This window comes from Collinsella sp. HCP28S3_B9, from assembly GCF_052066095.1.
Taxonomy (GTDB): domain Bacteria; phylum Actinomycetota; class Coriobacteriia; order Coriobacteriales; family Coriobacteriaceae; genus Collinsella.
On sequence record NZ_JBQHST010000018.1, the window covers coordinates 1 to 43671 of the forward strand.

Sequence of the window (43671 nt, forward strand, 5' to 3'; positions counted from 1 at the left end):
GGGGCGGGCATGGCGGGCGGCGCGGGCGGCGCGGGCGGCGACGCCGCGGCGGTGCCCCCGGTCAGCAGGTCGACCAAGGCTTCCGTCGCGCCCTCCCCCGCCGCGCTCACCGTGGGCTCGGTCGTGCTCGACCCCGACCGCCGCGAAGTCACGGTCGGCGGCTCGCCCATCGCGCTCACGGCCCGCGAGTTCGACGTTCTCGCCCTGCTTATGGCACATGCCGAAACCGTGCTCACACGCGAGCGCATCGCGCACGAGGCGCTGGGCTACGAATACGTGGGCGACACCAACAACGTCGACGTGCACATCGCGCACCTGCGTGCCAAGATCGAGGACGCCGGCGGCGCCCGCATCATCCAGACCGTGCGCGGGGTGGGCTATGTCTGCCGTGCGTAACGCCGAGGCCAAGCGTGTCACCTCCATCGCCCGCGCCATCAACTGGAGCTATATATGGCGCCGCCTGATGAGCTATGTCTGGCTCGATCTGCTGCTCATGGTGATTGCGGCGGCGATCCTCGTCTATGGATACAACCAGACGCTACCCGAAGGCGCGTTTACCGCAGGATGGATCCCCAGCGCCGCCGTTCACGGCATGTCGCTGAAGCCCGCGCGCGACTGGGACCTGACAACGCTCACCTATACCGTCGAACTTGCGCGTACCACCAAGACCTTCCCCCTCGCGCAGGACCTCGTCGCGCTATGGCCTCTCTACTTTGTCGTTATGGGTTGGCAGGTCATCAGCGTGCTCAACATGCTCGGCGGCGCGAGGCACGTGCGTCGCACCATGGCACCGCTCAACGACTTGGCCCTGCGCGTGGACGAACTCGGCCGCACGCAACTCTCCGGCGGCAAGATGGAAACACTGGAGCAGGCCATCGAGCGCGCGAGTGTCGACTCGCCAAGCGTCACCACCGGCGACGCCGACCTGGCAAGCATCGAGGTCGCGCTCAACCGGCTACTGCGCCAGATGCAAGAGGCCAAGCTGCAGCAGATGCGCTTTGTCAACGATGCAAGCCACGAGCTGCGCACGCCCATCGCGGTGATTCAGGGCTACGTAAACATGCTCGACCGCTGGGGCAAAGACGACCCGGACGTGCTGGCGGAATCCATCGCGTCCCTCAAGGCCGAAAGCGAGCATATGCAGGAGCTCGTGGAGCAGCTGCTGTTTTTGGCACGCGGCGATGCCGGGCGCACGGTCCTGCGGCGTGCGCATACCAACCTGGCCGCACTGGCCGGCGAGGTGTGCGAGGAATCGCAGATGATCGACGCCGCGCACACGTATCGGCTGGCTTTTGACGCTGCATTTGCCAGCGATCCGCGCTGCGACGCACCTGTCGACGTGGCGCTTGTGAAGCAGGCTCTGCGCGTGATCGTGCAGAACGCCGCCAAGTATTCGAACGCGGGAACGACCGTCACGTTTGCCATAACTCCCGATACGGGCACGGGCGCGATCGACATAAGTGTTGAGGACGAGGGTATCGGTATGAACCAGGAGTCCGCAGCTCACGCGTTTGAACGGTTCTACCGCGCCGACAACGCACGCGATGCCGGCGCGCAGGGCTCGGGCCTGGGGCTTGCCATTGCTAAGTGGATTGTCGATAGCCATGGCGGCGCCATTGGCGTGACCTCGGTCGAGGGCGTCGGTAGCCGCTTTACGATTCGCCTGCCACGGTAGGAAGCCCCCTCGTGAATCGAGGTCTAATACTTTTCCAGAGAAGTGAACGAGCGTATTTCGACCCCTGAAGCATCCACATTTTTCGACGGGATAATCGCAGGATTCCAGCATCAAAACCGCAGGAAACGGTACCCTCAAAGTGTCGATGCTTCGGGGGTCCAATTCTGCTCGTTCACTTCTCGGGAAAAGTATTAGACCCCGATTTCATGTCCCCTCAAAAGGTCGCCCCCTCGGCAAAAAAGGGATAGGGCCATGCGGCCCTATCCCTTTTTTCGTTATAGCAGCTTGTGCGCTACTCGCGACACAGGTGCACGGCGAAGCCGGCGAACTCGCGCTTAAAGTACACAAGCTTGGTGCCGCCGTCGGGCAGCAGCACGCGCGACCCCTCGTTGACCTCGAGCCCGTGCTCGGCAAACCACTTCTCGGCAGCATCGATGTCGTTGACGGCAAAGCCTATGTGGCCCTTGGCGCCACGACCGTTCTGCTTCATGATCTCGACCAGCGAGTCGTTAAAGTACGAAATCGGGGTCTCGCTGACGGGCAGGCCCATCATCGTCGAGAACAGCTCCGCGATCTCCAGGGCGTCTGCCGGGTCGGTGGCGTTAATGCCCACATGGGCAACGCGCATGCCAAAGAGCTCGACCGGGTTGGCGTTCTGCTCGTTCATACAGGCAGCGCCTACTGAGCCATGACGTCGAGAACGGCCTTCTCGGCAGCGACGCGGTTCATGCCGGTCATAAAGGGCACGCCGCTCACGTACGGGCAGGTGAGGCCCTCGGGGGCAACGGTGGTGGCGATCAGCAGGTCGGCGCCCTCGTCGCAAGCGTCCTTGGCCTCGGAAATGGCGCACTGCACGATCTCATACTTGCCGGCGTAACCGTTGGCGTCGAGCATGGTGGCGACCTTCTGGGCAACGAGCGTGGAAGTAGCAGCGCCAGCACCGCAAGCCAAAACGATCTTCTTCATAGGTAATGTCTCCCTTCATGGTTTACTTTAGGTAAGTGTACCGCAGCGAGCGATGGCGCTCGGCCTCGATGCACTTTTGTGCCAGTTTGCTTGCACGCTGCGTATAATACATCTAGTACGTTTTGTCATACCGCTTGTTTTACGAGCGACCGAGGAGCTCAATATGCCCGATTCCCGCACACTCTGGACCGTCGTCGTTGTCATCTGTATCGCCGTGTCGCTGCTCTTTAGCATCAAAAAACGCACCACGTTTAAACGCCTGCAGCGGCTCATGGCCGCCAAACAGTGGGACGAGTTCGATCGTTTGCTCGACGGCAAACTCACCAGCATGCTGTACCCGCGCTACAACCGCGACTACCTGCGCCTGAACTCCTATCTGCTGCGCGAGGACCACGAGCGCGCCGACGAGATGTTTGACCTGCTGCTGGGGCTCAACCTGCCCAAGATGCAGCGCGTCGATCTGGTGATCAAGGCCTTTAACTACTACGTTGGCCAGGAGGACCGCAAAAAGTCCAAGGAGCTGCTGCACGAGATCAAGGGCTTTGAGGGTGGCCAAGCCGAGGCAGTCGCGCACGAATGCCAGCTGATGTACGACACGATGATCCTCAAGCGCCACAACGATATTCCCGAGCTGGAGCGCATGCTCGAGGATGTCGGCAACGACCCGGTCAAGCGCTGCCGACTGGAGTACCTGCTGGCCCTGCAGTACCAAAACAAGGGCGACGAGGCAAAGTTCCAAGAGTTCCTCGAGAAGTCGGGCCAACACTCGATGGCCGTCAACGCGTAACGGACGGCTTGTGCTAGACTTCTAGTCTTACGGGGGCGTGGCGGAATTGGCATACGCAGGAGACTTAAAATCTCTCGCCGCAAGGATTGTGGGTTCGAGTCCCACCGCCCCTACCACGTATTGTTTACGAGCCCGTGTCCCTTTGGAATGCGGGCTCGCTTCTTTTGGACACCGTCAAGCCTCTAAGAAGTTGCGGTGGAATAGTTCCTGTTTTGGCAGTTTATCAGCCCATTTAGGAACTATTTCACCGCAACTTATGAGGGGATGGTTAAAGGACGCTGAGGCTGGGGGTCCAGGCGATGGTGGGGGTCGCGCCGTCGAGAACCTCGTTGATGGTGGCGGCCATTCCGGCGAGCAGGCTGTTCTCGCTTACAGTGAGCGCGTCGTAGCCGCCGGCTCGCATGAGCTCGCGAATCACCACAGCACCAGCCAGGATCACGCCCGCACGCTTGGGTTGCACGCCTGGCAACGCGGCGATGCCCGCGACATCCAGCGAGGACATGCGCTCGATAGCGGCCGAAACCTGGTCCAACGAAAGCTCGCGCAGGTGCACAAAACTCGAATCATACGGCTCCAGCTCGTGAACGAGCGCAACGAGCGTGGTGACGGTGCCACCCACCGCGACCAGGCGCTCGGCTCGCTCAAAGTCGACAGGCAAGCTCTTAAAGTAGCCTGCAAACTGCTCGTTTGCCCACGCGCCAGCGGCGGCAAGCTCGCTGCCCGTTGGCGGCAGCGCCGAGAAAAACCGCTCCGTCACGCGGCGACAGCCGATGTCCAGCGAGCGCGTTCCCTCCAGCGCAAAGACCCCACGCTCCGGCGCATAGACGCCCGTCGCGAGCTCCGTGGATCCGCCACCCGAATCGGCAACAATGATGCGCTCGCCGGCAAAGTCGTGCGCCACGCCAAAAAACGTCAGGCGCGCCTCGACCTCGCCCGGAATCACCTGCGGCTCGAGCCCCAGCTCGCGCAGGCCGTCCAGCAGCAGCGCGGCATTGGACGCATCGCGCGCGGCGCTCGTGCACGTGGTGCAGATGCACGCGGCCCCAAAGGCACGGGCCTCGTCCACAAACATTCGGCACGCAGCGAGCACGCGCCCAACGGCCGCCTCGCAAAAGCGCCCCGTTGCGTCCACGCCCTCGCCCAAGTCGGTAATCTCGGTATGCTTGGACGATTCCACGATCGCCCCGTCCTCGACCTGGGCCAGCACCAGTCGCGACGACACCGTTCCCAGGTCAATCGCCGCCACCTTATATCGTTTGCAATTCGTCATTGCGGCCCCCCTCCGGGCGCTACTCGCCATTGGACACGACTGTCTGGCCCTCGACGCCGTTAAAACCAAACAGCATGTCGAGCGTCTGGATGTACCACGGCGCGTCCTTGCCGACCTCTTCGATTTCCTTGGCAACTTCGCTGGCCTTCTTGGCGTTCGACGACTTCTGGCTCGACGAGGCATCGGAATCGTCGTCCAGGCCCTGCACTTCAATCCTCTTCTCGCCGGGCATCACCAGACCCAGGTCCTCGGTCGCCGCGTCCTTAATGCCCTCCTCCGAGAGCAGTTTGTCGACGCTTTTTTGCAGGTCGTCATTATATTGCTCGCGAATCTCGACCTGCTTGGCCAAGATGTCGCTCGAGCGTTTTGCCACATACAGGTCGCGCACCGGGAAGTACAGGCTCACGAGCGCCAGGGCGACGACAATGCCAACAAACAGCCCTCGCTGGGGACCGTGGGTAAAATCATAGATTGCCTTGACCACCGCGTTATCGTTGGCGTAGTGCATAAAGTCCGAGCCCGAAAGACGGCTTGAGGGACGGCGCGGCTTGTCGGACGCCTGGGTCGAAGGGCGCGACGCATGCTTGGAACGCGATGGGCGCACCGGACTGTCCGAGGAACTATTTGGCTGAGCATTGGGATGCGAAGTCGCCGGCGAGCTATACCTGGAGCGATCAGCGCCAGCATAACCAGACCCGCCAAGCTGCACCGAATGCGCACGGCGAGGTGACGGTTCGCGCGAACCGGCGGAATAGTGCCTGTTGTCGTAAATCTGATCCATGTGCGCCTTGTGCGGTTGAGGTTTGTTTGCGCTAAGTCCTTTAGTTATAGCACGCGGGCGGACCAGCCGGACGAGCCGTAGGACAAATCCATTACTCGAGCGCGCGTGGTCGCCAACGGGCAAGTCGACGGGACGCCGCCCTTACGCCCCGCCGACCAACACCGTGTCCTACTCCTCTGCCTTTGCGGCATCCCACAGGTCGTTGAGCCCGTGGGTCGAAAGCTCGGCAAGATCAACATGGGCATCGGCCGCCATCTGCTCCATTGCGGCCCAACGGCGGCGGAACTTGGCCGTGCTGGCACGAAGGGCGCTCTCGGCGTCGATGCCCTCCTTGCGCGCAACGTTGACCAGGGCAAAGAGCAGGTCGCCAAACTCCATCTCGCGCTCGGGCGAGCCGGGTTCCTCGGCCTCAAACTCGGCACGTTCCTCGGTGACCTCGTCCCACACGTCCTGGACCGTATCCCACTCAAAGCCCACGGCAGCCGCCTTGCGCGACACCTTCTGAGCCTGCATCAGCGCCGGCAGATGCGTGGGCACGCCGTCGAGCAGGCCCTCGGGCGCAGCATCGCCCGCCGCCACGGCCTGGTCCTTGGCGGCCTTCTCGGCAAGTTTGACCTCGTCCCAAATCTTGAGCACCTCATCGGAGTTGTCGGCATCCACATCGCCAAACACGTGCGGATGGCGGCGAATGAGCTTGGCGTCGATATCGCGCGCCACGTCGGCCAGCGTAAACTCGCCGGCGTCCGCCGCGATCTGCGCATGCAGCACGACTTGCATGAGTACATCGCCCAGCTCCTCGCGAAGATGGGCCGCGTCATCCGCCTCAATGCAGTCGAGCGCCTCGTAGGCCTCCTCGATCATGTTCTTGCCAATGCTCTGGTGCGTCTGCTCGCGGTCCCACGGGCAGCCGTCGGGCTGGCGCAGGCGCCAGATAGTCTGTACCAGATGTTGTAACTCGGCCGATGCATCGACCAGCGTGGACAGGTCGCGCGAACCTTCGGCATTTTGCTGAGCCATGTGCTCGGCCATGGTTAGTCCTCCTCCATGATCACATGGCGGAACGCGCCGCCCTCGTAGATACCATAGCTGTGCGTGCCGTCCTTGGGGATGCTCGCGCTGCCGGGATTGAAGAGCCACAGACCCGGGTGTGCGGTGCTTTCCTCGTTGACCTTGACGTGCGTGTGACCGTAGACGAGCGCGGAGCCCTCGGGCAGCACGGGCACGTGATCGACGCTGTTGTGCATGCCGGCGCCAAAGACGTGGCCGTGCGTCAGGAACAGCTCGCGGCCGACCTCGTCGAACAGTGTGGCGTAGTCGGCCATGACGGGAAAGTCGAGAACCATCTGGTCAACCTCGGCGTCGCAGTTGCCGCGCACCGCGATAATGCGGTCGGCCAGGGCGTTGAGCAGCGGGATCACGCGCTTGGGAGCGTAGTCGCGCGGCAGGTCGTTGCGCGGACCGTGATAAAGCAGGTCGCCCAGCAGGACGATGCGGTCGGGCTGCTCGGCTTCGATGGCGGCGCAGAGACGCTCGGTCCAATATGCCGAGCCGTGGATGTCAGAAGCGATGAGGTATTTCATGGAGGTCCTTTCGGGGTGGGGTTGACGTGGCCGAGCGCGGAATGTCGCCACCAGCCGCGTTATTCAAATCGCAGTGCCGCGCTCTGGGCCGCCTGCATCACGCGTTGGAGCGGCACATTGTGCTCACGGGCAAGGCGGGCGCAGTCTTCGTACTCGGGCGCCGCGCGCTCACTGCCGTCGGGCAAGGTGGCCACCTTGACGGACACCTCGCCCCACGGCGTCGTTACGCGCTCAAAGTAGCGCGGCAGGCAAACGCGCTCCATAACCTGGCGGCGGATGCCATTGGTCGTGGTTTCCAAAAAGATGATCGTCTGCAGGCGCTCGATATCCTCGTGGGTGCAGATTACCTGCAACTGCCAGCCAGGGCGGCCTTTCTTGCAATAGAGGGGCAGCCAGTGCACCTCGCGCGCGCCGGCCTCGCGCAGGCGGTCGGCGGCGTAGGCGAGCACCTCGGGCGACGCGTCGTCGATGTCGCACTCCAGCTTGACGATGGTTTCGGGCGCATCGGTCTCGCGGGACAGCGGAGATGTAGTTCCACGTTGCATACGGTCCGGCTCCTTTCCGCACGGGCTCGTTTTATTCACCCAAACGCTAGCACATCGCGAGCGGCGCAAGTGTGGCGGCGCGCGATGAGCGCGATTTTCCTTGTCTGCAAGAACCGACACTCCACCGCCTCGGCCAAACATGTACATCAGCCTCCAAACATGTCATTTTTTGTCGGTTTTGGAGGCTGATGTACATGATTCGAAGCAAGGCCGATGTCGCGAGCTCGCCCTTATGCGCCGCCCGTCCTTTCCAGTCGATTTCGACCCCCGGCGCGTACATCGCACTGGGGGCCGCGCCGTTACAATGGAGCAGATTCGCTTGACGTAAAGGAGCCGCCATGCCTGCTTGCCCGCTAGTCGATTGCCATACTCACACCTCGTTTTCGGACGGACACGCCTCGTTTGAAGACAACGTCCGCGCCGCTGCTGCGGCCGGTTGCCGCACCATGGTCTCGGCCGATCACCTCACCCTGCCTGCCAGCATGGATGCCACCTGCGAGGTGCAGGTTGTCGAGGGCGACCTGCCGGCGCATCGTCTGGCTTTTGAGGATGCCCGCAAGCTTGCCGCGCAGATTGCGCCGGAGCTCGAGCTTGTCTATGGCTTTGAGTGCGATTGGTACGAAGGCTGCGAGCCTTTGGTTGAGCGCTGGTCCCGGGGCGCCGTCGTACGCCTGGGCAGCGTGCATTGGATTGGTAACCCGGGCAATATCATGGCAGGCGCTGCGGGCACGACGGGGACAGAGGGCATCGCACGCCCCGATACGCCCGACTCACGCTGCGGCTGGATCGACGACGACACCAACCTGCACGTTTGGGAAAACCTGGGCGTGCGCGGCGTGTGGGAGCGCTATGTCGATGACTGGTGCCGCGCCTGCGAAAGCTCGCTCAACTTTGATGTGATGGCTCACCCCGACCTGGTCATGCGCTTTTCGAAGGAAGGCTTTGCGCCCGATTTTGACCCCGCACCGTTTTGGCGGCAGATGGCCGAGTGTGCGCACGATACGAGCCGCCGCGTTGAGGTCTCGACCGCCGCACCGCGCAAGGGGCTCGACGACTACTATCCCGCGACTGGCCTTTTGCGCTGCTTTGCCCATGCTGAGGCGCCCATTACCTTTGGCTCGGATGCGCACCGCGCCTGTGATATTTGCTGGAATATCCGCGAGGCCCAAGCCCATGCCTACGACTGCGGCTACCGAACCTTCGACATCCCCCACCCCACCGGCGAATGGGAGTCCACACCCCTCGCCTAGCCATCCCTTCATAAGTTGCGGTGAAATAGCTCCTATTTATAGCCCTAAGACCGTCAAACAAGAACTATTCCACCGCAACTTCTATGGTCATCGGGGACGTTCTTTAACGACTAGTGGCGGCGGGCGTTGAGTTCGCCGGCCAGCTCGTCGAGGGTAATGCCGTAGCGCTCAAGCGTCACGAGCAGGTGGTAGACCAGGTCGCCAGCCTCGTAGCGAATGTGATCATGGTCGTTATCCTTGCAGGCCATGATCACCTCGCTCGCCTCCTCGGCAAGCTTCTTGAGCAGCTCATCCTCCACATCGGTCAGCAGTCGAGCGGTATAGCTTTCCTGCGGCGACGCATCGCGACGACCGTGAATCACCTCGGCCAGCCCCGTTAGCGTCTCGCCGATATTTCCATCCTGAACATTTGCGGTACGCACACCCATGGTTCAATCCTTTCTGGTCGGCCAAGCGCCTGGTCGAGCGCCCGCCCTACGCGAGTTTCTTAAAGAAGCAGGTACGGTTGCCGGTATGGCAGGCCGGACCCGGCGAGTCAACCTTGACCAGCAGCGTGTCGCTATCGCAGTCGGCCCAGAGTTCGCGAACCTCCTGCATGTTGCCGCTCGTCGCGCCCTTGTTCCAGAGCTCCTGGCGACTGCGGCTCCAAAACCACGTGGTGCCGGTCTTGAGCGTCAGCCCCACCGACTCCTCGTTCATCCAGGCAACCATGAGCACCTCGCCGGTGTCATACTGCTGAACCACACAAGGAATCAGCCCGCGGGCGTCGTACGCAAGCTTTGAAGGATCGGTTATCTCTTCCATTTCTCTCCCCAAACTCAAACTTCGCAGGTCGGCGAGGGTTGTCCAGGTGCCCGAGATTCCGAGCGACAAGCCCGACGACGCGTACTTAAGTACGCGAGGAGGGTTGGAGCCGGAAGGTCGGGTGCCTGGGCAAGCCGCAGCGCTAGAAGTCCAACCTGACAGGGATGCCTTGAGAGGCCATATACTCCTTCACCTGGCGAATGCTGAAGATTCCAAAGTGAAAGACGCTCGCCGCCAGCACGGCGTCGGCCTCGCCCTCGATCACGCCCTCGGCAAAATGCTCGAGCGTGCCCACGCCGCCGCTCGCGATGACGGGGATTGGCACCGCGCGGGCCACGGCGCGGGTGAGCGCCAAATCAAAACCGGCCTTGGTGCCGTCGCGGTCCATGCTGGTGAGCAAGATCTCGCCGGCGCCGCGACGAGCCGCCTCCTCGGCCCACGCCACCGCGTCGATGCCCGTGGCGTTGCGACCTCCTGCGGTAAAGACCTCCCACTTGTCGGCACCGGATGCGCCGGGCAAGCCGACGCGCTTGGCATCGATCGCCACGACCACGGCCTGGCTGCCAAACGCCGCGGCAGCCTGGCTAATCAGCGACGGATCGCGCACGGCCGCCGAGTTGAGCGACACCTTGTCGGCACCGGCGGCAACCATGGTGCGCATGCCCGCCAGGTCGCGAAAGCCGCCGCCCACGGTATAGGGAATGGCGAGCTCCTCGGCCGCATGTGCCGCCATCTCGATGGTCGTCGCGCGGTTGTCGCTCGTCGCGGTAATGTCCAGGAAGACGACCTCGTCCGCACCCTCGCGGTCGTAGGCGCGGGCCAGTTCTACCGGATCGCCCGCATCGCGCAAGCTCACAAAGTTAACTCCCTTGACCACGCGGCCGTCCTTGACGTCCAGACAGGGAATTACGCGCTTGGTAAGCATGGGCTATTCCTCCCCTCGGGCGGCGGCCAGCGCCTGGGCCAGCGTAAAGTTGCCCTCGTAGAGCGCACGGCCGGTAATAGCGCCTTCAATCGCGCCCTCACCCACCGCGGCCAGTGCGTGGATGTCGTCGAGCGTCGAGATGCCGCCCGAAGCCACGACGGGAAAGCCCGCGACCTCGGCCACATGGCGATACGCCGCCACATCGATACCCGTCTGCATGCCATCGCGCGCGATGTCGGTATACACCAGATGCTTAAAGCCCAGCTCGGAAAGCTGCACCACGGTATCGTCGAGCGCCACACCTGCGCTGTCGCGCCAGCCGTTCACCTTGACCTGACCGTCGCGCGCGGCGATGTCTGCCACCAGCAACTCGCCAAAGCCTTGGGCTGCCACTTCGGCAAAACCCGGCTCGGTCACCAGCACGGTGCCCAGCGCGATACGGCATGCGCCGTAGCCTGCCAACTCGTCGATGCGCGCAAGCGAGCGGACGCCGCCGCCCACGTCCACGGACAGACCGTCGACGCCGCAGATGGCCTTAATCGCCGCCGAGTTGGCAGCGCGTGCGCCCTCGTCCTCGCCAAAGGCAGCGGACAGGTCGACGACGTGCACCCAGCTCGCGCCCTGTTCGGCAAACGTGCGGGCAACGGCCACGGGATCGTCGGAATATACCTTGCAGCGGCTGCGGTCACCGCGCTCCAGGCGCACGACCTTGCCGCCGATCAGATCGATTGCGGGAAACAGGATCATCGGCCAACCTCCTCGACGATGCTGACGAAGTTCTTAAGGATGCGCTGACCCAGCGCGGAGGATTTCTCGGGATGGAACTGGCAGCCCCACACGTCGCCATGGCGCACGATGCACGGGAAGCTCCGCGTATAGTGTGTGCGCGCCAGCACATCGGCGGCATCGGCGTCGTCAGCCACCGCGTAGCTGTGGGTGAAGTACATGTTGGCACCCTCGGCAAAACCGGCAAGCAGCGGATCGGCCGCACCGGCGGGCGTCATGTGCACCTGGTCCCAGCCCACGTGCGGCACCTTCAGGCGGCTCGACTCCAAGCGCGTGCACGAACCGCGCATAATGCCCAGGCCATCGACCCAGGGACCGCCAGCCTGCTCGGGGGCGCTGCCGTCGGCGACCGCGCCCTCGTCCGCAGGCACGCCCTCGTTGCCGCGCTCAAAAAATAGCTGAAGGCCCAGGCAGATGCCGAGCAGCGGAGTTCCGGCGGCAACGGCGTCGAGCACCGCGTCCGCCTCGCCGCTCTGGCGCATAAAGGCGATCGCGTCATAGAACGCACCCACGCCCGGGATGACCAGGCCGTCGGCGCGGCGGATCTGCTCCGGATCGTCCGACGTGCAGGCGGCGGCACCGGCGCGCACAAGCCCGCGCACGACGCTCGACAAGTTGCCCTTGTGGTAGTCGACCACCACGATCTTCGGTTCGCCCACGCGACCCTCCTTTTTCCCATTCAAAACCTGCCAAAAAGGGACAGGTTTATTTTGGTCGGTTAAACGTTCACCCACCGTATGAGACAGCATTTCCGCAGATAAAACCTGCCAAAATAAACCTGTCCCTTTTTGGCAGGTTACAGCGAGCCCTTGGTGCTGGGGATGCCCTGCACGCGGGGATCGAGCTCGCAGGCGTGGCGCATCGTGCGGCCCACGGCCTTAAAGGCGGCCTCGATAATGTGATGCGAGTTGCCGCCTGCGAGCTCGCGCACGTGCAGCGTGAGCTTGGCATCGCGCGCAAAGGCATAGAAGAACTCGACGGCCAGCTCGGTATCGAAGCTGCCCACACGTTCGGTCGGCACGGGCAGCTCGCAGTAGGCCTGGCCTCGACCCGAAATGTCCACGGCGGCCATCACGAGCGTCTCGTCCATGGCAATCGCCGCGTCTGCAAAGCGCGTAATACCCGCCTTGTCGCCCAGCGCTTGGCAAAACGCCTCACCCAGCACAATGCCCGTGTCCTCGACGGTATGGTGCGCGTCGACCTCCACGTCGCCTACTGCATGCACCGTCAAATCAAACAGGCCATGGCGGCCAAAGGCGTTGAGCATGTGGTCGAAAAACGGTACGCCCGTCGAGATATCGCACACGCCGCATCCGTCCAGGTCGAGTTTGACAACAATGTCGGTCTCCCCCGTCTTGCGGGTCACCTCGGCATAACGGCTCATCTACATCTCCTCCTTCACCAGCGCGGCAAACGCAGCCAGCACCTCATCGTTTTCCTGCGGGGTGCCCACGGTAATGCGCAGACAGTCCGCAAGCCCCGGCACGTAGCTAAAGTCGCGCACCAAAATCGAATACTCGTCGCGCAGGCGCTCACGCACGCGCGTAGCATGCGGCGTGCGCACGAGCACAAAGTTCGCCGCACTCGGCCATGCCTCCACGGGCAGACCCCCGGCAGCCATTGCGCGCAGGGCACACAGTTCGCGCTCGCGCTCGGATGCGACCTGTGCCACCACGGGCGCATACGCATCGCGGGCGCGCACGCAGGCAAGCGCCGCCGCCTGGCTCAGCACGTTGACCGAATAGATCTGGCGAATCGCCGCGAACACGTCGATGACCTCGGGCGCCGCAATCACATAGCCCAGACGCGTGCCGGCGGCGCCAAACGCCTTGGACAGCGTATGCAGGATCACCAAGTTGGGATGCTCGGCGATAAGTCCCTGCGCTGTGGTGGCCGCGCCAAACGAAGCGTCGGCGAACTCAACGTAGGCCTCGTCGACCATCACCATGCCGGGGCACGCATCGCACAGGGCCGCGACAAAGTCGAGCGGTGCCACGTCACCCGTGGGGTTATTGGGCGAGGTCACAATGGCCAAGTTGCACTCGGGCGCCGCCGCGAGCACGGCAGCCTGGTCGAGCTCAAAGGTCGCCGGGTCGCGCCACACGTCGCGCACCTCGGTCTGGCAGAGCGACGCAAAGAACGCATACTCGCTAAAACACGGCGGGCAGTTGAGCAGGGTCCGCCCCGCGCCGCCAAACGCCAGCAGATAGTTATAGAGCAGCTCGTCGCCGCCGTTGCCCACGCAGATATTCTCGCGCGCCACACCATGCCAAGCGGCAAGCTCGTCGCGCAGGTCATTCGACATGGGGTCGGGGTAGCGGTTGAGCGGCGTGGCAGCCAGGGCGGCGTCAACCGCCTCGCGCACGCCGGCCGGCACGGGATAGGTGTTCTCGTTGGCCGAAAGGTTGATGCGCGTGGGCGTAAAGTTGGGATCGTAGGGCTCAACGCCAGCCAAGTAGGGCTGGACGAGCTCCTTCATGCGGGGCGTAAGTTCGGCCATTTTAGGCCTCCTCGCCGGTCGCGCCAGCGCCATCCGCACTTGCAGCCGCTAGGTCCACACCCTCGGTGACCGTCGCCACGGCGTCGCCCGGCCAGGCGACCTTGGTCAGGTCGGCCGCGACCAGAGACTCAGCACTCACGGCACCCTCGCCCTGCTCCAGCACGCGGCGGCGCAGCGCGGCCGAAAGCGCGTGTGCCCACAGGCCCTCAGCCTCGGCCAGGCGCTGCGTCGCGGGAGCGTCCGAGAGCAGGCCCTCGGGCGTATAGCAAATGACGCTCGAGCGCTTGACGAATTCTTCGACCGAAAGCGGGTTGGAGAACATGGCCGTGCCGCCGGTCGGCAGCGTGTGGTTGGGGCCGGCAACATAATCGCCAAGCGGCTCGGAGCTCCAAGCGCCCACAAAGATGGCGCCGGCGTTGCGAATGCCGCCGAGCAGGCCCATCGCATCCTTGCAGTGCAGCTCCAGGTGTTCGGGCGCCACGGTGTTCACCGCCTCGACGGCAGCAGCCATATCGGCGGCCACCACGATGGTGCCCTCGTTGTCGAGCGAGGCGCGCGTGATCTCGGCACGCGGGGACTGTGCCACCAAAATGTCGATACCCGCCTCGACCTCGCGCGCAAACTGCTCGTCGCAGGTCACCAGATAGCAGGCTGCTAGCGGATCGTGCTCGGCCTGGGCCATCAGGTCGGCCGCGACCACCATGGGCTTGGCCGTGGCATCTGCCAGCACGCAGACCTCGGAGGGACCGGCGACCATATCGATACCCACGTCGCCCGAGACAATCTGCTTGGCCGCGGCAACAAAGGCGTTGCCCGGACCGGTGATTTTGTCGACGCGCGGAATGGTCTCGGTACCGTATGCCAGCGCGGCTACGGCCTGAGCGCCGCCCACCATATAGATTTCGTCCACGCCGCCGAGCTTTGCCGCGGCGAGCGTGTAGGGGCTGATCAGGCCATCTTTTTGCGGCGGGGTCACCATGACCACGCGCTCGACGCCGGCGACTTTGGCGGGAATGGCATTCATGAGCACCGTGGAGGGATACTGCGCGCGACCGCCCGGCACGTAGATGCCGGCCGCCGCAAGCGGGGTCACCTTAACGCCGAGCATGGTGCCATCTGCACGCGTGGTAAACCAGCTCTGCTCGACCTCGCGCTGGTGGAACTCGCGAATCTGGCGCGCAGCCTTCTCGAGCGCCGCGACAAAGGCCGGGTCGAGGCCTTCGAGCGCGGCATCGATCTGCTCTTGCGGCAGACGAAAGTTCTGCAGCTCTACACCGTCAAAACGCTGACAGTAATCGCGCACCGCGGCATCGCCGTTGGCGCGCACGTTGGCCACAATATCGCGAGCGGCGTCGACGATGTTTTGCGGCAGCACGCCCTTACGGTTGAGCTGGTTGGTAACGAGACGCTCACCGGGAGCAAGCTTGATAGTCTTCATATCGGTATCCCCTATCGGTCGAGGTTGTGTTCGAAAAACGAGAGGCCGGGCGGCGGCGCCCATCGGCCCGCAGCCCAGACGTTGGGGCGCCCGTGCGTGCTCGCGCTATTGTGCCGAGCCCGCAACGGGCTCAAAATGCTTGTCCTTAACGGCCGCCGCCAAGCGATCTGCCAGATTGCGTACGCGCGGATCTAAGCGAGCGGCACCCGGGTTGACGAAGAAGCGCGCCGTGCAGTCCATAATGCGGCCGGTGATGACCAAATCGTTGTCGCGCAGCGTGGCACCCGTGGCGGTAATATCCACGATGCGGTCGGTCATGCCGACGATGGGGCCCAGCTCGATGTTGCCGTGCAGCGAAACGATATCGGCGTTCACGCCGCGCTCGGCATACCAGGCACTCGCGATGCGCGGGTACTTGGTTGCCACGCGAAGCGAACCGCGGCGGGCATAGTTGCGCTCGGCCTGGCCGGCGCGCCACGCGGGCTCTGCCTCGATAAAGGTGCACAAGCCGTAGCCCAAATCGACCAGCTGCAGCAGGTTGAGGTCGGCCTCGATGAGCGAATCCCAGCCGCAGATGCCGCAATCGGCGCCACCGCAGCCCACAAAGGCGGGCGCATCGCTGGGTCGCACGATAACAAACTCGATATCGCCGACCGTGCCCTCACCGGCACGCGTGTCGCGACCGCGCACAATCAGGTGACGGCCGGGGTCACGCAACTCAGAGACGTCCAGGCCCGCGGCCTCGAGCACGTCGAGCGTGTCTGCCTTAAGCGAGCCCTTGGGCACGGCAATGCGCAGCGGACCCTCGGCGCCACGGCCCGCGGCGTGATCGCCGTCGGAAGCGGTGTCCTCTGCCGAGGCACGCGCGGCCTCCAGGCGCTCGAGCGAAAAGGCGAAGCCCGCAGCCGGCACCTCGATGCCGTCGCCAAATGCACCGGTAAAGATGGAGTCGTAGCGTCCGCCCGAACCGACCGGATCGGGCAAGCCGCCGGCATAGGCCTTAAAGACCAGGCCCGTGTAGTAATCGAAAGAGTTCATAATGGAGAAATCGAACGACAGCACCTGGGCGTCCTCGGGAGCCAAACCCTCGACCAGGGCACGCAGCTCGCGTGTCGGCGGCGCGGCGATACCGGCGGCCTCCAGCAGCGCGTCCACGCGGTCGAGCACCTCGGCACCACCGTGCAGGCGCGGCAGCTCGCTAATGGCGGCCTTGACGGCATCAGACTCGGTGCTGGCAGCCACGCGGGCATCGAGGCCCACAAAGTCGTTGGCATGCACGCAGCGCAGGGCCTCGGCTGCCAGCTCGCGATCCTCGCACGCCGCGAGCAGCTCCTTAAAAGGACGCACGCTACCTGCGATAATACGAGCATCGGGAAGCGCCAGCTTACGCACGGCCTCGGCCACCAGCGAAACAATCTCTACATCGCCCGCGGTATCGCCCGCACCGATAAGCTCAAAGCCCAGCTGCGTAAACTGACGCGAGCCACCGGCATTGCGCTGGCACTCGCGAACCACCGGCGCCTCGTAGCGAAGGCGCAGGGGCAGATCGGCCGCACGCATGCGGGTCGAAACCAGGCGCACGATCGGCAGCGTGTTGTCGGGACGGACCACCAGCAGGCGGCCGTCGTCATCAAAGAGCTTAAACGGCGTGTCCGCAATGCGGCCGCCCTCCTCGAGCGAACCCTTGTCCTCGAGCAGCGGCGTCTCGACCGGAAGGTAATGATGCTCCCTGAAGCAGCCCTTCACCGTATACGCGATCTCCTCGCGTGCCTGAGCCTCCTCGGGCAATATGTCCCGGAATCCCCACGGTGTGGCCGTCATCTGGTGAGCCTCCTCATGCTGTGTTTCTTATAGAACAGAAGACCGGCATAGCTCCGCCGGTCTTCTGGGTACTTTAGCATACTAGAGTGCTTGCGGGGAGAACCGTCCCCCTCGGCTCACAGCGTATTCATTTGGAAACATAGGGGTGGATTGCCCGCGGTCCCGCTCGCCCAGCGGAAAAGTTCACGGACGAGGACGAGGGCGGGGCCGGGGTGCTTGGTTTTGGAAGTGGGCTCCGCGAACTTCTCAAAACAAAGCATGCCTCCCCGGCCCCGGCAATGTAATTTTGGCTAACCATAGTTAGATGCACGGCTTCTAAGGCAGCATAAGCAAGGTCCCCATTACATAAAAAAGAATCAGCCCCCGCATATCGAAACGGTCGAGAGGGCCGCCTCCGGGCGGGTGCCTTCCTCTGAGAAGTTCGCGAAGCCCACTTCCCGGAGCAAGGCAACCCGCCCGGAGCAGGCCCCAGCGCGAGACCGTCCCGGATGCTATTCGTTGTCGCCAGCAGTTAGCTGCGTTGCGGAGAGTACGCCGTCGGCAGCGGTTGCGGCTGCGGCGTCGGGCCAGACCCAGTCGGTAAAGGCCGGGTGATCGAAGCCCTCGTCGCACGCGAACTCAAAGGCCTCGGTGCGGAAGGCCTCCCACTCATCAATCTGCTCGGCAAACTTATCGGCGTCAACCATGCGCAGCACGTCGGCGGCCAGGGCCCAGCGGTCCATGTTGTTCAGGCGCAGCATGTCAAACGGCGTGGTCGTGGAGCCCTTCTCCTCGTAGCCGTGGACGCGGAAGGCATCGTGGCCGGGGCGGTTCCAGATCAGGCGGCGAATCGTGCCGGCATAAGCGTGGAATGCGAAGAGCACGGGCTTCTCGCCGCGGCCAAACAGCTCAGCCCAGCGCTCATCGCTGATGGCTTGGTCGTTCTCGCAGACGTTCTGGATCTTGAGCAGATCGACCACGTTGACAAACCAGACCTTGATGCCCAGCCCGCGCAGCATATCGGTTGCGGCCAGTGCCTCGAGCGTCGGCACGTCACCGCAAGTAGCGACCACGACGTCGGCCTCGGCGAGCGAGTCGGCAGTCGATGCCCACTCCCAGGTCGCTACGCCCTCGGCGAGCTCAGACTTGGCCTCGTCGACCGTCTGGAAGGTGGGGGCGGGCTGCTTGCCACAGAAGATGGCATTGACGCAGTCGGTGGACTGGTAGACGCGCTCGGCCACAGCAAGGGCCATATTGGCATCGGCCGGATAATAAGCATTCACGACATGCGTGTCGTTGGCCTTGTTGAGCAGCAGGTCGATAAAGCCGGGGTCCTGGTGCGAAAAGCCGTTGTGGTCCTGGCGCCAGACATGGCTCGACAGCAAAATGTTGAGGCCGCTGATAGGAGCGCGCCACGGAATCTCGCGCTTGGTTGCTTCGAGCCATTTGCAGTGCTGGTTGACCATGGAATCGACCACGTGGACAAAGCTCTCGTAGGAGCTCCACACACCGGAGCGGCCGGTGAGCACGTAGGCCTCGAGGAAGCCCTCGCACTGGTGCTCGGACAGCTGCTCGACAACCTTACCGGAACCGGCCAGCAGCTCGTCGTTGGCATCGTCCTCGTAGAAACCGGCATCCCACTGCTTCTTGGTCACCTTATAGGCAGCCTGCAGGCGGTTGGACGCGGTCTCGTCGGGACCGAAGATGCGAAAATCATCCATGTTCTTGGCCAGGACATCGGCAGTGTACTCACCAAAGACGCGGGCGGCCTCGGTGGAGCCCCAGCCGTGGCCCTTACTTGCGACGGGGATCTCGTGAGCGTGAATATCGGGAAGCTCGAGCTCGCGGCGTACCTTGCCGCCGTTCGCGTTGGGATTGGCGCCGATACGCAGCTCGCCGGTCGGCATAAAGGCCGTCACCTCGGGGCGCACCTGGCCTTCGGGCGTAAAGAGCTCCTCGGGCTTGTAGGAGCGCAGCCACTCGCGCAGCACGCGGAAGTGCTCGTGGGTGTCCTTGGCACTCGCGAGCGGCACCTGATGGGCGCGCCAGGAGTCCTCGGTCTTCTTGCCATCAATCTGCTTGGGGCAGGTCCAACCCTTGGGCGTACGGAACACGATCATGGGATAGGCCGGACGGACCACGGTCTCGCCCGCAGTGGCCTGAGCCATAGCGGTGGCCTTGATGTCGCAGATCTCATCGAAGACCTGCTCGAACAGGGCGGCGAAACGCGCATGAATGCTCGCATGGCTCTCGTCGTCAAAGCCGGCGACAAAGAAATGCGGCTTATAGCCCATGCCCTCAAAGAACTTGGTGAGCTCCTCGTCGGACACGCGGGCAAGAATGGTGGGGTTGGCGATCTTGTAGCCGTTGAGGTGCAGGATCGGCAGGACGATACCATCGGTTGCCGGGTTCACGAGCTTGTTAGACTGCCAAGAGGTCGCGAGCGGACCGGTCTCGGACTCGCCGTCGCCCACCACAGCCACGGCCAGCAGGCTCGGGTTATCCATGACGGCACCGTAGGCGTGGCTGAGCGTGTAGCCGAGCTCGCCGCCCTCGTGGATGGAGCCAGGCGTCTCGGGCGCAAAATGGCTCGGAATACCGCCGGGGTAGGAAAACTGGCGGAAGAACTTCTGCAGGCCGGCCTCGTCATTGGTAATGTCGGGGCGAATCTCGCGGTAGGTACCATCGAGCAACGACAGGGCGGTGCCAGCGGGGCCACCGTGACCCGGGCCCATCAAGAAGATCGCGTTCTGGTTGTGATCGGCGATGAGGCGGTTGACATGACCGAACAGGAAGTTGATGCCGGGCGTGGTGCCCCAGTGACCGACCAGGCGGTGCTTAACGTCCGGGCGACCAAAGTCACGCACCTCGCCGGTTTTCTCATCGACAAAGTCGGGGCGCATGAGCGGGTTAGAGCGAAGGTAGATCTGACCGACGGACAGATAATTCGATGCACGCCAATACAGGTCGACGCCCTCGAGCTCGGAAGCCGGCACCTCGTGGCCCAGCTTTTGCCACGGCGTCCCCAGTGTTTTAGCCATTGTTTATGTCCCTCCGCTGTGCGGTCGCCCTCCAATACGGCAACCATTCGTTGGGACTAGTATATTTGCTAAAACGTTTTATCCTGGTGAAAAAACGTTTTATCACCCTTATTAATCACATCGATCAACAAAACGCGACATCCACCTGCGGCATTGTCTGCCACAGGTGCTCCACATTCGGTCTCTGCAAATTGATAAACGTGTTTAGTTATGTTTAGTAAGCTCGAGCACGCTGCCCTTAACGATAAGCGCCGGCTCCAGGACGACCTCTTCGGCACGCCTACCGCCCCTACCGGCAAGACGCTTGGACATGCAGCCAAAAGCATGTTCAGCGAGGACACCAGGATCCTGCTCAATGGCGGTCAGCGCCGGCTCAAAGAGAACGTCGGCCGCCGAGTTGTCATAGCTCACCACCGAAATATCGCCCGGAATGCTCTTCCCCATCTCGTGCAAACGCTTGAGCAAACCGAGGGCAATGTTGTCCGAGCTTGCGAATACGGCAGTGGCGTCGGTTGCGAGCACCGCCTCCGAGGCCTCGTAGGCGCTCGGAATGTAGTACTCGCTCTCAAACTCCAAACGCGCCTCGATAGGCAGGCCAACCTCGCGCAGCGCGCGCTCATAGCCGGCAAGTCGCTTGCGACCCGTATTGGAACGACGCGCATTAACCAAGCAGGCAATGCGACGGTGGCCCTGCTCGATCAGATAGCGGGTAGCCATATAGCCACCCATCTCGTGGTCGAACATCACCTTGTCGCACTCGAGCCCCTCAATGGCGCGGTCGACCATCACGGCAGGGATGGGTAGATGGCTGACCTCTTCGCGCAGGGCACGGTCGTCCGAGAACTCGTCGCCTACCACCAGGAAGACACCATCGACGCCGCGCGTCACCAGCTGGCGCAGCAGTTCCAAGTCATCGTCGGCGCTTCCGCCCGAGCTGGTAATAAAGAGCGCATAGCCGTCCTCGCGGCAGCGCTTTTCCAAGCTTCCGGCAAGTGAGGCAAAAAATCGGCTCTCGATGTTGGGGACGATAAGACCCAGGGTGCGTGACTCGCGCATGACCAGGCTGCGCGCAATCTGGTTGGGAACATAGTGGTTGCGCGCCGCGACCTCCTTGATGAGCTTGCGGTTTTCTTCCGAGATGCGACAAGGCCGATTGTTGAGAACAAGCGAGACCGACGAGGGGGAAAGCCCCACCTCCTGGGCGATCTGCTTGAGGGTGACTTTGTTGGCCATTTCGCTCCTTCCGGGTTTACGCGCAATCTCTTGAAAGTATAGCGACTGCCCCTCTACCTCGATGATAAACACTTTACCAATCCGGTAGACGGCTGTTTTATCGCCGCCAGCGCACCAAATACGTCCAGGTGGGGTATATTGCAATCGATTGATGACAACGACCACCAAAAGGCGGATATTCGGATGCACGAGAACGACTTTTTTAACGAGGACCTGCTGTGCGCGCTCGCTGGCGTTGCCGGCGAGGACAACGTGTTGATGAGCGAGCCCATGCGCGAGCACACCACGTTTAAGATTGGCGGCCCGGCCGACGTCTTTGTCACGCCCGACACCGAGCAGGGCCTCGTCGCCACGCTCGATACCTGCTATCGCTGCGATCTGCCACTCACCGTCGTGGGCAACGGCTCCGACCTACTCGTCGGCGACAAGGGCATACGCGGCGTCGTCGTAGCGCTAGGCGAGGGCCTCTCCGACATTACCGTCGACGGCACGCACGTTACGGCAGCAGCCGGTGCGCTGCTTTCGGATGTTGCGGCCGCGGCAGCCGAGGCCGGTCTCACCGGCATGGAGCCCATCTCGGGCATCCCCGGATCGGTCGGCGGCGCCTGCTACATGAACGCCGGCGCCTACGGTGCCTGCATGGCCGATGTGCTGGAGTCTGTACGCGTCTACAAGCCCGCCCGCATGCTCGACGACGGCACCCGCGGTAGCGGCAGCATCATCGAGTTCGATGTCGACGAGCTCAATCTGGGCTATCGCAAGAGCCGCATCGCCGACGACGGCTTCATCGTGCTTTCGGCCACCTTCAATCTCGCCCCGGGCAACGCCGCGATGATCAAGGCCGACATGGACGACTACCGCCAACGCCGCGAGGACAAGCAGCCGCTCGACATGCCGAGTGCCGGCTCCACTTTCAAGCGCCCCGAGGGCCACTTTGCCGGTAAACTCATCATGGATGCCGGCCTACGCGGCCATGCCGTCGGCGGCGCCCAGGTGAGCGAAAAACACTGCGGCTTCATCGTCAACGCCGACCACGCCACCGCCGCCGACGTCGACGAACTCATCCGCCACATCCAAGCAACCGTCAAAGACCAATTCGGCGTAGACCTAGAACCCGAAGTCCACCGAGTAGGCGAATTTTTATAAAAAGAAGGCCCCAAAAGGGGCCTTCACTTTCTTTAATTCAGACAACCAGTCCGGTGTGTCGCGCCTTGAGCCCGGAAGGTCCGGGACTGTGGGCGAGGCATAAGGTTGATCGCGAGTTCCGCACGCAAAGAAGGCCACTTAATGTGGCCTTCGTCTTGCGCAGGACTGCCCGAGCAGGCAACCTTATGCCTCGCCCGCAGTCCCAGACCAAGCCGCAGCTACGACAGCGCGATACCGCCGAGCCAGCCCCAGCGCACGCCAGAGCCAGTACCGTAAAAGCTAATGAACGAGTCAAGCGACCTCGACGTGATGGCGCCTTCGTTGCTCATAACGATGCCGCCGCCAACATAGATGCCCACATGTCCGTACAGCAGACCCGGCATACCGGTACCACTGTGCGACGAGTCGGCCACGATCATGCCCACCTGCAGCGCCGAACGATCGGAGCTGTAGCACCAGGCGTTAAACATGTCGCACGCGTTGCCGCCAAAGTAGCCCACGCCGGCGTTGCGGAAGACGTTGGTGACCCAGGCGGCGCACCAGTTTAGGCCAGGCGAAGGCGTGGAGTAGCATGCGTTGACGACAGCCTGCTGCTTGCCCGAGCCGGCATTCTGTTGCGGATTTCCGGGCGCATACGATCCGCCACCCGAGTTTGAACCACCCGAGTAGGAATTGTTCTTGTTTGCGGCAGCTGCAGCAGCGGCGGCCTTCTTGGCAGCCTCCTCAGCCTGGGCGGCAGCGAGAATCTCGGAATCGCGCTGAGCCATGAGCTCCTTGACGTCGTCGGAGAGGCCGTTCAGAACCGTCTGGACCTCTTGCTGCTTGGCCTGCATGTCCTGCATCTGGGCAGTCTGCTGGTCCTTGAGCTTCTCTAAGTCGGCTTTTTGCGACTCGAGCTCGGACTTCTGCGTATCGAGCTCTTTCTGGATGGTCTGGATATCCTCGATGGCGTCGCGGTCGCTCTTGTTGATCTTCTCAACATAGTGCGCATTGGCGACGAGCTCCTCAAACGAGCCCGAGGTGAGCAGCAGCGACAGGACGTTGGTGCCGCCCGACTTATAGCTGGCGGAAACGCGATCGGAAAGATCGCCGCGCTTCTTTTTGAGCTCGGCCTTCTTTTCGTCAATCTGCGCCTGCGTGCTGTCAATCTGGCCCTGTACGCTCTCGATATCGTTGAGGGTCTGGGCGTTCTTGTTGGCCAGCGCCGCGTATTCATTTGCGATGCTGTCGAGCTGGGCCTGGACCTCGTCAAGCTGAGCCTGGGCCGCATTGAGCTTGTCGGTGGTTTCCTTGGTGGCCTCCGCAGCATGGGCGCGAGCGGGCAGACCAAAAAGAACGGCTGCAGAAGCGGCGCCGAACAAGGCCTTGAGGGCAGTGCGACGCGAAAGCTCCTGGGAAAGGATGGAATCGCTGTTTGGTGACATATCTACTCCGTTACATGTTTATTTATATGTCGCTCAACTCATACATATTAGCGTACATCCGACGCGTCCCAACGATTTCCACGAACGGCAGCAAACCCCATGGTCGGCGGCTCGTATGCAAACGTCAAAGTCAAGGTTATGCCCACGCCAAACATTTCCATGAGTACGTTAGCATGTTCGTCTGCTTTTCCTGCCCTGCACGTTTTGGGTGCCCCTGCCTGCGCTATACTCCCTCAGGAAGTGTTCCTGATTCGATAGGAGACTACATGTCCAAAGCACTCGACCCCAAAGACACCTGCGTCCTCGTAACCGGTGGCGCCGGCTTTATCGGCTCGCACACCGTCGTTCAGCTGCTCGAGGGTGGCTACCAGGTCGTCATCGTCGACGACCTCTCCAACTCCAGCGCCGTCGCCGTCGACCGTGTCAAGACCATCGTGGGCGACAAGGCCGCCAAGAACCTCACCTTCTACGAGGCCAACGTGCTCGACCGCGATGCCATGAACAAGATCTTCGATACCCATCAGATCGACCGCGTCATCCACTTCGCCGGCTTTAAGGCCGTCGGCGAATCGGTGAGCAAGCCCGTCGAGTACTACCACAACAACATCGAGAACACCCTGGTGCTCGTCGACGTTATGCGCAACCATGGCTGCAAGTCCATCATCTTCTCGAGCTCCTCGACCGTCTACGGCGATCCGGATAACCCGCCCGTCACCGAGGAAGACCCCAAGAAGCCTGCGACCAACCCCTATGGCTGGACCAAGTGGATGATTGAGCAGATCCTTATGGACGTTCACACCGCCGATCCCGAGTGGGACGTTGTGCTGCTCCGCTACTTCAACCCCATCGGCGCCCATCCGTCGGGCCTGATCGGCGAGGACCCCAAGGGCATCCCCAACAACCTGGTGCCTTATGTCGCGCAGGTTGCCGTGGGCAAGCTCGAGGCCGTTCAGGTCTTTGGCAACGACTACCCCACCCCCGACGGCACCGGTGTGCGCGACTACATCCACGTGTGTGACCTGGCATCGGGCCATGTGGCCGCTCTCAACTGGATGAACGGCAAGACCGGCGTCGAGATCTTCAACCTGGGCACCGGCACCGGCACCTCGGTGCTCGAGGTTGTCGCAGCCTTCTCCAAGGCCTGCGGCAAGGAGCTGCCCTATGTGATTCGCGAGCGCCGCGCCGGCGATATCGCCGCCAACTGGTGTGATGCCTCCAAGGCCGAGCGCATGATGGGCTGGAAGGCCCGGTACGACATCGCGGACATGTGCCGCGATAGCTGGAACTGGCAGAGCCACAACCCCAACGGCTTCGCCGACGCCGAGTAGCAAAAACCTACATACCGTTCTTGCCCCGATCTCACGATGTGAGACCGGGGCTTTTTCATGGCATGTAACCATTCGCCGAAAATCGACCAACTTATTTTTCTTGCCTATACATGTTTAAACAACATGTATACAATAGCTGTATCGAATCAGAACATCGGAGGCGGACTGCACACCCATCGGCAGGCCGACCCCACAACAAGAAGGATAGAAGACGGCCTTGCCGGTTGCGAACTCGTTGGTGGCGTCGTCGCCGGTCTTGGAGGCAAGCTGCGAAGGATCGCAGGTGGAGTCGGTGATGTACAGGTCGAAGATCTGCTTAAAGTTGTCGAGATACTCGCCCTTAATCTCGTCATCCTCCTGGTTGTGCTCCTTCTCGAACTCGTAGTAGAGCGGGAGGTTGGCGAGGTGGGTGGTGTAGCGCCAGCTGGAGGAGTCATCCATGCCGGCGGAAGTGAAGGCACCGTCAACGCCAAGCTCGTCCTTGCGGGCCTGAATGTCATCGGCGCAAGCCTTCAGCTTGTCGAAGGAGTTGATGTCCTCGGCCTTGTAGCCAGCCTTCTCGAGGAGCTGCTTGTTGTAGATGATGCCGTAGCTCTCCTGGACCCAGTCGATACCTAGATCCTTGCCGTCGGACTGCAGAGCCAGGGAGTCGTCGACGAGCTCACCGCGGACCTTGGTATCGGACAGGTCGGCGCAGTAGTCCTTTCAGTTCTTAAGACCGGTGGGCCCGTTGACCTGGAACAGGGTCGGAGCGGAGCTCTTGGACATCTCGGACTTGAGCTTCTCCTCGTAGGTGTTGGAGGCGGCGGTCACGATCTTGACCTCGACGCCCTTCTCCTCCTTGTACGCCTTGGCGATCTCCTTCCACTCCTTGTCGACCTCGGGCTTGAATTGGAGGAAGTAGACCTCGGCAGCGTCACCAGAAGCAGAGGAGCCGGAGCCGGCGGAGCCACCGCAGCCCACGAGACCCAGGCCAAAGACCGTGGCGGCGCCTTTTGCCGCCGCCTTCGGAGATTGGTTCGGGGACTTTGCCCCTTTTTCTGATTTGTGCAATCCGCTGTTTGCCTAGTTGTCTGAACAAGTATTAATAGAGCGGTAGAAAAACTTCGGTGAACGGTTCTTGATACATTCGTACTTGACAAATATTGTCTAAACAATTAAAGCGCCCCGTGCGGCCGATATCCCATCGACAGCACGGGGCGCTTCATATCGAAACGCAAGCTTATGCGTCTGTTACCTATCGTTTGGAATTGACGCGGTAATGGAAGATCTCGGGGTGTGTGCGAGCATGCGTCACCTCGAACAAGATGCCATCCGATGTGTACGACTGACTCTCCATGACGGCAACGCAGTTGTATTTGCCGAGGTCAAGATAGCTGCAGTCTTCATCGTTGGCGAGCTCGACACTCACCGTACGGCGACTCGCCATCACTTTGATGCCGCGCTTGTGCTCCAGATAGTCGTAGATAGATTCTGCCGCGATCTCGGGAGTCAGACCCTTGGCGATCGACTCCAAAAAGTAGCCATGGTCCACTTGGCGCGCGCTGCCGTTGAGGCTTCGGACACGCACTACGCGAATCAGCTCCTCGCCCACCTTAAAGCCCAGGCGACGAGAGAGCTGCTCGGTGCAGACCAGATGTTCAAAGGACTTAACGTCCGTCGATGCAACGGCATTGCTGCGCTTTGCAAATTCGCCAAACGACTCGACTTCCTCGAGTGCGCCCAGCATGTCGGTTTCGCCCTTGAGCCAAATAACGCGCACGCCCTTGCCGTGTATGGGCTGCACAAACATCTCGTCGGCCAGCATGCTCAAGGCGCGGCGGACGGTATTGCGCGTGCAGTCGAACTCTGCGGTCAGCTCGGCTTCGGTTGGCAGCATCTCCTGGAACGCATAGGTCCCGTTAATGATGCGCGAACGGATCTCGCGGTAGATTCCTTCGTAAATCGCTTTTGGCATGGCTTCACCTCTAATGAATATGTATGGCTAGGCACGATAGCATTTCTTGGGGTTGTTTAAACCGTCTATCGGCAAAGCACGGATTATTTACCGTCGACGGTTCCCCCGGCACCCAAATCGGACCGAATCAAAACCGTCAATGCGGCAAGCAGCCAGTCCTCTACAATGAGTTCATTGTTTAAACGTTCTTGCTCGCACAGCATGTTGCATCCGGAAGGCATATTATGCTGCAGAAAATCCAACGCTTTGGCGGGGCAATGTTCGCGCCCGCCATGCTGTTTTCCATATCGGGCCTTATGGTCGGCGTCTCCGCCCTCGCAACGTCTGCGGACATCGTCGGCGACCTCGCCGTATACGGAACCCCTTGGTATGTTTTTGGGCTATCATCCAGCGCGGCTCGTGGACGGTCTTTAAACGCCTCCCACTGCTTTTGCCGTAGCGCTGCCCATCGGCCTTGCCCAAAAGCAACCGGCGCGCTGCTGCTTCGAGGCACTCGTGGCCTATTTTGCCTATTGCTTCTTTTTGAGCGAGATCATTAAGCTGAGCGGCGACAACCTTGGACTTAAGTACCCGTCGTCTTTGACCTCCGCCAGCGGCATCACCATCATCGACGGCATCAAGACGCTCGACACCGGCATTAAAATTCTTATGTCCACACCGCTCGCCAACCGCATCGCCCAAGATGAAGAGCTTGGGCCTCTGCTCTGCCTCAACGAGCTCGAACTCGAGGTCACGGAAATCTCGCCTCGCGAGTGCACCAAGCGGGCCGGAATCAAGGCCGTGCTTGACGCCCTGGGGCCAGATCACGGCACTGCGTACGGCATCGGCGACGCAAGCAACGACATCGCCCTCATGGAGGCGGTCGATGTTGGCGTCGCCATGGGCAACGCGCCGGACTTCCTCAAGGAAAAGGCCGACTACGTCACCGACAGCTTCGACCACGACGGCGTCGTCACCGCGCTCGAGCACTTTGGACTTATCTAGCCGCGCCTCTTGCCGCATTTGCGACAACATGGCTCAATCGTCTTCAACCGCCGCGCTCGATGCCCTAATGTGGCAATATGTTGTCTGCATAACGCAACGATGCAACCTAAGAAAGAATGCGAGAACCCGTGTCCAGTCCGTTTACCAGCTTTTTAGCCCAGCATTTTGACCAGATTAACGACTATCTGGCCACGTTCTTTGACGGACAGGCGACCTCTGCCGATATCGAGCGCTACCTGTATGGCCCGCTCTCGGCATTTACGGCCAATGCCGGCAAGCGCCACCGCCCGCTCATCTGCATGCTCGCCGCCACCGCGGTAGGCGGCAGCTTTGAGAGCGCCCGAAGCGCGGCGGCGGCCATCGAGCACTTTCAGTCGGGAGCGCTTATCCATGACGACATCGCCGACAACGGCCAGCTGCGCCGCGGCAAGCCCTGTATGCACCTTACCGAGGGTACGGGACTTGCCATCAACTGCGGCGACCTAGCGCTCACCATGGTTACCAAGACGGTTCTCGACGACCCCACGCTCGAGGCAGACGTGAAGCTCCGCGTGCTCCACGAGCTCACCGAGATGATCGTTCGCACCATCGAGGGTCAGGCGCTCGACCTGGGCTGGGTCCGCGATGGGCGCTTTGACATCTCGGTCGACGATTATCTGGACATGGCGACGCACAAGACCGCGTACTACAGCGGAGCCACGCCACTTGCCGCCGGAGCCATTATCGGTGGCGGCAGCGAAGACCAGATTGAGGCGCTGCGTGCCTTTGGCCTGCACACGGGCCTTGCCTTTCAGATCCAAGATGATCTGCTCAACCTTATTGGCACCAAGGAGGCCGCCAACAAGGACTTCCGCACCGATATCACAGAGGGCAAGCGCACGCTCGTCGCCGTGCATGCCCTGTCAGACGAGCGTTATCACGACGAAGTCGAGGCAATCCTTTCCTCGGGCACCGAGGACCCCGTGCAACTCGCACGCGCCGTGGAGATCTTCCAGCAGACCGGCTCTGTCGATTTCGCCCACACTTACGCACTCAACCTGACTGCCAAGGCCAAGGCCGCTATCGAAGGTGTCGAGCTCGACCCGCATGCACGCGAGCTGTTCGACTCCATGGCAGATTTCTTTGTGGAGCGCCTTAACTAGCGGGGGTTATAAAACCTGTCAGCAGCGCATTTGGGTACAACTTGCTACACTGTTGAGTGCATGTTTATGCAACCCTTTGCGTTGTCTATCCGACACACGCTCAAATAGTACGAATGGTACGCCGAAAGGGGTTCGTTCATGGAACCTATCACAACGGGCATGCAGGGAGCAGCCGTCGAGGACGTCCAGTCCCGCCTTCTGCAGCTCGGCTATACAATCGATGACGCCGAGGTCGCCGACAAGCGCTTTGGCACCACCACCGAGCAGGCTGTTGGCACCTTTAGGCTCGACAGCGGCCTTGCCGCTGGCTACGCCGTCGATATTCCCTGTTGGAGCGCCCTGGTAGACGCCTCGTATAAGCTGGGCGACCGCACGCTTTATCTGCGCATGCCCAATTTCCATGGTGCCGACGTTCGGGCCCTGCAGAGGGCACTCAACGTTTTGGGTTTTGCCTGCGGTGAGGACGACGGCTACTTTGGCCCGCACACCGAGGCGGCCTTGCAGCAGTTCCAAGAAAATGTCGGCCTGTTTGCCGACGGCATGGCATTCCAGGATACCTACGCCTATATCAACCGTCTGCATCACGTGTGGGAGGGCAAACCCTCGGTTACCGAGGCCGAGTCGCGCATCGGCTTTGCCCGCGCCGCCAACGTGCTCGAGCGCTTCCAGATTGCCGTTATCGGTGAGGACCCCATCGCACGCAGCGTTGCATCGCGCATGTGGAACATCGCCACGGCGACGACCGACAACAGCGGCATGATGCTTTGCGATTCCGAGGTTCCGACCGACGTGGATCTGGTACTCGAAATCGCAAGCGATGAGCTGCCCGCAGATGCAGCCCCGCGCGCCACGATCGCCCTTGCCGAATGTCACAACCTGGCGCAGCGCATCCGCACTGCCAATATCGCCGCGCAACAAAAGCCTGCACGTATCCGCATTGAGCTCACGGGCATGACGCGCTACAACGGAACCTTCACCGCAAGCGATGCCCAGACACTCGCCGTACGCCTGCTCGATGGCGTTTGCGATGCCCTCGCAGATTAGGTAAACTAGACGAGCTGCTTTTGGGCAGCACCACACATTGGGACGTAGTTCAACGGTAGAACTCCGGTTTTTGGTGCCGGCTGTTGGGGGTTCGAATCCCTCCGTCCCAGCCAAGGCAACTGAGCGCCCCGGGCTTTCATCAGCCCGGGGCGCTTTCTTGTGGGCATGCGGAGGGATCCGAACCCGCAAGGGTGCGGAGCTGAGGAAACGCGAAGCGTTTTCCAGCGCAGCACGCAAGGAGCGGGGCGACGCAGCGGGGCGCGGCCGCCGGAAGGCGGACGCGGAATCCCTCCGTCCCATATCAGCCATGAGCGCCTTACATCAAGAAATATCAGCCCAGTTCCGAAAAGCGAGCCGCATATAACAACCAAGTAGCCACAGGCCCCGGGAGAGCGGGGACACCGGCTTAGGTTTATCGCGAGTTCCGCACGCAAAGAAGGCCACTTAATGTGGCCTTCGTCTTGCGCAGGACTGTAGAGCAGGAAACCTAAGCCGGTGTCCCCGCTCTCCCGGGGCCGACGGAACTAATTGTTCAGCATGCGGTCGAAGCTTCCCGAGTCGCCATCCCGATAGTCGGCGGTCATCAGAATCTCCTGCGGAATGCGACCGCCCTCGCGCAGCACATTGCGGAACTGCACGCGCGTGACCATAGGCAGATCTTTGATTGTCGCCGCCAAATTCTGCGGCACACCCTGATTGGCAGCCGCAGGCTCGCACTCGCCGCCAGCTTTCACGCGACGCTTGTGCTCGGCGAGCATGGCACGATACATGCCGGCATGCAGGCGAATCTCAACCACATTGGCATTGCGGGCCTGCTCGACGATGCGCGCGCCCTCTCGATCGATGTCGCCCACGTAGTAGACATAGTTAAAGCGATAGCCGATCTCGGCCAGATAATCATCCAGTGCGTGCGAGACGCTCGCCTTGCAGCCACCGCCAAAGATCACGCCACCCACCTTGGTGCCAAAGAGCTTAGCGTGCTTGCGGCCGCGCAGGAGCTTGACGATCTCGTCATAGGTGTCCAGGTTCTCGACCATAATGAACGGCTTGTCGGCGCCCAGCGTAAAGAAGCCCGTAAAGTGCACGGGGCGGTTGGGGGCGACCTTAATCGCCTGCATGCTGATGCCCTTTTCGGTCATACGCCGAATCAAGCGCTCGCCGTGTTTACCGTCAAAGGCCTTCTCATCGTTAAAAATCTGGTAGGCGCGCTGGCGACGCGAAGCGACCGGCGTGTCGGCACCGCGATTCTGCTCAATCCAAGCCTGGATGATCGCAATCTCCTCGGCAATCTTGCGGTTGGACATCTCGTTGTGCTGAGTGCGCTGCGAAACCTTTTTGCCGTCCTTGCCCTCAACCTTAACGATTTGAGTCTGTTGCTCCTTAATCTTGGAGAGTGCAGCAGGTGTGGGAACGACCTTGAGCAGCTGCCTGCCCAGGACACGGGCCAGAGCAAACGCCGAAACCTCGCCATGAGCGGTCGACTCAGGCTGCTGGGCGGTCGCATCGTTTGCAGTCGGTTTGGGCTGCGTCTGGGATTTGCACTTGGAATCTGTCCGAGTATTGCGCTCTTGCTTTGGCGCGGACGAGCCCTTTTGCGAACGCTCAGGCTTGCCCCCCTTTACTGGCTGGCGCTTGGGCTGCTCCGCCGGGATCTCAGCCTTCGCATCCTTGTTTTGCCCCGCTGCCTGCTCGGCCACGGATTCGGTATTTGAGCCACGGCCGCCACGGTGACGACGACGGCGAGGCTTGCTCGAAGCGCTCTCCCCCGCTTTCTCGCCCGCAGACTGCTGGCCTCGGGGCTCGACATCGCCCGCAGGCCGCGGCTCAACAGGCTTCTGCTCACGGACCATCGGCTCGGCAGCCTTCTCAGCCTTCTCCGCTGGTGCAGCGGGAGCCTGGTCGGTCTTTTCTTGACGCCTTGCGGGATACGCACGACCCATAAAGCCGCGTCCGGGACGGCATGAACCCGGAGCCTTCTTGACGGGCTCCTCGGGTGCACCAGCAGCCTCGACGGACTCCTGAACGTCGCACACAACACCTCCCTGCTCGGTCTTAAAGTGAGCACCGCGGCGACGCTTGGGCTCCTGGACCTCAGCGGCGCACTGCGGCTCGGTAACAGCCTCATCCTCGACGGGCTCGACATCCGTCGCATCCTTTTGAGCCACAGCGCGACGGAAGCGCTCCTGCTGGGCACGGCGCTGCGCATCGCGCTTGCCGCCCCCGCCAAAACCGCCGCGGCCCGCCTTGGCCGTAAAGGCGCGAACGACGCTCTCGTCAAGCAGCTCATCGGTGTCGACGTTCTCGCGCGGAGCCGTTTCCACCGCAACAGGCGCCTCGACAACTTCCTCGACGGCCTCTTCGGCAGCCTCGGCAGGCTGCTCCTGGACATCGCGAATCTCGGCATTAATGGTATAGAACGCTGGGCGCCCGTTAACGCCGCTGCCCTCGATCTTGGTAACGATCTTTGCCGCGATAAGTTCATCGCGCATCGCCTTGGTGTCACATTCCTTATCGACGGAACGGAAAATCTGTGCCAGCGCGCTCGACTTGATCTTGAGCGCCTTGCGGCAGAGCAGGTCGTAGGCAACCAGCTTGGCACGCTCGGCAGAAAGCGACGTCTGGCTGCTCAGACGCTCAGCCAGGGCATCGACGTTGTTTTGGTTATCGGAATATACCGTCTTGGCCACGGGGCCCCTTTCATATGCACACATATATGTCTATATGGTACATCGCACGCCCCTATCCACGCAAAACATCTGCGAGAACACCCGGACACACTAGCTTTTGCATGGAAAAAGGCCGAGCCCGCGCAGTTGCGGACCCGGCCTTTCCGAGTCATATAGATGTGACGTTCAATCCCTTAGGTCGATTAGGCCTTGGCGGCCTCGGCGTTTGCGGGGGCCTCAGCAGCAGCGGCGCGGCCGTACTCGGCCTTGCCCATCTCGGACCACTCGGGCTCCTCGTCGGGCATGGAACCGGCCTCCTTGCCGAAGAACTCCTTGAGGCAGTTGACGGCAACGATGAGGCCCAGGACCATCAGCAGGACGGCAAAGACGAGCTGCAGGCCCTTGGTGGCGGCGACGGAGACGGCGGCCGTGGTGGCGGTAGCCGGGATGGTACCGAAGAAGCCGTAGGCCTGGACGGCGGTCATGCAGCCCATGGCGCTCTGGACCAGCGAGGTAAAGGTGCAGCAGAGCAGGAAGGCGACGGGCACGTAGAGCATCCAGCCCTTGCGACCGGTGCACTTGCAGAACACGGCAAGGGTGATCATGGTCATGCCGCCGAGCAGCTGGTTGGAAGCACCAAAGAGCGGCCAGATGTTGGCATAGCCGCCAAAGGCGAGGGCGAGGCCGGGGAGCAGGGTGACAACCGTGGCGAACCAGGGGTTGCCGAGGACCTTCATGTAACCGGCCTTGGACTCGATGGCCAGGGCGTCGTTGGTCTGGGCAAAGAACTCGGAGAACGAGGTGCGGGCGATGCGGGCGACGGCGTCGAGCGAGGTCAGGGCCAGAGCGGAGACGTTCATGGTCATAAAGACGGTAGCAAGCGTGCCGTCAACACCGAAGGCCTGCATACCGCGGGAGATGCCAGCAGCGAAGATCTGGAACGGGGTGGAAGCGACGCCAGCGTTGAGGGCGCCGGTACCGGCAGTGTTCATGTCGGAGAACATGATGCCAGCGACGATGATGGCGAGGATGCCAACGAAGGACTCGACGATCATGGCGCCATAACCGACCTTGACGGCGTCCTGCTCCTTCTCGACCTGCTTGGAAGAGGTGCCCGAAGAAACGAGGCTGTGGAAACCGGAGAGAGCGCCGCAGGCAACGGAGACAAACAGGACCGGGAACATCATGCCCGAGGCATTGCTAAAGCCGGTGAAAACCGGAGCGGTGATGGTGGCCTGGCCGTTAACGCCCAGGACGACGATGCCGAGGACAGCGCAGACAATCATGACGATCATCATGATGGAAGTGAGGTAGTCGCGAGGGGTCTTGAGCATCTGGATGGGCATGGCACCGGCAAAGACCAGGTAGACCATGACGACGGCGAACCACTGGAACTTGTCCAGGTAAACCGGGAACTGCATACCGACGGCGAACATGAGGACCATGAGCACCACGCCGGTGACGAACTCGGCAGCGCCGGTGAGGTTGAACTTCTTCTGAGCCCAACCAAAGGCCATGGCGACGAAGGTGAACAGGATGGAGATGGTACCAGCGCAGCCAGCGGCATAGGACTTGGTGAAGTCGATGGCACCGGTGGCAGCGCCAGAGGCGTCAACGACCGGGGTGAACATGAACGTCTTGCAGACCATGTCGGTAAAAGCGGCGATGACGATGATGCAGAACAGCCAGCAGAACAGCAGGAACAGGCGACGGCCGGTCTTGCCGATGTACTTCTCGATGAGCTGAGCCAAGGACTTGCCGTTGTTCTTCATCGAAGCGTACAGGGCGCCAAAGTCGTGAACGGCGCCAAAGAAGATGCCGCCGACGAGGACCCAGAGCACGACGGGCAGCCAGCCGAAGGCCATGGCGACGATCGTACCCGTAACAGGGCCAGCACCGCAGATCGAGCTGAACTGATGCGAGAACGCGGTGAAGGCGGAGACGGGCGAGAAGCTCTTGCCGTCCTTCATGCGCTTGGCAGGCGTGAGGGCCTCTTTATCAACGCCCCACTTGTTAGCCAGCCAGCGGCCGTAGCCCAGATAGCCGCAGGCGAGCACCGCCGCGGCCACAACCATGAGCAAAACTCCGTTCATTACATTTCCTCCTCAAAAAAGAACTTCCTAGACATAAAAAATGAGGGCCGTCGGTTGCGCTCGACGGCCCTCATCTTCATCAGCCGCCCGTTATCGTACGGGCTAGCTGTATGTGCTAACCCGCATCAGATAATTACTACGCTGATAATGTTTAGCTGATGCGTGAACATGTCTAAGAAATCCTCTTCAATCATGATGCGAACGATCCGTGCGCGTTCACATCCCCCAGTGGATGGAAAGGAGTATGAAACTTTAGTTGACTAAAGTCAACGCAAATATGTAATGAATTTTCAACTTTTTTTGAATTTCTCGGTATAAAACGTCACTGACCTCGGACTTTACCCCACGACAGTTTTTGCTTGAGAGATGCTCCTCGGGGGCGGGGCGGGCGCCTGCCGCCATATATGAACTTTCCTGCTCGGACAGTCCTGCTCACGACGGAGGCCACATTAAGTGGCCTCCTGTTCGTGCGGAACTCGCGATAAAGTTCATATATGGCGGCAGGCGCCCGCCCCGCCCCCGAGGAGTTCCCATCCCAAATCTCAACTCTGTTATCATAATTACGATAATATTCTGATAGCTCAGGAGGTAGCTGTGAATATTAGGCCAGTCTCAGATCTTAGAAATCACTACCCGGACGTTGAACGCGAAGTCGAACAGGAGGGTCCGGTTTTTCTAACTAAAAACGGGCGGGGCTCTATGGTCGTCATGAGCTTTGAGCAGTACAAGTCACTGAGCAATACAATCGAGAGCGCACTTGATGCCGCTGATCGTCAGGCTGCCAGCATGCAACTTCGCTATACACACGACGATGTCTTTGGCTCTGTCAGAAAAATGCTCGACGGCGGTCTCGATGAACAGGCACTATAAGCTCCGCTATCTTCCCCTATTTTGGGAGGACCTCAGCCAAGCAGCGTCATATATCGCCTTTGATCTCAATAACCCCGCTGCAGCAAATAGGCTTGTCGACAATGTTGAAGCAGGCATACTCGAGCATCTCAAGAATCCAACCATGTCACCAACATACCCTTCGACAAGAAGACGGTTGCACCCGTATTACCGCTTCTACGTTGGCAACTACATGGTTTTTATGTCGTCATCGACGACGTCATGGAAGTCCGCCGACTGCTATATAAAAGCCGAGATATTGAGCCGGTTATCAGGTAGGTTTCTTTCAGCTAAAGCACGCCGTAAATTCGACGTAGGCTGGCTAACCTTGCCGGACGTTGTCGACGCCGATCCAGCTCAGTAGCTGCATCGATACAGAAAGGTCCCCGACCGGAGGGGCCGGATATAAGGTTTATCGCGAGTTCCGCACGCAAAGAAGGCCACTTAATGTGGCCTTCGTCTTGCGCAGGACTGTAGAGCAGGAAACCTTATATCCGGCCCCTCCGGTCGGGGACCGCACCCATACGACTACAACGTCATGTTTGGATCGGCGTCGACGTCGAACGGCGAGATTTCACCTCGGTCGAATTTGCGGCGAGCGACCTCCGCAATCATGGCGGCGTTGTCAGTACAGGCCGAGAGAGGCGGCACCGTTACGCGAATCCCCTGACGCCCGAGTTTCTTAATCATCATCTCGCGCAGATGCGGGTTGGCCGAGACGCCGCCGCCGATGCAATACTCCTTGCACCCGGTGGCGTGCAGGGCGTTCTTGGCCTTCTTGTACTGCACGTCAAAGACCGCCGCCTCAAACGAGGCCGCAAGGTCGGGCAGGTGAATCGTGCGCCCAGCCTTGGTCTCCTGCTCAATATAGAGCGTCACCGCCGTCTTGAGGCCCGAAAGCGAGAAGCGGTAGTCTCCCCTGCTGTTAAGCGCACGGGGAAAATCGATCGCGCGGGGATTGCCCGTCTCGGCGAGCTTGGAGATGATGGGGCCGCCGGGATAGCCCAGACCCAGCGCCTTGGCAACCTTGTCGAAGGCTTCGCCCACGGCGTCGTCCAGCGTCTCGCCAAGCACCTCGTAGTCGCCCCATGCCTTTACGTGCACGAGCATGGTGTGCCCACCCGAGACAAGCGTAAAGATAAACGGCGGCTTAAGGTCGGGCTGCGCCAGCAGGTTGGCGAACAGGTGACCCTCCAGATGATTGACGCACACGAGCGGTTTACCGGCAGCATACGCAAAGCCCTTGGCAAAGGCGACGCCCACCACCAGGGCACCCACCAGGCCCGGGCCTTGCGTCACACCCACGGCGGCAAGCTCACTTGGCGCAATCGCTCCACCCTCAAGGCCAAGCGATACCGCGGCATCTTCAAGCGCCGCATCTACGACACTCACAATCACCTCGACATGCTTGCGCGAGGCGATCTCGGGCACCACGCCGCCAAAGCGAGCATGAAAATCAATCTGCGTCGACACCTGGTTGGCCAGCATATTGCCGTCCGCATCGATAATCGCAACAGCCGTCTCGTCGCAAGAGCTCTCGATGGCAAGAACTAGGCGACGGCGCTCGATTTCGGCACGCTCCTCGGCGGTGCGCTCGGGCTCAGGCAGCGGCCAGACGCGCTGCTCGGCAGCCGTTGGCTCGGGCGAGGCATTGTCGAGAGGAAGCACCAGGGGCAGCGACGCCGTCATGACGATGGCATCCTTGCCGACGCCGTAGTAGCCACGGCGACGACCCGCCTCGGTAAAGCCCAAGGCGCTATAGAGCGCAATCGCACCCTCGTTGCCGTCCTCAACCTCAAGCGAAGCAGTGGTGCAGCCGAGCATCTGGGCGTCATAGCTCACGTGCGACAGCAGCTTGCGGGCAATGCCCTCGCGACGATGAGCAGGATCAACCGCGACGTCCATAATCTGAACGTCACCGTCGACGACCATGCCGCCGGCAAGTCCCAGCAGCTGACCGTCGTCGTGCGCCACCCACCAGCTACGCGGTGCGGCAACGCCCTCGCCCAGCTCGGACAGGAACATGCCCGGCGTCCACGCCTCGTGTCCGGCGCCTTCAAAGCAGGCGGCCTCCAATGCGCTCGCGCCCTCGGCATCCGCCGCGCCCATGGGACGGAACTGCAGATGGCGGCCGGCGAGCTCGTCGGCAACACCCGTAATCTCGCTCTGGGCGCTCTCGGCAAGCCCAAGGCGCTTGCGCTCATTTTCCTCGGCATCCGAAAGACGCGTGTAGATCGGCAAAACGCGAGCCGGATTACCGTCGCCCGCGGCGTGCGCCATCAGAAGGCCTTCGCCCGAGGGCCACCACAGGTCTCGTTCCACGCAGCGCGCAGTCTCGTCCTCACTCAGCAGCTTGCCATAACGTACGAGACCGTCACCAGTCAGCTTAACCTGGCCCCAGTCCGCGGCCTGGCGCCACTCATCAAGCGCCACGGCGGCTTTGACCACGTGTTCGCGCTCAAACAGACGCTCGGGACCTTCGTCCCCCAGCACGTACAGAGCCGGATACACCTCGCCACGCATGGCGTCGGCAAGAACACCAAGCTTGCCGCGCACGCCAGCCTTCCACGCCGTCCAGGCGCAAGCGTCAAGTGTCGACACGCCCAGCAACGGCACGTTGGCACCGCGCGCCAGACCCTTAGCGGTCGAGATGCCAATGCGAACGCCCGTAAACGAACCCGGGCCGCGTCCAACCACATAACAGCCGACATCGCCGCGATTCAGCCCGGCCTGCGCCAACACGCCATCGACGGTATTCACAAGTTCCACGTTGGCATGGCGACGACACAGATGGTCCCCGCTCACCAGCTTCGCCTCGCCCGTCTGCTCATCAATCCAGCTTGCCGCGCAGGCAAGCATGTCGGTCGAAGTATCGAGCGCCACTACCAGCGCGTTGTCGTTATGCAAGCTCATCTTGTACAGCCTTATCAATCAAATCGAAAAGCTCCGTCGCGCGCTCGCCGTGCGCCTCGAGCGCGATCGTTCGCACGTCGCTATCGTCCTCATCGCGCCTAAGCGTCACCGAGAGATACTCATCCGTCAGCTCGTCCTGAAACTGCTCGCCCCATTCCAACAGGCAAGCGCCCTCATAGCCGAGCACGTCAAAAATGCCCGTATCCTCGAGCTCGTAGGCATGCTCCAAGCGGTACAGATCAAAATGGAACAGCGGAATACGCCCCTGGTCGTGAACGGCCATGAGCGCGAACGTAGGACTCGTGACCATATGCTCATCGCCCAAGCCGCGCGAGACGCCCTTGGTAAAGTGGGTCTTTCCCACGCCTAAGCCGCCGGTCAGTATCAGCACATCGCCATTTTCTAGACACGGTGCGACCAACTCGCCAAAATGCTCCGTATCGGCAGTACGAGCCGTTTTGTAGGTACCTAGCCCCAGGTGCTCCAGGGACATATACGCTCCTTATTATTCCGAGGCGCCCTCTGGCGCGGGGTGTCGCACCAGATAGTCGCCCAGCATCTTAAAGTCTTCCTCCAGCAACTCCTGCCACGCCGGATTGCGCAGCGCCGCCGCGGGATGAAACGTCGGCATCACCACAAAGTGCCCCATCTGATGGAACCTGCCGCGCAGCTTGGTAATGCCAATCTCGGTCTTGAGCACAAAGTGCGTTGCGGGATTGCCGAGCGTCACGATGATATCGGGCCAGATGCTTCGAATCTGCTCGCGCAAAAACGGTGAGCAAGCAAGCACTTCCTCGGGACGCGGATTGCGGTTTCCCGGCGGGCGACATTTAAGCACATTGGCGATATAGACATCTTCACGCTTAAGGCCCGCCAGGGACAGAATGCCGTTGAGGTCTTCACCCGCCGCCCCCACAAAGGGCTCGCCCTGTAAATCCTCGTTACGGCCCGGCGCTTCACCGATAAACATCACGCGAGCGCGGGGGTTTCCCACCCCAAACACGATATTGTGGCGCGACTGGTAAAGCTGGCAAAGGTGGCAATCACCCAGGACGGCCTCGATCTCCTCGAGTGCAACTTCGCGCGGCGCCTGATGGCTATGGCCGGGGATGTGCATAACGCCCATAGCGGCTCCTACACGTAGACCTTGTCGAGACGCATGCCAAAGCCGCAGGCGACCTCGTAGTTGATCGTGCCGCGCAGGCGCGCCATCTCATCCATGGTAATCTCGGCATCGCCATCGCGACCGATAATTATCATCTCGTCGCCATGTTCGGCCTCGGGAATCTCGTGAGCCGGGTTGGACTGAATGGCAACCATAAACTGATCCATGCAGATATTTCCGACCTGACGCACGCGCTCACCGCGATACAGCACGTCCATACGATTGGAAAGCGTGCGCGAAAGGCCGTCGGCATATCCGATCGGCAGCGTGCAGATCTGAACGCGTGTGCGCGGTACGCGGTAGGTAAAACCGTAGCCTACGCCCTCGCCCATCGCAGGATGCGCCACGCGCGTCACGCGCGCATGAACGCTCATAACGGGATCAAGCTGCATCACGCGGCCGCTCAGCTCGCACGGCTGCATGCCATACAAGCCAACGCCAGCGCGAATCATATCAAAATGCATCGAGGGGTCGAGCATCGAGGACGGCGTGTTGGCACAGTGCACGATGCCGCACTCAAAACCCGCATCCTTAATGGCCTGAACGGCCTCGGTAAAGCGCTGGCACTGCAGCTTGTAGTCCCAACCCGATGGTTCGTCGGCCGTGGCAAAGTGCGTAAATACGCCGTCGCACTGAATACCGCGATGGAAATTAATACCGCGGACAAAGTCGAGCACCTGCGTGTAGTGAACGCCGATGCGGTTCATACCCGTCTCGATGGCAAGATGATACTTGCCCACCTTGCCCGCCGCGACGGCACATTCACCATACGCAAGAGCAAAATCGGACGTATAGACCGAGGGCATGATATCGAACTCGAGCAATGAAGGAATAGCCTCGATGGGAGGCTCGCTTAGAATCAGGATGGGTTTGGTGATTCCGCCCTGGCGCAACTCAATACCCTCGCTGACCGTCGCCACGGCAAACATGTCGGCACCGGCCGAATACATGATCTTGGCGCACTCGACGGCTCCATGACCATAAGCATCGGCTTTAACCACGCAGCACAGGCGCTGACGCGGATCTAGCAAGTTCTTATAGGCCCTCGTATTGCGGCGGAGCGCCCCGCGGTCGATCTCGACCCAGGACCAACGCGTCAAATCGGCTTTATTCATGATTAGTCATCCGACCCTTCGTCCATGATTCCCAGATCATCGAGCGCATCCTTTGCCGCCAATTCCATGGCGGGACCGATCAAGTCGATAAGATCGGTCGCGATAACGCTCTTCTCGCCATACTCCGTCGCCGCAGCAAAGCCGGCATAGCTGTGGAGTGCGACGGCATACGAGTACAGCAGCTCCCAACGGTCCATCTCGTCACGCATGGTCGCAAGCGTTCCTGCAAGGATACCTGCGAGGACATCACCCGAGCCAGCGGTCGCCAACGACGCTGGGCCCGAAAGCGGCAGCAGCACGCGCTCGACGCCGCAAATGGCCGTCGTCGGGCCCTTAGCGATAACAACGAGATTATCGGAACCGGCAGCCCAGACAATCTTTTGAGCAGCGGCAATCGCAGTGCCAAGATCATTGACCTCGTCGCCGGCAACGAGACGCGAAAGCTCGCGATAATGCGGCGTCATAACGAGCGGCTGCTCGCGACGGTACATCTCGGGATTACTGTCGATGCCGTCGATTGCAATCTTGGCAAGGCAGTTGAGCGCATCTGCATCTAGGATAAGCGGCACATCGAGCTCAAGCAGGCCCGAAACGACTTGCATCGATCCGGCAGACGTCGTCATGCCAGGCCCGCACACAACGCAGCTGTACTTCTTAGCGATCTCGCACACTGTCATACGCGCAGCGGCACCAAAAGATCCACGGGAATCAGACGGAATGGCGAAAACGGGAATCGACGGGAGCGCCATACGAATAAGGTTGGCGCACGCATCGGGCGTCGCAACGGCCACATAACCGGCACCAGCACGAGCGGCAGACTTTGCGGCCATGATGGCGGCACCAGGATATTGTGCCGACCCGGCAACGATGAGCGCGGAGCCGCGCGAATACTTATCGATATTCGTGGGCAGCGGGGCAAAGTAGTCCACCAGATCACCGGGCTCAACGATCTCGGCAGCATGATCGACATCATCGATGACTTCGTCGAGGCGGTCGTACAGACCGCCACACACCAGATCGCCAGCATACTCCGGACCGTCAGCGCTGTAGAGGCCGATCTTAGGGGCAATCATCGTCACGGTACGCTCGGCACGGATGCAGTCGTCATCCACAACGCCCGTCTCGGCATTCAGGCCCGAGGGAACATCGATAGAAACAACGTGATCGGCGCACTCGTTAACCGTAGGAATCCAAATAGAAAACGGCGCACGAAGGTTGCCGTGAAAACCGGTGCCAAAAATAGCATCGATCACGACATCCGCTTTGTTAATGAGAACCTCTAGCTCGTCTCGCGAAGGCCCAACGCACACATGAACGTCGCGACCGGCGGTGCGACGGGCAACGTGACGAGCAAGGGCAGCAGGAATCTCATCCGGCTCAACTGGAGAAACGATATCAACATCAACGCCCTTATGGGTCAGGATATCCGCAGCGACCCAACCATCACCGCCGTTATTGCCAAAGCCGACCAGCACAAGAACGCGATCAGGGTTGAGCTTTAAAATCTCGTTGGCGGCAAATTCACCCGCCAACTCCATGAGCTCGGCCTTCGAGGTGCCCTCGCGCTCGATGATATCCTCGAGGCGAACGACTTCCTCGGTACTCAAAACCGGTTTCATCTATGCTCCTTGCGTATCTTGCGGATCATCGATCAAATGCTCCGACAAAGCAGATTGTTGCAGCTGTTCAAGCTCATCCAATACAGAACGAGCCTCTTTAAATGTCTGGGCAACGCGCTCCTTGGTGCTCATTTTTTCTTCCTTAGGCTTAGGTCGAGCATCCTCGGTGATCGCGATGGCATTAGCGACAGCCAAGTCACCCGTAAGGGTAATAGAAAGAGCAACCTCGACAACACCCAAATCCTGGGCGATTTCGAGAGCGCGACCAGAAAGCAGAGCCTTTGGCTTGCCGAGCCTATCGCGTGTTACGGAAACGTCCTTACGTCCAACGCCCTGACTAAACCCCATTCCAAGTGCCTTAAGTACCGCTTCGCGAGAGGCAAAGCGGCTGGCATAATGAGCGGCAGGGCGAGACGACGCATCGCAATACGCACGCTCTTCATCGGTAAACACGCGCCGGGCAAACGAGGGCGTCTTCTCAAGGATTGATTTCATTCGGGAAATCTCGACGATATCAACGCCGATACCAGCTTCAGCCATGTTCACCTCCATGCTACACAGACTACGATATTGTAGCCCGTTCAAAGAAGATGCGACAAACGAGGGTTATAAAACACAGCTACTATGTGAGACAAATTGCCTGAGAAACGAAAAAGGGGGAGGCCGCGAGGCCTCCCCCTTCTCAGTCCAAGCGCACGGCTCGGTGCCGTCCACCGGTCAGCGGCGCCCTGGCCTCCCACGGGCTGGCCCCGCAGTACTCTCGGCGCGATGGGGCTTAGCTTCCGGGTTCGGAACGGGACCGGGCG

39 protein-coding genes, 2 tRNA genes, 1 rRNA gene and 1 pseudogene are annotated in these 43671 nt (G+C 61.2%); 13 read left to right on the plus strand and 30 right to left on the minus strand.

The features are described 5' to 3' along the window. A partial coding sequence (locus ACTNBB_RS05620; RefSeq protein WP_441071044.1) for a winged helix-turn-helix domain-containing protein occupies positions 1–396 on the plus strand: 396 nt, incomplete at its 5' end. Beyond that, complete coding sequence (locus ACTNBB_RS05625) at positions 380–1675, plus strand: sensor histidine kinase (RefSeq protein WP_441057419.1); 1296 nt, start codon at positions 380–382, stop codon at positions 1673–1675. The genes ACTNBB_RS05620 and ACTNBB_RS05625, both read left to right, overlap by 17 nt. Positions 1676–1967: 292 nt before the next feature. Here the strand turns inward: ACTNBB_RS05625 and ACTNBB_RS05630 are convergent, their stop codons facing one another. Then, a complete protein-coding gene (locus tag ACTNBB_RS05630; protein ID WP_441057417.1) occupies positions 1968–2342 on the minus strand; it encodes a VOC family protein in 375 nt (124 codons plus the stop codon). An 11-nt stretch (positions 2343–2353) separates the two neighbouring features. Next, complete coding sequence (locus ACTNBB_RS05635; protein ID WP_055252380.1) at positions 2354–2641, minus strand: PTS sugar transporter subunit IIB; 288 nt, start codon at positions 2639–2641, stop codon at positions 2354–2356. A 163-nt stretch (positions 2642–2804) separates the two neighbouring features. Here ACTNBB_RS05635 and ACTNBB_RS05640 point away from each other — a divergent pair, with 163 nt between their 5' ends. Together ACTNBB_RS05640 and ACTNBB_RS05645 are read left to right on the plus strand one after the other, a co-directional pair. Continuing rightward, positions 2805–3428, plus strand: coding sequence for a hypothetical protein (locus tag ACTNBB_RS05640; RefSeq protein ID WP_427718884.1), 624 nt, complete (start codon positions 2805–2807; stop codon positions 3426–3428). Between the two features lie 31 nt (positions 3429–3459). Beyond that, a tRNA-Leu gene (locus ACTNBB_RS05645) sits at positions 3460–3544 on the plus strand. Positions 3545–3696: 152 nt separating this feature from the next. On the opposite strand, the gene ACTNBB_RS05650 is transcribed toward ACTNBB_RS05645, so the two are convergent. From ACTNBB_RS05650 to larC, 5 genes are all read right to left on the minus strand, one after another. Then, positions 3697–4698 (minus strand): Ppx/GppA phosphatase family protein, encoded by a 1002-nt coding sequence (locus ACTNBB_RS05650; RefSeq protein WP_427728497.1) that lies wholly within the window; start codon positions 4696–4698, stop codon positions 3697–3699. Between the two features lie 19 nt (positions 4699–4717). After that, complete coding sequence (locus ACTNBB_RS05655) at positions 4718–5479, minus strand: hypothetical protein (protein ID WP_427794224.1); 762 nt, start codon at positions 5477–5479, stop codon at positions 4718–4720. Positions 5480–5647: 168 nt separating this feature from the next. After that, a complete protein-coding gene (gene mazG, locus ACTNBB_RS05660) occupies positions 5648–6508 on the minus strand; it encodes a nucleoside triphosphate pyrophosphohydrolase (protein ID WP_441057415.1) in 861 nt (286 codons plus the stop codon). Between the two features lie 2 nt (positions 6509–6510). After that, positions 6511–7059: a phosphodiesterase gene (yfcE, locus tag ACTNBB_RS05665; protein ID WP_441057413.1), complete on the minus strand. Its 549-nt coding sequence runs from the start codon at positions 7057–7059 to the stop codon at positions 6511–6513. Positions 7060–7118: 59 nt separating this feature from the next. Then, positions 7119–7604, minus strand: coding sequence for a nickel insertion protein (gene larC, locus ACTNBB_RS05670; protein ID WP_441054196.1), 486 nt, complete (start codon positions 7602–7604; stop codon positions 7119–7121). A gap of 338 nt (positions 7605–7942) precedes the next feature. On the opposite strand from larC, the gene ACTNBB_RS05675 reads away from it, so the two are divergent. Further along, entirely contained in the window at positions 7943–8854 is a 912-nt protein-coding gene (locus ACTNBB_RS05675; protein WP_441057411.1) for a PHP domain-containing protein, read from the plus strand. A 110-nt stretch (positions 8855–8964) separates the two neighbouring features. On the opposite strand, the gene hisE is transcribed toward ACTNBB_RS05675, so the two are convergent. The 11 genes from hisE to ACTNBB_RS05730 all read right to left on the minus strand — a co-directional run bounded on the left by hisE (position 8965) and on the right by ACTNBB_RS05730 (position 21381). After that, a complete protein-coding gene (gene hisE, locus ACTNBB_RS05680; RefSeq protein WP_006235893.1) occupies positions 8965–9282 on the minus strand; it encodes a phosphoribosyl-ATP diphosphatase in 318 nt (105 codons plus the stop codon). 46 nt (positions 9283–9328) lie between these two features. Continuing rightward, the gene (hisI, locus tag ACTNBB_RS05685) at positions 9329–9658 is read right to left on the minus strand and encodes a phosphoribosyl-AMP cyclohydrolase (protein WP_154515095.1); all 330 of its coding nucleotides are present in this window, start codon (positions 9656–9658) and stop codon (positions 9329–9331) included. 142 nt (positions 9659–9800) lie between these two features. After that, positions 9801–10583: an imidazole glycerol phosphate synthase subunit HisF gene (gene hisF, locus ACTNBB_RS05690; RefSeq protein ID WP_441057409.1), complete on the minus strand. Its 783-nt coding sequence runs from the start codon at positions 10581–10583 to the stop codon at positions 9801–9803. Between the two features lie 3 nt (positions 10584–10586). After that, on the minus strand, positions 10587–11330 hold the full coding sequence (locus ACTNBB_RS05695; protein WP_441057407.1) for a HisA/HisF-related TIM barrel protein: 744 nt from the start codon (positions 11328–11330) through the stop codon (positions 10587–10589). Continuing rightward, positions 11327–12028 (minus strand): imidazole glycerol phosphate synthase subunit HisH, encoded by a 702-nt coding sequence (locus ACTNBB_RS05700; RefSeq protein WP_441057405.1) that lies wholly within the window; start codon positions 12026–12028, stop codon positions 11327–11329. The genes ACTNBB_RS05695 and ACTNBB_RS05700 overlap by 4 nt, the downstream gene beginning before the upstream one ends. A 137-nt stretch (positions 12029–12165) precedes the next feature. Then, positions 12166–12753, minus strand: coding sequence for an imidazoleglycerol-phosphate dehydratase HisB (gene hisB / locus ACTNBB_RS05705; protein ID WP_427795451.1), 588 nt, complete (start codon positions 12751–12753; stop codon positions 12166–12168). Next, positions 12754–13869, minus strand: coding sequence for a histidinol-phosphate transaminase (hisC, locus tag ACTNBB_RS05710; protein WP_441057403.1), 1116 nt, complete (start codon positions 13867–13869; stop codon positions 12754–12756). Position 13870: 1 nt separating this feature from the next. Next, a complete protein-coding gene (hisD, locus tag ACTNBB_RS05715; protein ID WP_441057401.1) occupies positions 13871–15307 on the minus strand; it encodes a histidinol dehydrogenase in 1437 nt (478 codons plus the stop codon). A gap of 105 nt (positions 15308–15412) precedes the next feature. Then, positions 15413–17128 carry an ATP phosphoribosyltransferase gene (gene hisG, locus ACTNBB_RS05720; RefSeq protein ID WP_441057399.1) on the minus strand — a complete coding sequence of 572 codons (1716 nt, stop codon included), beginning with the start codon at positions 17126–17128 and terminating at the stop codon, positions 15413–15415. 491 nt (positions 17129–17619) lie between these two features. Then, complete coding sequence (locus tag ACTNBB_RS05725; protein WP_441057397.1) at positions 17620–20148, minus strand: phosphoketolase family protein; 2529 nt, start codon at positions 20146–20148, stop codon at positions 17620–17622. A gap of 204 nt (positions 20149–20352) precedes the next feature. Continuing rightward, entirely contained in the window at positions 20353–21381 is a 1029-nt protein-coding gene (locus ACTNBB_RS05730; protein ID WP_441057395.1) for a LacI family DNA-binding transcriptional regulator, read from the minus strand. Between the two features lie 183 nt (positions 21382–21564). Here ACTNBB_RS05730 and murB point away from each other — a divergent pair, with 183 nt between their 5' ends. Then, positions 21565–22527, plus strand: coding sequence for a UDP-N-acetylmuramate dehydrogenase (murB, locus tag ACTNBB_RS05735; protein WP_441057423.1), 963 nt, complete (start codon positions 21565–21567; stop codon positions 22525–22527). A gap of 218 nt (positions 22528–22745) precedes the next feature. On the opposite strand, the gene ACTNBB_RS05740 is transcribed toward murB, so the two are convergent. Further along, a complete protein-coding gene (locus tag ACTNBB_RS05740; protein WP_441057393.1) occupies positions 22746–23951 on the minus strand; it encodes a PcsB-like coiled-coil domain-containing protein in 1206 nt (401 codons plus the stop codon). 266 nt (positions 23952–24217) lie between these two features. Between ACTNBB_RS05740 and galE the strand changes: the two genes are divergently transcribed. Continuing rightward, entirely contained in the window at positions 24218–25279 is a 1062-nt protein-coding gene (galE, locus tag ACTNBB_RS05745) for a UDP-glucose 4-epimerase GalE (protein ID WP_441057391.1), read from the plus strand. A 114-nt stretch (positions 25280–25393) separates the two neighbouring features. Here the strand turns inward: galE and ACTNBB_RS05750 are convergent. Both ACTNBB_RS05750 and ACTNBB_RS05755 read right to left on the minus strand, forming a co-directional pair. Next, positions 25394–26242 (minus strand): annotated as a pseudogene (locus ACTNBB_RS05750) (ABC transporter substrate-binding protein). Between the two features lie 274 nt (positions 26243–26516). Next, on the minus strand, positions 26517–27236 hold the full coding sequence (locus ACTNBB_RS05755) for a GntR family transcriptional regulator (RefSeq protein WP_441055353.1): 720 nt from the start codon (positions 27234–27236) through the stop codon (positions 26517–26519). 495 nt (positions 27237–27731) lie between these two features. On the opposite strand from ACTNBB_RS05755, the gene ACTNBB_RS05760 reads away from it, so the two are divergent. The 4 genes from ACTNBB_RS05760 (at position 27732) to ACTNBB_RS05775 (ending at position 30519) form a co-directional block, all read left to right on the plus strand. After that, entirely contained in the window at positions 27732–28220 is a 489-nt protein-coding gene (locus tag ACTNBB_RS05760) for an HAD family hydrolase (RefSeq protein WP_441057389.1), read from the plus strand. A gap of 128 nt (positions 28221–28348) precedes the next feature. Next, positions 28349–29362, plus strand: coding sequence for a polyprenyl synthetase family protein (locus ACTNBB_RS05765; protein WP_441049363.1), 1014 nt, complete (start codon positions 28349–28351; stop codon positions 29360–29362). Positions 29363–29500: 138 nt separating this feature from the next. Next, positions 29501–30406, plus strand: a complete 906-nt coding sequence (locus tag ACTNBB_RS05770; RefSeq protein ID WP_195838517.1) for a peptidoglycan-binding domain-containing protein — start codon at positions 29501–29503, stop codon at positions 30404–30406. Positions 30407–30444: 38 nt separating this feature from the next. Then, a tRNA-Gln gene (locus ACTNBB_RS05775) sits at positions 30445–30519 on the plus strand. 411 nt (positions 30520–30930) lie between these two features. Here ACTNBB_RS05775 and ACTNBB_RS05780 read toward each other — a convergent pair. Then, positions 30931–33093 carry a hypothetical protein gene (locus ACTNBB_RS05780; RefSeq protein WP_441057387.1) on the minus strand — a complete coding sequence of 721 codons (2163 nt, stop codon included), beginning with the start codon at positions 33091–33093 and terminating at the stop codon, positions 30931–30933. 182 nt (positions 33094–33275) lie between these two features. Further along, positions 33276–35165 carry a carbon starvation CstA family protein gene (locus ACTNBB_RS05785; RefSeq protein ID WP_441057385.1) on the minus strand — a complete coding sequence of 630 codons (1890 nt, stop codon included), beginning with the start codon at positions 35163–35165 and terminating at the stop codon, positions 33276–33278. A gap of 594 nt (positions 35166–35759) precedes the next feature. Here ACTNBB_RS05785 and ACTNBB_RS05790 point away from each other — a divergent pair. Next, entirely contained in the window at positions 35760–36035 is a 276-nt protein-coding gene (locus ACTNBB_RS05790; protein ID WP_152077364.1) for a type II toxin-antitoxin system Phd/YefM family antitoxin, read from the plus strand. Further along, entirely contained in the window at positions 36019–36417 is a 399-nt protein-coding gene (locus ACTNBB_RS05795; RefSeq protein ID WP_441057891.1) for a type II toxin-antitoxin system RelE/ParE family toxin, read from the plus strand. The genes ACTNBB_RS05790 and ACTNBB_RS05795 overlap by 17 nt, the downstream gene beginning before the upstream one ends. Positions 36418–36581: 164 nt before the next feature. Here ACTNBB_RS05795 and tsaD read toward each other — a convergent pair whose 3' ends face one another. The 7 genes from tsaD to rrf form a co-directional block, all read right to left on the minus strand. Continuing rightward, positions 36582–38966, minus strand: a complete 2385-nt coding sequence (gene tsaD, locus ACTNBB_RS05800; RefSeq protein WP_441057894.1) for a tRNA (adenosine(37)-N6)-threonylcarbamoyltransferase complex transferase subunit TsaD — start codon at positions 38964–38966, stop codon at positions 36582–36584. Next, positions 38953–39459 carry a tRNA (adenosine(37)-N6)-threonylcarbamoyltransferase complex ATPase subunit type 1 TsaE gene (tsaE, locus tag ACTNBB_RS05805; RefSeq protein WP_441057897.1) on the minus strand — a complete coding sequence of 169 codons (507 nt, stop codon included), beginning with the start codon at positions 39457–39459 and terminating at the stop codon, positions 38953–38955. Before tsaE ends, tsaD begins: the two co-directional genes overlap by 14 nt. A 12-nt stretch (positions 39460–39471) precedes the next feature. Next, on the minus strand, positions 39472–40092 hold the full coding sequence (locus ACTNBB_RS05810) for a uracil-DNA glycosylase (RefSeq protein ID WP_427794390.1): 621 nt from the start codon (positions 40090–40092) through the stop codon (positions 39472–39474). 8 nt (positions 40093–40100) lie between these two features. Then, positions 40101–41246 (minus strand): alanine racemase, encoded by a 1146-nt coding sequence (gene alr, locus ACTNBB_RS05815; RefSeq protein WP_154515162.1) that lies wholly within the window; start codon positions 41244–41246, stop codon positions 40101–40103. A gap of 2 nt (positions 41247–41248) precedes the next feature. Continuing rightward, positions 41249–42865: an NAD(P)H-hydrate dehydratase gene (locus tag ACTNBB_RS05820; RefSeq protein WP_441057900.1), complete on the minus strand. Its 1617-nt coding sequence runs from the start codon at positions 42863–42865 to the stop codon at positions 41249–41251. Continuing rightward, positions 42866–43405, minus strand: coding sequence for a holo-ACP synthase (gene acpS / locus ACTNBB_RS05825; protein ID WP_441057903.1), 540 nt, complete (start codon positions 43403–43405; stop codon positions 42866–42868). It lies immediately after the preceding gene. A gap of 175 nt (positions 43406–43580) precedes the next feature. After that, positions 43581–43671 (minus strand): 5S ribosomal RNA (rrf, locus tag ACTNBB_RS05830); the annotation flags it as partial.

What these genes read in the sequence shown, in the direction of transcription:
- ACTNBB_RS05625 (WP_441057419.1), top strand. Translation starts at nt 380, where the DNA reads ATGTCTGCCGTGCGTAACGCCGAGGCCAAGCGTGTCACCTCCATCGCC.
- ACTNBB_RS05630 (WP_441057417.1), bottom strand. Translation starts at nt 2,342, where the DNA reads ATGAACGAGCAGAACGCCAACCCGGTCGAGCTCTTTGGCATGCGCGTT.
- ACTNBB_RS05635 (WP_055252380.1), bottom strand. Translation starts at nt 2,641, where the DNA reads ATGAAGAAGATCGTTTTGGCTTGCGGTGCTGGCGCTGCTACTTCCACG.
- ACTNBB_RS05640 (WP_427718884.1), top strand. Translation starts at nt 2,805, where the DNA reads ATGCCCGATTCCCGCACACTCTGGACCGTCGTCGTTGTCATCTGTATC.
- ACTNBB_RS05650 (WP_427728497.1), bottom strand. Translation starts at nt 4,698, where the DNA reads ATGACGAATTGCAAACGATATAAGGTGGCGGCGATTGACCTGGGAACG.
- ACTNBB_RS05655 (WP_427794224.1), bottom strand. Translation starts at nt 5,479, where the DNA reads ATGGATCAGATTTACGACAACAGGCACTATTCCGCCGGTTCGCGCGAA.
- mazG (WP_441057415.1), bottom strand. Translation starts at nt 6,508, where the DNA reads ATGGCCGAGCACATGGCTCAGCAAAATGCCGAAGGTTCGCGCGACCTG.
- yfcE (WP_441057413.1), bottom strand. Translation starts at nt 7,059, where the DNA reads ATGAAATACCTCATCGCTTCTGACATCCACGGCTCGGCATATTGGACC.
- larC (WP_441054196.1), bottom strand. Translation starts at nt 7,604, where the DNA reads ATGCAACGTGGAACTACATCTCCGCTGTCCCGCGAGACCGATGCGCCC.
- ACTNBB_RS05675 (WP_441057411.1), top strand. Translation starts at nt 7,943, where the DNA reads ATGCCTGCTTGCCCGCTAGTCGATTGCCATACTCACACCTCGTTTTCG.
- hisE (WP_006235893.1), bottom strand. Translation starts at nt 9,282, where the DNA reads ATGGGTGTGCGTACCGCAAATGTTCAGGATGGAAATATCGGCGAGACG.
- hisI (WP_154515095.1), bottom strand. Translation starts at nt 9,658, where the DNA reads ATGGAAGAGATAACCGATCCTTCAAAGCTTGCGTACGACGCCCGCGGG.
- hisF (WP_441057409.1), bottom strand. Translation starts at nt 10,583, where the DNA reads ATGCTTACCAAGCGCGTAATTCCCTGTCTGGACGTCAAGGACGGCCGC.
- ACTNBB_RS05695 (WP_441057407.1), bottom strand. Translation starts at nt 11,330, where the DNA reads ATGATCCTGTTTCCCGCAATCGATCTGATCGGCGGCAAGGTCGTGCGC.
- hisB (WP_427795451.1), bottom strand. Translation starts at nt 12,753, where the DNA reads ATGAGCCGTTATGCCGAGGTGACCCGCAAGACGGGGGAGACCGACATT.
- hisC (WP_441057403.1), bottom strand. Translation starts at nt 13,869, where the DNA reads ATGGCCGAACTTACGCCCCGCATGAAGGAGCTCGTCCAGCCCTACTTG.
- hisD (WP_441057401.1), bottom strand. Translation starts at nt 15,307, where the DNA reads ATGAAGACTATCAAGCTTGCTCCCGGTGAGCGTCTCGTTACCAACCAG.
- hisG (WP_441057399.1), bottom strand. Translation starts at nt 17,128, where the DNA reads ATGACGGCCACACCGTGGGGATTCCGGGACATATTGCCCGAGGAGGCT.
- ACTNBB_RS05725 (WP_441057397.1), bottom strand. Translation starts at nt 20,148, where the DNA reads ATGGCTAAAACACTGGGGACGCCGTGGCAAAAGCTGGGCCACGAGGTG.
- ACTNBB_RS05730 (WP_441057395.1), bottom strand. Translation starts at nt 21,381, where the DNA reads ATGGCCAACAAAGTCACCCTCAAGCAGATCGCCCAGGAGGTGGGGCTT.
- murB (WP_441057423.1), top strand. Translation starts at nt 21,565, where the DNA reads ATGCACGAGAACGACTTTTTTAACGAGGACCTGCTGTGCGCGCTCGCT.
- ACTNBB_RS05740 (WP_441057393.1), bottom strand. Translation starts at nt 23,951, where the DNA reads ATGTCACCAAACAGCGATTCCATCCTTTCCCAGGAGCTTTCGCGTCGC.
- galE (WP_441057391.1), top strand. Translation starts at nt 24,218, where the DNA reads ATGTCCAAAGCACTCGACCCCAAAGACACCTGCGTCCTCGTAACCGGT.
- ACTNBB_RS05755 (WP_441055353.1), bottom strand. Translation starts at nt 27,236, where the DNA reads ATGCCAAAAGCGATTTACGAAGGAATCTACCGCGAGATCCGTTCGCGC.
- ACTNBB_RS05770 (WP_195838517.1), top strand. Translation starts at nt 29,501, where the DNA reads ATGGAACCTATCACAACGGGCATGCAGGGAGCAGCCGTCGAGGACGTC.
- ACTNBB_RS05785 (WP_441057385.1), bottom strand. Translation starts at nt 35,165, where the DNA reads ATGAACGGAGTTTTGCTCATGGTTGTGGCCGCGGCGGTGCTCGCCTGC.
- ACTNBB_RS05795 (WP_441057891.1), top strand. Translation starts at nt 36,019, where the DNA reads ATGAACAGGCACTATAAGCTCCGCTATCTTCCCCTATTTTGGGAGGAC.
- tsaD (WP_441057894.1), bottom strand. Translation starts at nt 38,966, where the DNA reads ATGAGCTTGCATAACGACAACGCGCTGGTAGTGGCGCTCGATACTTCG.
- tsaE (WP_441057897.1), bottom strand. Translation starts at nt 39,459, where the DNA reads ATGTCCCTGGAGCACCTGGGGCTAGGTACCTACAAAACGGCTCGTACT.
- ACTNBB_RS05810 (WP_427794390.1), bottom strand. Translation starts at nt 40,092, where the DNA reads ATGGGCGTTATGCACATCCCCGGCCATAGCCATCAGGCGCCGCGCGAA.
- alr (WP_154515162.1), bottom strand. Translation starts at nt 41,246, where the DNA reads ATGAATAAAGCCGATTTGACGCGTTGGTCCTGGGTCGAGATCGACCGC.
- ACTNBB_RS05820 (WP_441057900.1), bottom strand. Translation starts at nt 42,865, where the DNA reads ATGAAACCGGTTTTGAGTACCGAGGAAGTCGTTCGCCTCGAGGATATC.
- acpS (WP_441057903.1), bottom strand. Translation starts at nt 43,405, where the DNA reads ATGGCTGAAGCTGGTATCGGCGTTGATATCGTCGAGATTTCCCGAATG.